This window comes from Paracoccus sp. 08, assembly GCF_024105395.1.
Lineage (GTDB): Bacteria > Pseudomonadota > Alphaproteobacteria > Rhodobacterales > Rhodobacteraceae > Paracoccus > Paracoccus marcusii.
Genome location: NZ_WEKR01000001.1, coordinates 1 through 57,120 on the forward strand (window position 1 = coordinate 1; position 57,120 = coordinate 57,120).

General features: G+C 66.7%; 49 protein-coding genes and 1 pseudogene (1 of these 50 only partly in view). 28 read left to right on the forward strand and 22 right to left on the reverse strand.

The genetic code is table 11. The features are described 5' to 3' along the window. Nucleotides 1-1,399 (forward strand): annotated as a pseudogene (locus tag GBO37_RS00005) (hypothetical protein); the annotation flags it as partial. A 6-nt stretch (nucleotides 1,400-1,405) separates the two neighbouring features. Here GBO37_RS00005 and GBO37_RS00010 read toward each other — a convergent pair. Further along, complete coding sequence (locus GBO37_RS00010) at nucleotides 1,406-2,413, reverse strand: TraB/GumN family protein (RefSeq protein ID WP_252926374.1); 1,008 nt, start codon at nucleotides 2,411-2,413, stop codon at nucleotides 1,406-1,408. A gap of 184 nt (nucleotides 2,414-2,597) precedes the next feature. On the opposite strand from GBO37_RS00010, the gene GBO37_RS00015 reads away from it, so the two are divergent. Together GBO37_RS00015 and groL are read left to right on the forward strand one after the other, a co-directional pair. Continuing rightward, on the forward strand, nucleotides 2,598-2,885 hold the full coding sequence (locus tag GBO37_RS00015) for a co-chaperone GroES (protein ID WP_252926376.1): 288 nt from the start codon (nucleotides 2,598-2,600) through the stop codon (nucleotides 2,883-2,885). A gap of 45 nt (nucleotides 2,886-2,930) precedes the next feature. Beyond that, nucleotides 2,931-4,577 (forward strand): chaperonin GroEL, encoded by a 1,647-nt coding sequence (groL, locus tag GBO37_RS00020; RefSeq protein WP_252926378.1) that lies wholly within the window; start codon nucleotides 2,931-2,933, stop codon nucleotides 4,575-4,577. An 81-nt stretch (nucleotides 4,578-4,658) separates the two neighbouring features. Here groL and GBO37_RS00025 read toward each other — a convergent pair whose 3' ends face one another. The 4 genes from GBO37_RS00025 to GBO37_RS00040 are packed head-to-tail and all read right to left on the reverse strand — an operon-like array spanning nucleotide 4,659 to nucleotide 10,351. Continuing rightward, on the reverse strand, nucleotides 4,659-6,182 hold the full coding sequence (locus GBO37_RS00025) for a Ppx/GppA family phosphatase (RefSeq protein ID WP_252926380.1): 1,524 nt from the start codon (nucleotides 6,180-6,182) through the stop codon (nucleotides 4,659-4,661). A 54-nt stretch (nucleotides 6,183-6,236) separates the two neighbouring features. Next, entirely contained in the window at nucleotides 6,237-8,402 is a 2,166-nt protein-coding gene (locus tag GBO37_RS00030) for an RNA degradosome polyphosphate kinase (protein WP_252926382.1), read from the reverse strand. A gap of 28 nt (nucleotides 8,403-8,430) precedes the next feature. Further along, nucleotides 8,431-9,135 carry a chromosomal replication initiator DnaA gene (locus GBO37_RS00035; RefSeq protein WP_331497796.1) on the reverse strand — a complete coding sequence of 235 codons (705 nt, stop codon included), beginning with the start codon at nucleotides 9,133-9,135 and terminating at the stop codon, nucleotides 8,431-8,433. Nucleotides 9,136-9,139: 4 nt separating this feature from the next. After that, nucleotides 9,140-10,351, reverse strand: a complete 1,212-nt coding sequence (locus GBO37_RS00040) for an AI-2E family transporter (protein WP_252926384.1) — start codon at nucleotides 10,349-10,351, stop codon at nucleotides 9,140-9,142. A 129-nt stretch (nucleotides 10,352-10,480) separates the two neighbouring features. Between GBO37_RS00040 and proS the strand changes: the two genes are divergently transcribed. From proS to GBO37_RS00070, 6 genes are all read left to right on the forward strand, one after another. After that, entirely contained in the window at nucleotides 10,481-11,842 is a 1,362-nt protein-coding gene (gene proS, locus GBO37_RS00045) for a proline--tRNA ligase (protein ID WP_127898619.1), read from the forward strand. 444 nt (nucleotides 11,843-12,286) lie between these two features. Continuing rightward, nucleotides 12,287-13,471, forward strand: a complete 1,185-nt coding sequence (locus tag GBO37_RS00050) for an ABC transporter substrate-binding protein (protein WP_127898620.1) — start codon at nucleotides 12,287-12,289, stop codon at nucleotides 13,469-13,471. 114 nt (nucleotides 13,472-13,585) lie between these two features. Continuing rightward, nucleotides 13,586-14,365, forward strand: a complete 780-nt coding sequence (locus GBO37_RS00055) for an ABC transporter ATP-binding protein (protein ID WP_252926386.1) — start codon at nucleotides 13,586-13,588, stop codon at nucleotides 14,363-14,365. Continuing rightward, the gene (locus tag GBO37_RS00060; protein WP_252926388.1) at nucleotides 14,362-15,195 is read left to right on the forward strand and encodes an ABC transporter ATP-binding protein; all 834 of its coding nucleotides are present in this window, start codon (nucleotides 14,362-14,364) and stop codon (nucleotides 15,193-15,195) included. Before GBO37_RS00055 ends, GBO37_RS00060 begins: the two co-directional genes overlap by 4 nt. 3 nt (nucleotides 15,196-15,198) lie before the next feature. Continuing rightward, entirely contained in the window at nucleotides 15,199-16,206 is a 1,008-nt protein-coding gene (locus GBO37_RS00065) for a branched-chain amino acid ABC transporter permease (RefSeq protein WP_045981210.1), read from the forward strand. Between the two features lie 12 nt (nucleotides 16,207-16,218). Then, nucleotides 16,219-17,553 carry a branched-chain amino acid ABC transporter permease gene (locus GBO37_RS00070; RefSeq protein ID WP_252926391.1) on the forward strand — a complete coding sequence of 445 codons (1,335 nt, stop codon included), beginning with the start codon at nucleotides 16,219-16,221 and terminating at the stop codon, nucleotides 17,551-17,553. Between the two features lie 46 nt (nucleotides 17,554-17,599). Here the strand turns inward: GBO37_RS00070 and GBO37_RS00075 are convergent, their stop codons facing one another. Continuing rightward, complete coding sequence (locus GBO37_RS00075; protein ID WP_148912278.1) at nucleotides 17,600-18,112, reverse strand: CAP domain-containing protein; 513 nt, start codon at nucleotides 18,110-18,112, stop codon at nucleotides 17,600-17,602. Between the two features lie 123 nt (nucleotides 18,113-18,235). On the opposite strand from GBO37_RS00075, the gene guaA reads away from it, so the two are divergent. From guaA to GBO37_RS00115, 8 genes are all read left to right on the forward strand, one after another. Then, the gene (gene guaA, locus GBO37_RS00080) at nucleotides 18,236-19,795 is read left to right on the forward strand and encodes a glutamine-hydrolyzing GMP synthase (protein WP_045999085.1); all 1,560 of its coding nucleotides are present in this window, start codon (nucleotides 18,236-18,238) and stop codon (nucleotides 19,793-19,795) included. A gap of 75 nt (nucleotides 19,796-19,870) precedes the next feature. Further along, nucleotides 19,871-21,391, forward strand: coding sequence for a cryptochrome/photolyase family protein (locus GBO37_RS00085; RefSeq protein WP_252926392.1), 1,521 nt, complete (start codon nucleotides 19,871-19,873; stop codon nucleotides 21,389-21,391). A 62-nt stretch (nucleotides 21,392-21,453) separates the two neighbouring features. Then, nucleotides 21,454-22,251 carry a GNAT family N-acetyltransferase gene (locus GBO37_RS00090; RefSeq protein WP_252926395.1) on the forward strand — a complete coding sequence of 266 codons (798 nt, stop codon included), beginning with the start codon at nucleotides 21,454-21,456 and terminating at the stop codon, nucleotides 22,249-22,251. A gap of 70 nt (nucleotides 22,252-22,321) precedes the next feature. After that, on the forward strand, nucleotides 22,322-24,142 hold the full coding sequence (locus GBO37_RS00095) for a M3 family oligoendopeptidase (RefSeq protein WP_252926397.1): 1,821 nt from the start codon (nucleotides 22,322-22,324) through the stop codon (nucleotides 24,140-24,142). A gap of 58 nt (nucleotides 24,143-24,200) precedes the next feature. After that, nucleotides 24,201-25,382 carry a dipeptidase gene (locus GBO37_RS00100; RefSeq protein ID WP_252926398.1) on the forward strand — a complete coding sequence of 394 codons (1,182 nt, stop codon included), beginning with the start codon at nucleotides 24,201-24,203 and terminating at the stop codon, nucleotides 25,380-25,382. 9 nt (nucleotides 25,383-25,391) lie between these two features. Then, nucleotides 25,392-25,775: a D-ribose pyranase gene (gene rbsD, locus GBO37_RS00105; protein WP_252926399.1), complete on the forward strand. Its 384-nt coding sequence runs from the start codon at nucleotides 25,392-25,394 to the stop codon at nucleotides 25,773-25,775. 63 nt (nucleotides 25,776-25,838) lie between these two features. Beyond that, nucleotides 25,839-25,985 (forward strand): entericidin A/B family lipoprotein, encoded by a 147-nt coding sequence (locus GBO37_RS00110; protein WP_064503532.1) that lies wholly within the window; start codon nucleotides 25,839-25,841, stop codon nucleotides 25,983-25,985. A 141-nt stretch (nucleotides 25,986-26,126) separates the two neighbouring features. Next, a complete protein-coding gene (locus GBO37_RS00115) occupies nucleotides 26,127-26,513 on the forward strand; it encodes a hypothetical protein (RefSeq protein ID WP_139598212.1) in 387 nt (128 codons plus the stop codon). Here the strand turns inward: GBO37_RS00115 and lepA are convergent, their stop codons facing one another. The 4 genes from lepA to GBO37_RS00135 form a co-directional block, all read right to left on the reverse strand. Beyond that, entirely contained in the window at nucleotides 26,514-28,313 is a 1,800-nt protein-coding gene (gene lepA, locus GBO37_RS00120) for a translation elongation factor 4 (RefSeq protein ID WP_127898630.1), read from the reverse strand. Nucleotides 28,314-28,378: 65 nt separating this feature from the next. Further along, entirely contained in the window at nucleotides 28,379-29,074 is a 696-nt protein-coding gene (locus GBO37_RS00125; protein ID WP_045981218.1) for a type 1 glutamine amidotransferase domain-containing protein, read from the reverse strand. Between the two features lie 201 nt (nucleotides 29,075-29,275). Next, nucleotides 29,276-30,181: an EamA family transporter gene (locus tag GBO37_RS00130; protein WP_252926400.1), complete on the reverse strand. Its 906-nt coding sequence runs from the start codon at nucleotides 30,179-30,181 to the stop codon at nucleotides 29,276-29,278. Next, nucleotides 30,178-30,879, reverse strand: a complete 702-nt coding sequence (locus tag GBO37_RS00135; protein WP_252926401.1) for an HAD family hydrolase — start codon at nucleotides 30,877-30,879, stop codon at nucleotides 30,178-30,180. The genes GBO37_RS00130 and GBO37_RS00135 overlap by 4 nt, the downstream gene beginning before the upstream one ends. A gap of 64 nt (nucleotides 30,880-30,943) precedes the next feature. On the opposite strand from GBO37_RS00135, the gene GBO37_RS00140 reads away from it, so the two are divergent. Further along, nucleotides 30,944-31,138, forward strand: a complete 195-nt coding sequence (locus GBO37_RS00140; protein ID WP_127898633.1) for a cation transporter — start codon at nucleotides 30,944-30,946, stop codon at nucleotides 31,136-31,138. 130 nt (nucleotides 31,139-31,268) lie between these two features. Further along, a complete protein-coding gene (locus tag GBO37_RS00145) occupies nucleotides 31,269-31,571 on the forward strand; it encodes a hypothetical protein (RefSeq protein ID WP_052714596.1) in 303 nt (100 codons plus the stop codon). Nucleotides 31,572-31,599: 28 nt separating this feature from the next. On the opposite strand, the gene parA is transcribed toward GBO37_RS00145, so the two are convergent. After that, complete coding sequence (gene parA / locus GBO37_RS00150; protein ID WP_127898634.1) at nucleotides 31,600-32,232, reverse strand: ParA family partition ATPase; 633 nt, start codon at nucleotides 32,230-32,232, stop codon at nucleotides 31,600-31,602. Nucleotides 32,233-32,307: 75 nt separating this feature from the next. After that, nucleotides 32,308-32,628 (reverse strand): antibiotic biosynthesis monooxygenase, encoded by a 321-nt coding sequence (locus tag GBO37_RS00155; RefSeq protein WP_252926470.1) that lies wholly within the window; start codon nucleotides 32,626-32,628, stop codon nucleotides 32,308-32,310. A gap of 123 nt (nucleotides 32,629-32,751) precedes the next feature. Here GBO37_RS00155 and GBO37_RS00160 point away from each other — a divergent pair, with 123 nt between their 5' ends. Beyond that, nucleotides 32,752-33,798 carry a dipeptidase gene (locus tag GBO37_RS00160; RefSeq protein ID WP_252926402.1) on the forward strand — a complete coding sequence of 349 codons (1,047 nt, stop codon included), beginning with the start codon at nucleotides 32,752-32,754 and terminating at the stop codon, nucleotides 33,796-33,798. Between the two features lie 28 nt (nucleotides 33,799-33,826). Here GBO37_RS00160 and GBO37_RS00165 read toward each other — a convergent pair whose 3' ends face one another. Together GBO37_RS00165 and hemA are read right to left on the reverse strand one after the other, a co-directional pair. Further along, nucleotides 33,827-35,035 (reverse strand): helix-turn-helix domain-containing protein, encoded by a 1,209-nt coding sequence (locus GBO37_RS00165; protein WP_127899373.1) that lies wholly within the window; start codon nucleotides 35,033-35,035, stop codon nucleotides 33,827-33,829. A gap of 205 nt (nucleotides 35,036-35,240) precedes the next feature. Continuing rightward, nucleotides 35,241-36,470: a 5-aminolevulinate synthase gene (hemA, locus tag GBO37_RS00170; RefSeq protein WP_045999074.1), complete on the reverse strand. Its 1,230-nt coding sequence runs from the start codon at nucleotides 36,468-36,470 to the stop codon at nucleotides 35,241-35,243. A gap of 163 nt (nucleotides 36,471-36,633) precedes the next feature. Here hemA and GBO37_RS00175 point away from each other — a divergent pair, with 163 nt between their 5' ends. Next, entirely contained in the window at nucleotides 36,634-38,019 is a 1,386-nt protein-coding gene (locus GBO37_RS00175; RefSeq protein WP_252926403.1) for a M20/M25/M40 family metallo-hydrolase, read from the forward strand. A 50-nt stretch (nucleotides 38,020-38,069) separates the two neighbouring features. Here GBO37_RS00175 and GBO37_RS00180 read toward each other — a convergent pair whose 3' ends face one another. Then, the gene (locus tag GBO37_RS00180; RefSeq protein ID WP_045981225.1) at nucleotides 38,070-38,681 is read right to left on the reverse strand and encodes a transglycosylase SLT domain-containing protein; all 612 of its coding nucleotides are present in this window, start codon (nucleotides 38,679-38,681) and stop codon (nucleotides 38,070-38,072) included. 277 nt (nucleotides 38,682-38,958) lie between these two features. Here GBO37_RS00180 and gatB point away from each other — a divergent pair, with 277 nt between their 5' ends. Together gatB and GBO37_RS00190 are read left to right on the forward strand one after the other, a co-directional pair. Next, on the forward strand, nucleotides 38,959-40,470 hold the full coding sequence (gatB, locus tag GBO37_RS00185) for an Asp-tRNA(Asn)/Glu-tRNA(Gln) amidotransferase subunit GatB (RefSeq protein WP_045999072.1): 1,512 nt from the start codon (nucleotides 38,959-38,961) through the stop codon (nucleotides 40,468-40,470). Nucleotides 40,471-40,499: 29 nt separating this feature from the next. Beyond that, nucleotides 40,500-40,817 (forward strand): DUF4177 domain-containing protein, encoded by a 318-nt coding sequence (locus tag GBO37_RS00190; protein ID WP_252926404.1) that lies wholly within the window; start codon nucleotides 40,500-40,502, stop codon nucleotides 40,815-40,817. Between the two features lie 3 nt (nucleotides 40,818-40,820). Here the strand turns inward: GBO37_RS00190 and GBO37_RS00195 are convergent, their stop codons facing one another. From GBO37_RS00195 to recA, 4 genes are all read right to left on the reverse strand, one after another. Next, the gene (locus tag GBO37_RS00195; RefSeq protein WP_252926406.1) at nucleotides 40,821-41,615 is read right to left on the reverse strand and encodes a class II glutamine amidotransferase; all 795 of its coding nucleotides are present in this window, start codon (nucleotides 41,613-41,615) and stop codon (nucleotides 40,821-40,823) included. A 59-nt stretch (nucleotides 41,616-41,674) separates the two neighbouring features. After that, nucleotides 41,675-41,974 (reverse strand): DUF1330 domain-containing protein, encoded by a 300-nt coding sequence (locus tag GBO37_RS00200; RefSeq protein ID WP_045981229.1) that lies wholly within the window; start codon nucleotides 41,972-41,974, stop codon nucleotides 41,675-41,677. Further along, on the reverse strand, nucleotides 41,971-44,622 hold the full coding sequence (gene alaS / locus GBO37_RS00205; RefSeq protein WP_252926409.1) for an alanine--tRNA ligase: 2,652 nt from the start codon (nucleotides 44,620-44,622) through the stop codon (nucleotides 41,971-41,973). Before alaS ends, GBO37_RS00200 begins: the two co-directional genes overlap by 4 nt. A gap of 140 nt (nucleotides 44,623-44,762) precedes the next feature. After that, entirely contained in the window at nucleotides 44,763-45,842 is a 1,080-nt protein-coding gene (recA, locus tag GBO37_RS00210; protein ID WP_045981231.1) for a recombinase RecA, read from the reverse strand. Between the two features lie 241 nt (nucleotides 45,843-46,083). Here recA and GBO37_RS00215 point away from each other — a divergent pair, with 241 nt between their 5' ends. After that, entirely contained in the window at nucleotides 46,084-46,671 is a 588-nt protein-coding gene (locus tag GBO37_RS00215) for a sulfotransferase family protein (protein ID WP_139598203.1), read from the forward strand. Between the two features lie 8 nt (nucleotides 46,672-46,679). Here GBO37_RS00215 and GBO37_RS00220 read toward each other — a convergent pair whose 3' ends face one another. Together GBO37_RS00220 and GBO37_RS00225 are read right to left on the reverse strand one after the other, a co-directional pair. Continuing rightward, nucleotides 46,680-48,794 (reverse strand): ATP-binding protein, encoded by a 2,115-nt coding sequence (locus GBO37_RS00220; RefSeq protein ID WP_252926410.1) that lies wholly within the window; start codon nucleotides 48,792-48,794, stop codon nucleotides 46,680-46,682. 63 nt (nucleotides 48,795-48,857) lie between these two features. Beyond that, a complete protein-coding gene (locus GBO37_RS00225) occupies nucleotides 48,858-50,006 on the reverse strand; it encodes an RsmB/NOP family class I SAM-dependent RNA methyltransferase (protein ID WP_252926411.1) in 1,149 nt (382 codons plus the stop codon). A 250-nt stretch (nucleotides 50,007-50,256) separates the two neighbouring features. On the opposite strand from GBO37_RS00225, the gene katG reads away from it, so the two are divergent. Beyond that, nucleotides 50,257-52,443, forward strand: a complete 2,187-nt coding sequence (gene katG, locus GBO37_RS00230; protein WP_252926471.1) for a catalase/peroxidase HPI — start codon at nucleotides 50,257-50,259, stop codon at nucleotides 52,441-52,443. 88 nt (nucleotides 52,444-52,531) lie between these two features. On the opposite strand, the gene guaB is transcribed toward katG, so the two are convergent. Continuing rightward, nucleotides 52,532-53,980 carry an IMP dehydrogenase gene (gene guaB, locus GBO37_RS00235; RefSeq protein WP_045981235.1) on the reverse strand — a complete coding sequence of 483 codons (1,449 nt, stop codon included), beginning with the start codon at nucleotides 53,978-53,980 and terminating at the stop codon, nucleotides 52,532-52,534. 211 nt (nucleotides 53,981-54,191) lie between these two features. Here guaB and GBO37_RS00240 point away from each other — a divergent pair, with 211 nt between their 5' ends. The 3 genes from GBO37_RS00240 to metA all read left to right on the forward strand — a co-directional run. Next, nucleotides 54,192-55,388, forward strand: coding sequence for an OmpP1/FadL family transporter (locus GBO37_RS00240; protein WP_252926412.1), 1,197 nt, complete (start codon nucleotides 54,192-54,194; stop codon nucleotides 55,386-55,388). 307 nt (nucleotides 55,389-55,695) lie between these two features. Continuing rightward, nucleotides 55,696-56,559, forward strand: a complete 864-nt coding sequence (locus GBO37_RS00245; RefSeq protein ID WP_252926414.1) for an ATPase — start codon at nucleotides 55,696-55,698, stop codon at nucleotides 56,557-56,559. Nucleotide 56,560: 1 nt separating this feature from the next. Continuing rightward, nucleotides 56,561-57,120: the 5' portion of a homoserine O-succinyltransferase gene (metA, locus tag GBO37_RS00250; RefSeq protein WP_252926417.1), read on the forward strand. It continues 367 nt past the right edge of the window; the window shows 560 of its 927 coding nt (coding positions 1-560); its start codon is at nucleotides 56,561-56,563; its stop codon lies off the right edge, out of view.

A 57,120-nucleotide genomic window follows, 5' to 3' on the forward strand; every position in this document is an offset into this window, starting at 1 on the left:
GCCGTATGGGGTGCAGAATCAGCCGGCGGCACCCGTAGCAGCCGCGCGGCCGCCGTCGCGCCCCGCCGCGGCACCTGTCGCGCAGCCCAGTCCTGCTTCGGCGCCGGCCAATCGCCCCGCAGCGGCGGCGGCTCCCGCGCAGGCCGCCCCGGCGCAGGCCACCGCCACCCCGGCGGCACGTCCGCCCAGCCCGGCCCAAGCGCGTCCCGTCCCGACCCAGCCCGCGGCCGAGGCTGCGGCTGCCCCGGCACAACCGTCAGCACGCCCGCCCTCGCGCCCCGACCGGCTGTCCCTGCTGGACGAAGGCAGCGCGCCCGAGCAGACCGCGGCGCTGACGCAGGCGGAACGCGACCTGATCATCGCTCAGCTGCGCGATCTGCGGACCGCGCAGGCAGGCAACGCGCCGCTGAGCCAGGCCGAGCGCGGATTGGTGTTCCAACTGGCAGACGCCCGGCCCACGCGCCGGCCGGTCTCTGTGCGCGCACCGTCGCAACAGGCAGTGCAGGACGCCGTGGCACAGGCCGTCGATGCCGCCCGCCCCGCCCCGCGGGCCAGTGCAGCGGCCAGTCTTGCCGCACCCCGTCCCGCGGCCATCGATCCCGGCCCCACCGCCGCACCGTCGGGCGCCATCCTGCGGTCGGCCCGCCCGAACAGCCGGCCCGGCACGCGCACCGTGGCCAGCCCCGCGGTGTCGGAGCAGGCCGTGGAGGATGCCATCGCGTCGGCCATCGGCAACAGCCCTGCCGCGCCCGGCGCGGTGGCGCTGACCGCGCTGACATCGTCGGCCATTCCGCCGCGCCGTGCCGGTGGCGCCGCCGTCAACGCGATGGTGGCTACGGCCGCCCCGGTCGCCGCGGCCCTGTCGCCGTCGTCGCCCGACCTGCGCGCCGCAGCCGAGGCGCAGTCGGCCGAGGCCGCGATCGCCGAACAGCGCCGGCAGGATGCCGAATTGCAGGCCCAGGCCGAGGCGCGCGCCCGGTCACAAGCCGCAGCCGACGCCCGGGCCGAGGCTCAGGCCCGCGCCCAGGCCGAAGCCCGCGCCCGCGCCCAGGCCCAGGCCGAGGCGCAGGCCGCAGCGTCGCGCAACCAGCAGTACCGCCCGCCCGAAGTCGACAGCGAGCCCGAGGTCATGGCCGCCGTCCCGCAGAACGCCATCGGCAATGCCGCCGCCAGCGCGACGGTCAAGGACGGCATCCAGCTGAGCAGCACCCAGATCATCGGCACGATCGGCGCGGGCCGGGCAAGCCGGGCATTGGTCCGCCTGTCCAACGGTCGCGTGCTGACGCTGCGCATCGGCGACCGCATCAACGGCGGCACCATCAGCGAGATCGGCGACAGCCGCATCACCTATCAAAAACAGGGCCGTGCCCACGCGCTTGGCGTCCTGAACGGCCAATAGATCCGGTCACCCGTCCAGACGGGTGATCGTGAAGCCCTCGTCCTGCAGCAGCGACAGGACCCCCGCCTCTCCGGGCAGGTGCAGCGCACCGAAGGCTGCGACAATTCCCTCATCCCCGGCCTCGGCGGCACCCTCCAGCAGCGGTGCGATCCACGCGCGGTTGCGATCGTCCATCAGCCGGGTCTGGGCCAGGTCCATCTGGCGATCGACCTCTTCCCTGGACAATCCGGAATTGGCATAGGCGTCGAAACGCCCGAATTCCCAGATCTTCCAGACATCCCCGTCGAAATAGGCATCCGTCAGCGTCACCGCGTAATCGTCGGCATAGCTGGCCGCCGGCAGGCTTGCGCGGATCATGTCCAGCTCCTGTTCGGGCGTCAGGCCCTCGAACAGGCCGAAGATGGTGTCCCACGGCTCCAGCGAGCGGACGGGCGTGCCCGCGTCCTGCGCCTCGGCCACCAGCAGGTGGTCCAGGCCGCCGGACTCTCCTCCCTGCTCGGCCATGGTGCGGACCATGCAAGGAGAGACGCCCAGCATCAGCGCGACATACCAGGGCCGCATCCGGGCGGTGATGACACCCGGCGTGCCGCGATCCGACATGGCCTGCGACAGCGCATCCCATTCGTCGGGCGCCAGGCGTTCCGGCAGGGTGGGCCCATCGGGATCGACCATCAGGGTCGGATCCTCGGTCAGCGCCTTGGTCAGGCGGGCCTCCTCGGCGGGGGCGGCCTCGACATAGAGCGCATGGGCCTGATCTATCAGCGGGCGGACACGCTTGATCATCGGCTGATGGCGCGCATCGCCGAAATGATAGGTGCCCACCAGCGTGATGCGCTGATCGTCGCGCACGGCCTGGTACAGCAGGCCCTGGCGAAAGGGGACGTCGCGGCTGGCGGCCTCGATCGCCGCGGCGCGTTCGGCGGGCATGGTGTCGAACAGGTTCTGGCCGGTGCAGGCGGCCATCGCGCCATGTCCCGACAGGGCGAACAGGGCGGCGGCAATCGTCAGTCGCATGGGTATCCTTGCTGGTCCGTCAATGGCCGCCAGACTGTCATGTTTGCCCCCCTGCCGCCAGACACCAGACCGCGATGACCCGTTGACAGGCTTGGGCGATTTGCCTATCTAGCCGTCATTGGCACTCGCACCCGGTGAGTGCCAACAAAGCAACACTGCAACCTGAATCAAGGAGTGTTCGACAATGGCATTCAAACCGCTGCATGACCGCGTGCTGGTCCGTCGCGTCCAATCGGAAGAGAAGACCAAGGGCGGCCTGATCATCCCCGACAACGCCAAGGAAAAGCCCGCCGAGGGCGAGATCATTTCCGTGGGCGAAGGCGCGCGCAAGGATTCGGGCGAACTGATCGCACCGTCGGTTGCGGCTGGCGACCGCGTCCTGTTCGGCAAATGGTCGGGCACCGAAGTCACGGTCGACGGCGAAGAGCTGCTGATCATGAAGGAAAGCGACATCCTGGGCGTGCTGAGCTGATCGGCCCCAAGACGCTTCCTTCCCCCAACATTCAGGAGATTTTCCATGGCTGCTAAAGAAGTCAAGTTCGGTACCGACGCGCGCGACCGCATGCTGAAAGGCGTCAACATCCTGGCCGATGCCGTCAAGGTCACGCTTGGTCCCAAGGGCCGCAACGTGGTCATCGACAAGTCCTTCGGCGCGCCCCGCATCACCAAGGACGGCGTGTCGGTCGCCAAGGAGATCGAACTGTCCGACAAGTTCGAGAACATGGGCGCCCAGATGGTCCGCGAAGTCGCTTCGCGCACCAACGACGAGGCCGGTGACGGCACCACCACCGCGACGGTCCTGGCCCAGGCCATCGTCAAGGAAGGCATGAAGGCGGTCGCCGCCGGCATGAACCCGATGGACCTGAAGCGCGGCATCGACCTCGCCACCTCGAAGGTCGTCGAGGCCATCAAGGCTGCCTCGCGCCCGGTGAACGACAGCGACGAAGTCGCGCAGGTCGGCACCATCTCGGCCAACGGCGAAGCCTCGATCGGTCGTCAGATCGCAGACGCGATGCAGAAGGTCGGCAACGAGGGTGTCATCACCGTCGAAGAGAACAAGGGGATGGAGACCGAGGTCGAAGTCGTCGAAGGCATGCAGTTCGACCGCGGCTACCTGTCGCCCTACTTCGTGACCAACCCCGACAAGATGGTCGCCGATCTGGAAGACGCCTACATCCTGCTGCACGAGAAGAAGCTGTCGTCGCTGCAGCCGATGGTTCCGCTGCTGGAAGCCGTCATCCAGTCGGGCAAGCCGCTGGTCATCATCTCGGAAGACGTCGAGGGCGAGGCTCTGGCCACGCTGGTCGTCAACAAGCTGCGCGGCGGCCTGAAGATCGCTGCCGTCAAGGCACCGGGCTTTGGTGATCGTCGCAAGGCGATGCTGCAGGATCTGGCGATCCTGACCGGCGGTCAGGTCATCAGCGAAGACCTGGGCATGAAGCTGGAGAATGTCGGCATCGACATGCTGGGCCGCGCCAAGAAGATCACGATCAACAAGGACACCACCACCATCGTCGATGGCGCCGGTGACAAGGCCGAGATCGAGGCACGCGTCAGCCAGATCCGTCAGCAGATCGAGGAAACCACCTCGGACTACGACAAGGAGAAGCTGCAGGAGCGCGTGGCCAAGCTGGCCGGCGGTGTTGCCGTGATCCGCGTCGGCGGCATGTCCGAAATCGAGGTCAAAGAGCGCAAGGACCGCGTCGATGACGCGCTGAACGCGACCCGTGCAGCTGTCCAGGAAGGCGTTGTCGTCGGCGGCGGCGTGGCTCTGGTGCAGGGCGGCAAGGTTCTGGAAGGCCTGACCGGCGCAAACAGCGACCAGGACGCAGGCATCGCCATCGTCCGCCGCGCGCTGGAGGCCCCGATGCGCCAGATCGCCGAAAACGCAGGCGTCGACGGCGCCGTCGTGGCCGGCAAGGTCCGCGAGTCGTCCGACAAGTCGTTCGGCTTCAACGCCCAGACCGAGGAATATGGCGACATGTTCAAGTTCGGCGTGATCGACCCCGCAAAGGTCGTCCGCACCGCGCTGGAAGACGCCTCGTCGGTGGCCGGCCTGCTGATCACGACCGAAGCCATGATCGCCGAGAAGCCCGAGCCCAAGGGCCAGGGCGGTGCTGGCGGCGGCATGCCCGACATGGGCGGCATGGGCGGGATGATGTAATCATCCCCCTGCCCCTTGGCAGAACAGGAAAGGGCGCCCCGCGGGGCGCCCTTTTCGCATCCAACAGTGCCGATGGGCTGCCTACTTGACGATGCCGACGACGCCGATCGACTTGCACAGCGACAGAAAGCGCGACTGCGCGACCTCGCCCATCAGGTGACGGCCGGTGGATGTCAGGCGCAGCTCCAGCGTGCCGGCCGGGGTCAGGCGCAGACTGGCCGCATCGGACGGATCGTCGATCGCGAACATCGCGCCAAAGCGCATCGCCTTGCCCAGGATCTCGGCCGCGCGGATCTCGTCGTCATCCAGCAGCGCGAACAGCGGCGCCATCTGCGATTCCGCGCGGTTGTTCTTGTATCGGTGCAGCAGCGCCAGCCCCAGGAAGATCCGCTCGGGGTGGCTCAGCGCCGCCATGTTGGCGCGCGTGACGTTGTCGAAGCAGGCCTCGGCCCGGTAATCGGGGTGGGCCCGCCATGCGGTGTCGTGCAGCAGGCAGGCCGCCCGCATCAGGCGGTCACGTTCGGGCGTCAGGTTCGGGAACAGCGGCAGCAGGAACTGGTAAAGCTTCTTGCCGAAACCCGGCAGGCGGGCCATCTGCTTTTCGGTGAAGCGCGCCGCCTCGATCAGGGGATCGCGCTTGCGCAGCGTCGTGGACATGTGCTCATAGAGCAGCCCTTCGCGGATGCCATAGCTGGACACCGCCAGCTCCTTGGGACCGAACACCTCGATCATCTGCGACAGGACCTGCGAGGCCAGCGGCACCAGTTCGATCCGCGAGGCGGAGATGCCGACCTTGGCGCGCAACGTGCCCAGGTCGTGCTTGCCGATCCAGGCGACGGTGTCGGCGACCGCGTCGGGGGTCATGCGGTATTCGTGCAGGACGGTCATGGGATAGCCCACGCGCTCCATATCCAGCCGCGCGATGGCGCGCCACGACCCGCCGACCAGATAGATCCGGTCGTGATCGGTGCCCAGCTTCTCGGCCAGCCCCTGCAGGATCGTGGTGATATGCGCGCGCAGCTGATCGGGGGCGACCTGCTGCAGGCGGAACGGGCCAAGCTGCGACGTCACGCGCCGCCCGACCTTGCCGTCTGCGACCTCCGCCAGCTCCATAGAGTTGCCGCCGATGTCGCAAACCAGCCCCTTGGCGTCAGGCCAGCCCAGCAGGACGCCCTGCGCAGACAGCCGGGCCTCCTCCTCTCCGTCGATCACGTGCAGCTTCAGGCCGGTCTCCTTCTCGACGCGGCGCTGGAAGGCGGGGCCGTCCTCGGCCTCGCGCACGGCTGCGGTGGCGACGCAGGTCAGCGGCGCGATGTCCATGCTGCGGGCCAGCGCCGCAAATCGGGCCAGCGCGGAAAAGCCGCGCTTGATCCCCTCGGGGTTCAGGCGGCCGGTGCGGGCCATGTCCTGGCCCAGACCCGCCATGACCTTTTCGTTGTAGAAATAGGCGGGCGAGCGCGCCGCCCCGTCGAACACCACCAGCCGGATCGAGTTCGATCCGACATCCACCACGCCGATCCGCTTTAGGGACCGCTTGGGCAGCTTGCGGAACTTGCCGCCGAATGGCTCGATCGTCTGGCCGCTTGTCGTGCGTACGCCGTTCATCTTGCAGCCCCTTGTCCTTGGTCGCCCGTTAAGTGGCCCGGCGGGGCCAAACCGTCAATCCGCCGAATGGGTCAGGGCCGGCACGTCACGCGCGCCCGCCGTTCCCCGTCCCGACAGGGACGGGTTTTCCATGAAGAAGCGATGACAGTTGAACAGATCGTCACGCCCCTCGGGCAGGTAACGCAGGAAACGGCCATCCGGCTGCAACAACCAGCTTTGCGCCTCGTCGGCCATGTTGGCGGCCATGATCTGATTGACGATCTGCGCCTTGACCGTGTCGTTCACGCATTCGACCAGCGTCTCGACCCGGCGGTTCAGGTTGCGGTCCATCCAGTCGGCCGAACTGATGAACACCCGCGCCTTGGGCGACGGCATGCCGTGGCCGGACCCAAAGCACACGATCCGGCTGTGTTCCAGATAGCGCCCGACGATCGACTTCACACGAATATTCTCTGACAACCCCTTGATCCCGGGCCTGATTCCGCAAATGCCGCGGACGATCAGGCTGATGCGGACACCTGCGGCGCTGGCGGCATACAGCGCCTCGATCACGTCCTTCTCGATCAGCGAGTTCATCTTGGCCCAGATCGCGCCGGGGCGGCCCTGGCGTGCATATTCCGCCTCGCGGCCGATCAGGTCGATCAGCCGCGATTTCAGGTCGATCGGAGAGATCGACAGGTTCTCCAGCCCCGCAGGCTGCACATAGCCGGACAGATAGTTGAAGACCTTTGTCGCGTCCCGGCCAAGCGCAGGGTTGCAGGTGAACAGCGACAGGTCGGTATAGATGCGCGCGGTGATCGGGTGATAGTTCCCGGTCCCGTAGTGGGTATAGGTTACCAGCCCGTCGCCCTCGCGCCGCACGATGGTGCTGATCTTGGCGTGGGTCTTGTAGTTCACGAAGCCATAGACGACATGCGCGCCCGACCGCTCCAGCCTGCGCGACTGGCGGATGTTGGCGGCCTCGTCGAAGCGGGCCTTGAGTTCGACCAGCGCGGTCACCGACTTGCCGGCCTCGGCCGCCTCGCACAGCGCATCGACGATGGGGCTGTCGCGGCTGGTGCGATACAGCGTCTGCTTGATCGCCAGCACGTCCGGGTCGCGCGCCGCCTGCGCCAGATAGCGCACGACCATGTCGAAGGTCTCGTAGGGATGATGCAGCAGCATGTCCTTCTGGCGGATCGCCGCGAACATGTCGCCGTCATGGTCCTGGATCCGCTCGGGGACACGGGGGGTGAAGGCGGGCCACATCAGGTCGCGGCGGCTGTCCAGCACCAGCTCGCGCAGATCGGCCATGCCCAGCAGGCCCTCGACCTCGATCACCTCGTCGGGGCTGACCTCCAGCTCCTCCATGATCAGACGGCGCAGGCGGTCGGGGGCGCCGGCGGTGATCTTCAGACGGATGACGCTGCCGCGACGGCGCCGCTTCAGCGCGGTCTCGAACTCGCGGACCAGGTCCTCGGCCTCCTCCTCGACCTCCAGATCGCTGTCGCGCAGCACGCGGAAGCTGCAATGGCCCGTATCGCGATAGCCGGGAAACAGGCTGGACAGATGCATCAGCAGCAGATCCTCCAGCCTCAGGAAACGCTGCCCGCCCGGCAGGGGCACGAACCGCGGCAGCTGCGCGGGGATCGGCAGCAGGGCCTGCATCTTGCGGCCATCGGTCTCTCGCGCCAGCTCCAGCGCCAGCGAAAAGCCCGCGTTCGGGATGAACGGGAACGGGTGGGCGGGGTCGATGGCCAAGGGCGACAGGACCGGAAAGACCAGGTTCTGGAAATGGCCGTTCAGGAACTCTTCCTCGGCGCGGGTCAGGCGCTGGCGGGACAGGATGACGATGCCCGCCTGCTCCATCTCCTTGCGCAGCGTGTTCCAGACGCCCTGCTGCGCGCCCATCAGGCGGCGCGCGTCGGCATTGATCAGGGCCAGCTGTTCCGCCGGTGTCAGGCCGTCATCCGAGGGCGTGGCGCTGCCCTCGCGTACCAGTTCGCGCAGGCCGGCCACGCGGACGGTGTAGAACTCGTCAAGGTTCGTGGCGCTGATCGACACGAAGCGCAGGCGCTCCAGCAGCGGCACGCGCGGATTGCGCGCCTCGTCCAGAACGCGCCAGTTGAACGACAGCCAGGACAGCTCGCGGTTGAAGAACCGTGCGGCGCCTTCGGGAACGCCCTCGGGCAGGGTCTTGGGTTCGGGGAACGGCGTGCGAAGAAAATCGGCTTGGGTCATGATCGTCCGGCGGCTGGCGTGGACGCGATCATGCGTCACCCTCGGACAGCTTGTCCAGCAGGTCGGCCGCGATCCGGCGGGTCACCGGGCCCTTCTGCGCCATGGCCGCATGGTCCATCGCCGCGACCAGCCGACGCGCCAGGCCCAAGTCGCGATCCATGTGCAGCACCAGCCAGTCGATCAGCCCCGCAGGCACGGCCAGCTGGCGATCCGCGAACAGCTTGACCAGTACCGCGGCCATCAGCGCCTCGTCCGGCGACCCAAGCCGCACCTGCGGCATCGCATCCATGCGCGACCGCAGATCGGGCAGCACCAGTCCCCAGTCCCGCGGCGGCGTCCGTGCGGTCAGCAGCAGCAGGCAGTCGCGGGGTCCGCACAGGTTCCACAGATGGAACAGCGCCTGTTCGGCCCCTGCGGCAAAGCCCGCGTGGTCGGCATCCTCGACCACCACGGCGCCGCCGTCGGCGGCCAGCAGATCGGCGGCATCGGGGCGCAGGGCCGAGGCGCTGATGCGGCGCGCGCCGTTCTCGGCCGCCCAGAAGGCCGCCAGATGGGTCTTGCCCGACCCCTCGGGCCCGATCAGCAGCATCCGGCCCGCCGGCCAGTCCTGAGGTCGGTCCAGCGCCTTAAGCGCGGCATGGTTGGCAGGCGCGGGCAGGAAATCCGCCCGCGCATGGGCGGGTGGCGTGGTCAGGTCCAGCGTCAGCTGGCGCGAGGGCGGAAACAGGCTCAACCCGTCAGCCTTGCAGGTCGCGGCGCGCCAGGTTTTCCTGCATGGCCTCGATCTGCTGCTGGCTGCGGGCGCGGTCGGCATCCATCCGCGCGGTGCGCATCCGTGCGGCCACGGTGCCCGCGGGCACCATCTCGACCAGGATCGGCTGCGACGGTTCCGCCGGCAATGCCTGCCCGGTGAACAGCGAGCTTTCGCGATAGCGCACGATCAGGAACCGCGCCAGCACCCCCAGCGCCGCCGCCATCGGAACCGCCATGACCAAACCGACAAAGCCGAACAGCGCACCGAAGACAGACAGCGCCAGAAGCAGCCAGACCGGATGCAGGCCGACATGGCCGCCGACGATCTTGGGTTGCAGATAGTTGCCCTCGACGATCTGGCCCAGGGCAAAGATCGCGACGACCGCACCGATCCACAGCGGATCGCCCCAGAAGCTGAACAACGCCACGCCGATGGCCGTCGCGCCCCCGATCAGCACCCCGACATACGGGATGAAGGACAGGACCGCCGCCATGATCCCGATGAAGAAGCCGAAGGGCAGGCCCACCAGCATCAGCGCCAGCGCGTACCACGTCCCCAGGATGGCGATCACGACCCCCTGCCCGCGCAGGAACCCGGACAGCGCGTCGTCGATCTCGGCGGCAAGCTGGCGGATGGTCGCCGCATGTTCGCGCGGCAGCAGGTCGTCGATGGCCGCGACCAGGTGATCCCAGTCCAGCAGCAGATAGAAGGCGACCACCGGCACGATGACCAGCAGCGCCACGGTCCCCAGGACGCCGGTGACCGATCCCAGGACGGTCGATGCCAGCCGCGCGGCCTGATCGCCCATCGTCGCCTGCAGGTCGGTCAGCGTCTGCTGCAGCCCGTCGCCCTGCGGGATCAGGTTGGGAAAGCGCGTGTCCAGGAAACCCCGCGCCTGGCTGATCATCTCCGGCGCGGTCTCGATCAGGGCGGTGGCCTGGCGCACCAGGATCGGCATGACCAGCAGAACGATGGCGACAAAGGCCAGCACGACCGCAAAGGTGATCACCACCACGGACATGGTACGCGACAGGCCCGCGCGTTCCAGACGATCGGCAAGCGGGTCCAGCAGATAGGCGATGCCAGCCCCCAGGATGAACGGCAGGACGGCCTGCCCCAGCAGCCACAGCGTCACCAGCAACGTCAGCGCCGCGATGCCCCACCACATGACCTGCTTGCGTACGGGGATGCGCATGGTTCGACCCTTGTCCAGAAACCTGCGGCGAATGTGCCGCCCCGTGCGTCTGGTTGCAAGCGCGATGCTTGGCAAGGCCGGACCGATCCGGTAACGCTGCGGACCGAACCGCTTTGAAGGACCCGTGCCATGCGTCTGTCGCGCTATTTCCTGCCCGTGCTGAAGGAAGACCCCAAAGAGGCGCAGATCGTCAGCCACCGGCTGATGCTGCGCGCGGGCATGATCAAGCAGCAGACGGCGGGCATCTATTCCTGGCTGCCGTTGGGCTTCAAGGTGCTGCGGCGCATCGAGCAGATCGTGCACGAGGAGCAGGCCCGCGCCGGTCACATCCCGATGCTGATGCCCACGCTGCAGCCCGCCGACCTGTGGCGCGAAAGCGGCCGCTATGACGACTATGGCGAGGAGATGCTGCGCATCAAGGACCGCAACAAGCGCGACCTGCTGTACGGCCCCACGAACGAGGAGATGATCACCGACATCTTCCGCAGCCATGTCGGCAGCTACAAGGATCTGCCGCTGACGCTGTACCATATCCAATGGAAGTTCCGCGACGAGATCCGTCCGCGCTTCGGCGTGATGCGTGGGCGCGAGTTCCTGATGAAGGACGGCTACAATTTCGACCTGACCAAGGAAGACGCGCTGCACGCCTACAACCGCCACCTGGTCAGCTATCTGCGCAGCTATGAGCGGATGGGCCTGCAGGCCATCCCGATGCGCGCCGATGGCGGCCCGATCGGCGGCGATTACACCCACGAGTTCCTGGTCCTGGCCGAGACCGGGGAATCCGAGGTGTTCTATGACAGCCAGATCACCGACCTGACCTTTGGCGACCGGGACATCGATTATGACAGCGTCGAGGAATGCCAGGCCGTGCTGGAGGAGTTCACCAGCCGCTATGCCCGCACCGACGAGACGCATGACGAGGCCGTCTATGCCCAGGTCCCCGAGGAACGCCGCCGCACCGCGCGCGGCATCGAGGTCGGGCAGATCTTCTATTTCGGGACGAAGTATTCCGAACCGATGGGCGCGATGGTGCGCAACTCCGACGGTGCGCAGGTTCCCGTGCACATGGGCAGCCACGGCATCGGCGTGTCGCGCCTGCTGGGCGCGATCATCGAGGCGAACCACGACGACAAGGGCATCATCTGGCCCGAGGGTGTGACCCCCTTCCACGTCGGCATCGTGAACCTCAAGCAGGGCGACAATTCCACCGACGCCGCCTGCGACGCGATCTATGCCGAACTGCAGGCCCGCGGCCTGGACCCGCTGTACGACGACCGGGACGAACGCGCCGGGGCAAAGTTCGCCTCGATGGACCTGATCGGCCTGCCATGGCGCATCACGGTCGGTCCGCGCGGCCTGACCAGCAACAAGGTCGAGCTGACCAGCCGCCGCACCGGCCAGACCGAGGAAGTCTCTCCGCAGGAGGCCATCGCCCGGATTGCGCAGATCTATCAGCCCGTGTTGGGCGTGACGGTCGCGGACAAGTAGGCCGCGACGGACGGTTGCCGCCGCGCTTCGTCGCAAGCGTCGTGGCAACCGACCACCCGTGCATTGCCCCTCTGTGTTGGTCCGCCATCGGGGGCATGGTTGACAGGATGACCAGTGCGGATGTCAGGTTCGAACATGGCATTTCCAGGGACGTAACCGCTGCACAAGTTAGGCGGATGCTCTGCGACAGCGGCGATGACGTCCGACGTCCCTACACCCTGTGAAACGCCGTTGGCACCATTCGGAACGGGATGACCACGACGACGGCCGACCGCCCCAAAGCCGTGTTGAAGCGAGGGGCGATCAGGCGGTCCAAAGTTGCCCCTGCGTCACACGTCAACCTGTCCAAAAACCATGCAAATACGCGCGACAACGCACTTTCTTTTTGAATGTTGCGCTTCTAACCTGACGCGCAGGACAATGTTCCAACTGGGAGACTTCCACATGAAAAAGCTTCTTCTCGCGACCGCCGCCGGGGCGCTGATGGCCGGTGCCGCGGGCGCCGAAGAAATCAAGCTGGGCATCTCGCTCGGCTTCACCGGTCCGCTGGAATCGATGGCCCCTGCAATGCAGCAGGGCGCCGAGATGGCCATGAAGGAGGTCAGCGATTCCGGCCTCCTGCTGGACGGGTCGACCGTTGTGGCGGTCACGGGCGACAGCACCTGCATCGACGCCGCCGCGGCGACCGCGACGGTGGAGCGTCTGATCGCATCCGAAGGCATCAAGGGTCTGATCGGCGGCATGTGCTCGGGCGAGACCATCGCCTCGCTGGAGAACGTCGCCAAGGCGAACGGCATCGTGATGATCTCTCCGTCGGCCACCTCGCCCGCGCTGACCGACATCGAGGATGACGGCCTGTTCTTCCGCACCGCCCCGTCGGATGCCCGCCAGGGCGAGGTGATGGCCCAGATCATCGCCGACCGCGGCATCGAAACCGTCGCAGTGACCTACACGAACAACGACTATGGCAAGGGCTTGGCGGACAGCTTTGCCGCGGCCTTCACCGCCAATGGCGGCACCGTGACCGTCAACAGCGCGCATGACGACGGCAAGGCCGACTATTCGGCCGAGATCGCGGCCCTGTCGGCCGCGGGCGGCGATGCGCTGGTCGTGGTGGGCTATGTCGACCAGGGCGGTTCGGGTATCGTGCGCGGCGCGCTGGACAGCGGCGCCTTCGAGACCTTCGTGTTCCCGGACGGCATGGTCGGCCAGGCGCTGGAGGACAACTTCGGGTCGGAGATCGAGGGCAGCTTCGGTCAGAACCCCGCAGCCGAGGGCGAAGGCCGCGAGGCCTATCTGGCGATGGCCGAGACCGCGGGCTTTGACGGCTCGGGCGCCTTTTCGGCCGAGGCCTATGACGCGGCGGCGCTGATGCTGCTGGCGATGGCCAAGGCCAAGTCGTCGGACCCGGCGGTCTACAAGGAGCACATCATGGACGTGGCAAACGGCCCCGGCGAGGAAATCCTGCCCGGCGAACTGGCCAAGGCGCTGGAGATCATCAACGGCGGCGGCGACGTCGATTATGTCGGCGGCACCTCAGTTGAGCTGGTGGGTCCGGGCGAATCCGCCGGCACCTTCCGCGAGATCCAGTTCACCGACGGCAAGCTGGAAGTGGTCGGCTATCGCTGATCGCAGACCTGAACAGGCGGCCCGGCACCATCTTGGTGCCGGGCCGTTTTGCAAAGATGACAGCCGCTTGACGGCACATCTTCACCAAGAATGTGAAGACAGGGAAGGTGACGCATGATCCGTGTCGAGGATCTTCACAGACATTTCGGCGGCTTTCGCGCCGTCGACGGCGCCAGCCTGACGATCGAGACAGGCTCGATCACCGGGCTGATCGGGCCGAACGGCGCGGGCAAGTCGACGTTGTTCAACGTGATCGCGGGCGTGCTGCCCCCCACCTCGGGGCGCGTCTTTATGGACGGAGAGGACATCACCGGCCTGCCGCCGCACGAACTGTTCCACAAGGGCCTGCTGCGGACGTTTCAGTTGGCGCATGAATTCAGCTCGATGTCGGTGCGCGAGAACCTGATGATGGTCCCGGGCGCGCAGGCCGGAGAGACGATCTGGAAGACCTGGTTCCAGCGTGGCCGGATCGAGCGCGAGGAGGCCGAACTGCGCCGCCGCGCCGACGAGGTCTTGGATTTCCTGACCATCCGCCACCTGACCCATGAAAAGGCCGGGAACCTGTCGGGCGGCCAGAAAAAGCTGCTGGAACTGGGCCGCACGATGATGGTCGACGCCAAGATCGTGTTTCTGGACGAGGTCGGCGCGGGCGTGAACCGGACCCTGCTGATGACCATCGCCGACGCGATCATCCGCCTGAACAAGGAACGCGGTTATACCTTCTGCGTGATCGAGCATGACATGGATTTCATCGGCAAGCTGTGCGACCCGGTGATCGTGATGGCCGAGGGCAAGGTTCTGGCCAAGGGCAGCGCCCAGGACATCATGAAGAACGAGGCGGTGATCGAGGCCTATCTGGGCACCGGCCTGAAGAACAAGGACATGGTGGGATGAGCGACCAGGACGCTGTCTTCGGCAATCGCGGCAGCCGCGACCTGTCGGTGGTGAACCCGGCCGGGCGCGGCACGATCGACGGCACCCGCCGGTCGGGGCCGGTGGGCGCGGGGCGCGCGGGCGACCCGTTCCTGATCGGCGAGGGCATGACCGGCGGATACGGCAAGGGCGCCGACATCCTGCACGACTGCACCATCGCGGTCGAACAGGGCCAGATCGCGGTGATCGTCGGCCCCAACGGCGCGGGCAAATCCACGGCCATGAAGGCCATATTCGGCATGTTGAACCTGCGCCAGGGATCGGTGCGGTTGAACGGGCGGGACATCACCGCCCTGAACCCGCAGGACCGGGTCAAGGCGGGGATGGGCTTCGTCCCGCAGGTCAACAACATCTTCCCGTCCATGACGGTTGAGGAGAACCTGGAGATGGGCGCCTATATCCGCCGCGACGACATCCGCGCGACGATGGAGCAGGTCTATGACCTGTTCCCCGCCGTCGCCGCCAAGCGCCGCCAGGCCGCGGGCGAACTGTCGGGCGGTCAACGCCAGCAGGTCGCCGTCGGTCGTGCGCTGATGACCCGACCCAAGGTGCTGATGCTGGACGAACCCACCGCGGGCGTCAGCCCCATCGTCATGGACGAGCTGTTCGACCGCATCATTGCCATTGCGCGGGGCGGGCTGCCCGTCCTGATGGTCGAACAGAACGCACGTCAGGCGATGATGATCGCCGACAAGGCCTATGTGCTGGTGCAGGGCGCGAACGCCCATACCGGCACCGGGGCCGACCTGATGCAGAACGACGAGGTGCGTCGCACCTTCCTGGGGGGCTGAGCCGTGGATATCCTGAACGCCCTCGTGGTCTTTCTGAACTTCGTCTTCATCCCGGCCGCCGCCTATGGCGCGCAGCTGGCGCTTGGCGCCCTGGGCGTCACGCTGATCTATGGCATCCTGCGGTTTTCGAACTTCGCGCATGGCGACACCATGGCCTTTGGCACGGGCATCGTGATCCTGCTGACCTGGGGGCTGCAATCCCTGGGCATCAGCGCAGGCCCGCTGCCCACGGCGCTGATCGCCCTTCCTCTTGGCATCGCGCTGACGGCGCTGCTGGTGCTGGGCACCGACCGCGCAGTCTATAAGTTCTATCGCCGGCAGAAGGCCGCGCCGATCATCCTGGTGATGGCATCGGTCGGCGTGATGTTCGTGATGAACGGCCTGACCCGCATCCTGATCGGCGTGGACGAGATCCGCTTTGACGACGGCGCGCGCTTCCTGATCGCGGTCCGCGATTTCCGCGAGATGACCGGGCTGGAGGAAGGCCTGGCGCTGCGCTCGACCCAGGCACTGACCGTGGGGGTGGCGCTGATCGTGATGATCGCGCTGTTCTGGTTCCTGAACCGCACGAAGTCGGGCAAGGCCATGCGCGCCTATTCCGACAACGAGGATCTGGCCCTGCTGTCGGGCATTGACCCGGAACGCGTCGTGCGCCTGACCTGGATCATCGCGGCCGCTCTGGCGACCATCGCGGGCACGCTTTACGGGTTGGACAAGTCATTCAAGGCCTTCAACTATTTTCAGATCCTACTGCCGATCTTTGCCGCGGCGATCGTCGGGGGCCTGGGCAATCCGCTTGGCGCCATCGCGGGCGGGTTCCTGGTCGCGTTCTCCGAGGTGGCGGTGACCTATCCGTGGGTCAAGGTCGTGGGCTATCTGGCGCCTTGGTACGAACCCGGCGGGCTGATGCAGCTTCTGGGCACGGAGTACAAATTCGCGGTCAGCTTCGTGATCCTGATCGTCGTCCTGCTGTTCAGGCCCACCGGCCTGTTCCGCGGCAAATCGGTCTGAGGGGGAGAGATCATGGCAACTAACCGTCAAGCCGCGACATCCGCCAGCCCCTGGCGCGCGCCGATCCTGTTCGGGGTGCTGGCCATCCTGTTCGTGCTGGAGGGCACGGTCCGGAACAGCATGTTCTCGGGCAGCTGGAACACGTCGCTGGCGATTCTGAACATGGGGCTGCTGTCCGCGATCACCGCCCTGGGCGTCAACATGCAGTGGGGCTATGCGGGCCTGTTCAACGTGGGCGTGGTGGGCTTTCTGGCGATGGGCGCGCTGGCCCCCGTCCTGGTGTCGCTGCCCCCGGTCGAAGGAGCATGGGCCGCGGGTGGCACGCGGCTGATGCTGGCGCTGGCCGTGGGCGTGGGAACGCTGGCCATGGCCAAGCTGGCCTGGACGCGCACCCGCAGCGGCATCCTGACCGCGGTCGTGCTGATCGGCGGCTTTGTCGCCTATCGCTGGCTGTTCGATCCCGCGGTCATCGCGATCGAGGCAAACAACCCGGCCCGCAACGGCAATATCGGCGGCCTTGGCCTGCCGGTGCTGCTGTCCTGGGTGGTGGGCGGCCTGTTCGCGGCCGCCGCAGCCTGGGCCATCGGCAAGGTCGCCCTGGGCCTGCGGTCCGATTACCTGGCCATCGCCACGCTTGGCATCGGCGAGATCATCGTGGCCGTGATGAAGAACGAGGACTGGCTGGCCCGCGGGGTCAAGAACATCACCTCGATCCCGCGCCCCGTCGCGCAGGAGGTGGCCCTGCAGCGCAACCCAGATTTCGTCGACTTTGCCGCCAGCTGGGGCTTCCCCGTGGCCGAGGCGTCGGGCATCTGGGTCAAGCTGTCCTACATGTCGCTGTTCCTGGTCGTGCTGCTGGTCATCATCCTGCTGGCCGAACTGGCGCTGAAATCGCCTTGGGGCCGCATGATGCGGGCCATCCGCGACAACGAGACCGCGGCCGAGGCGATGGGCAAGGACGTGACCCGCCGCCACCTGCAGGTGTTCATCCTGGGATCGGCGGTCATCGGGGTCGCGGGCGCGATGATGGTCACGCTGGACGGGCTCCTGGCGCCGACCAGCTATAACCCGCTGCGCTATACCTTTCTGATCTGGGTGATGGTGATCGTCGGCGGGTCCGGCAACAACTGGGGTGCGGTGCTGGGGGCCGTCACCATCTGGTTCCTGTGGATCAAGGCCGAGGTCTGGGGCCCTGCCCTGATCGCCATGCTGACCGGGCCGATGGCCGACGGGCCGGTCAAGGCGCACCTGCTGGACAGCGCGCCGCACATGCGCTTCATCGCGATGGGGGCGGTGCTGCTGCTGGTGCTGCGCTTTGCGCCACGGGGCCTGCTGCCCGAAAAATAGGGCGACATGGGAAAGGGGCGCGGATCACACCGCGCCCCTTGTCCGTTCAGCGGCAGTTGTTGCCCAGGACCGTGCTGTGCCACAGCCGCCCGTCCGCGCCGCGCGCGACTCCGCTGCCGATTTGATAGCTGAGCTGTCCCAGGACCTGTTCCCGCTGCGGGCCGGGGACAAGCCACGCGTTGACCGTTCCTTCGGGCGTGCCGCCGGCGCCGACCAGCTGGACCACGCCGCAGGTCGGATAGCCCACGGACCGCGCGCGGTCGACGACGTTCGACCCGTTCGACCCGGCCACGTCAGCGCGGCCCATTCGCGCCATGTCGCAGGCATGGGCCAGCGCGATGCGGTCCAGTTCCGCACTGCTGGCCAGTGCGTTCTTGCCCTCGGCCGCGCGGGCGGCGTTGACGGCGGCGGACAGGCGCAGCCCCGCGTCGACCTCTCCGCGGCATTCTGTGGCCAGCGCCTGATCGGCGGGGGCCTGCGGGGCCGTCAGGCCCGGAATCGGCATCTGGCAGGCAGACAGGGCCAGAACGCAGGTGGCGGCAAGGGACAAGCGCTTCATCGGGACATACCTTTTGCACGGATCGGGGTGATTGACCCCGAACGCGCGCGGGTTTCGTCGGTTCCCGCCCGCCCCGGCGCCGAAATGCTTGCAAGGTGCTGAAACCGCGCTTAAAGCGCACCCATGACCCAGCACCAGCGCCTTTTGATCATCGACTTCGGCAGCCAGGTGACGCAGCTGATCGCGCGTCGCCTGCGTGAACTGAACGTCTATTGCGAAATCCACCCGTTCAACACGGTGACCGACGACACGCTGCGCCAAATGGCGCCGCAGGCGATCATCCTGTCGGGCGGCCCAGCCAGCGTCACGACCGACGGCAGCCCGCGCGCGCCCCAGGCCGTGTTCGACATGGGCGTGCCCGTCTTTGGCATCTGCTATGGCCAGCAGGTCATGATGGAGCAGCTGGGCGGCCGGGTCGAGGCCGGGCACCACGCCGAATACGGCCGCGCCTTCATCGCGCCCGCGCCGGGCCACAAGTCCGACGGCATCTTTGCCGGCCTGTTCGACACGGGCCGCGAAGAGGTCTGGATGAGCCATGGCGACCGCGTCACCAGCCTTGCGCCGGGCTTCGAGGTCATCGGCACCTCGCCCAACGCGCCCATGGCGATGATCGCGGACGAGGCGCGCCATTTCTATGCCGTCCAGTTCCACCCCGAGGTGCATCACACGCCGAACGGCCGCACCATGTTGGAGAACTTTGTCCGGCTGGCGGGCTTCACCGGCGACTGGACCATGGCCAGCTATAAGGACGAGGCGATCCGCAAGATCCGCGAGACCGTGGGCGACCGCAAGGTCATCTGCGGCCTGTCGGGCGGCGTGGATTCCTCGGTGGCGGCGGTCCTGATCCACGAGGCGATCGGCGACCAGCTGACCTGCGTCTTCGTGGATCACGGGTTGCTGCGGCTGAACGAGGGCGAGGACGTCGTCAAGATGTTCCGCGACAACTACAACATTCCCCTGATCCATGCGAACGAGGCCGACCTGTTCCTAGGATCGCTGGAAGGCGTCAGCGACCCAGAGGTCAAGCGCAAGACCATCGGCCGGCTGTTCATCGACGTGTTCCAGAAATACGCCAGCCAGATCGAGGGCGCCGATTTCCTGGCGCAGGGGACGCTGTACCCGGACGTGATCGAGAGCGTCAGCTTCAGCGGCGGCCCGTCGGTCACGATCAAGTCGCACCACAACGTGGGCGGCCTGCCCGAGAAGATGGGCCTGAAGCTGGTGGAACCCTTGCGCGAACTGTTCAAGGACGAAGTCCGCGAGCTGGGCCGCGAACTTGGCCTGCCCGAGAGCTTCATCGGCCGCCACCCCTTCCCCGGCCCCGGTCTGGCCATCCGCTGCCCCGGAGAGATCACGCGGGAAAAGCTGGAGATCCTGCGCAAGGCCGACGCGGTCTTCATCGACCAGATCCGCAAGCACGGCCTGTACGACGAGATCTGGCAGGCTTTCGTCGCGATCCTGCCGGTGCGCACGGTGGGCGTCATGGGCGACGGCCGGACCTATGATTTCGCCTGCGCGCTGCGGGCCGTGACCTCGGTCGACGGCATGACGGCGGACTATTATCCCTTCACCCACGATTTCCTGGGCGAGACCGCGACGCGGATCATCAACGAGGTCAAGGGCATCAACCGTTGCACCTATGACATCACGTCCAAGCCGCCGGGGACGATCGAATGGGAATGACGCGGCACCGCGTCGCATGACATGTCGGGAACGCGCAGGGCAACCTGCGCGTCCTTGTCATTCTGGGGGTGTGGAATGCGTCTGATCCTGGTGCTGGGCGACCAGCTGTCGCCTGACCTGTCAGCGCTGCGCGAGGCGCGCCCCGAAGATCTGATCGTCATGGCCGAGGTGATGTCCGAGGCCAGCTATGTCCCCCACCACCCCCAGAAGATCACCTTCCTGTTCGCCGCGATGCGCAAGTTCGCGGACCTTCTGCGCGAGGCCGGCCACCGCGTCGCCTATGCGACGCTGGACGATCCGGACAACACACAGTCCATTCCCGGAGAGCTGCTGCGCCATGCCGCGGCGCATGGCGCCGAGAGCGTGATCGCCACGCGGTCCGGGGAATGGCGCCTGATCGCCGCGCTGGACGACCTGCCCGTGCCCGTCACGCAGCTGCCCGACGACCGATTTATCTGCAGCCAGCCCGAATTCGAAGCCTGGGCCGAGGGCCGCAAGGAATTGCGGATGGAGTGGTTCTATCGCGAGATGCGCCGCAAGACCGGGCTACTGATGGAGGGCGACCAGCCGATGGGCGGCAAGTGGAACTTTGACCACGACAACCGCAAGCCCGCCCAGGCCGACCTGCTGCGCATCCCCCCGCCCCGGTTCGAACCGGACGCGGTGACCGCCCAGGTTCTGGACTTGGTCGAGGCACGGTTTCCCGACAATTTCGGCCGTCTGCGGCCCTTTGGCTATGCCACCGACCGGGCTGGCGCGCTGCAGGTCCTGGCGCATTTCATCGACCATTCGCTGGATGAGTTCGGCCCCTATCAGGACGCGATGCTGCAGGACGATCCGTTCCTGCATCATTCGATCCTGTCGCCCTATATCAACGCGGGCCTGCTATCCCCGATGGAGGTGTGCCAGGCCGCAGCCGACGCCCATGCCGCGGGCAAGGTCCGCCTGAATTCGGCCGAAGGCTTCATCCGCCAGATCATCGGCTGGCGCGAATACATGCGCGGCATCTATTTCCTGGAAGGGCCGGACTATACCGCGCGCAACGTGCTGGGGCATGACCGCGACCTGCCGCCGGTCTATTGGGGTGCGCCCACGCGGATGAACTGCATGGCGCAGGCGGTGGGACAGACGCGCGATCACGCCTATGCGCATCATATCCAGCGGCTGATGGTGACGGGCAACTTCGCCCTGCTGGCGGGGATCGATCCGGCGCAGGTCCATGAATGGTATCTGGCCGTCTATGTCGATGCCTATGAATGGGTCGAGGCACCCAACGTCATCGGGATGAGCCAGTTCGCGGATGGCGGCGTGGTCGGGTCGAAGCCCTATGTCAGTTCGGGCAACTACATCGCCAAGATGTCGGATTATTGCGGCGGATGCGCCTACAAGGTGACGCAAAAGACGGGGCCCGGCGCCTGCCCGTTCAACGTGCTCTATTGGGATTTCATGGTGCGTCATTGCGACCGGTTTCAGTCGAACCCCCGCATCGGGCGCGCTTATGCGACCTGGGACCGGATGGACGCCGACAAGCGCCGCCAGATCCGCAGCGACGCGGCCGCGTTTCTGGACCGCCTGGATGTGGGCGATCCGGTCTGAGCCGCTTGACGCGGAGCTGACGTGCCGCCACGCTGCCCGCCGATCAGCGAAAGGACCTGCCGATGGATTGCGCCTGCGGCCATGCCCATACCCCCGCCCTGGACCCTTCGGGCACGCCGGTGCCCCTGTCGCCTGCCCCCGTCGCCCTGCACGGACGCCTGATCTGTCACGACACGGCGCAGATGCTGACCGCGCTGGACCTGCTGCAGGATCATGCCGATGCCAGCCGCGCCGAGCCGGGATGCCTGCGCTTTGACATCGCGCAATCCGACGCCCCGATGGTCTGGACCCTGTCCGAGGTCTTTGCCGATGAGGACGCGTTCGCGGCGCATCAGGCCCGCACGGCATCCAGCCCCTGGGGTCTGCGCAGCAGCGACATGGGCCGCGATTTCTATCGCCACGCCGCTCAGGTCATGATCCGGCCCGAGGTCCCGTCGGATCACGCAGCCCTGGACACCCTGCTGGTACGCGCATTCGATGGCCCGGCCGAGGCCCGCCTGCTGCGCGCGCTGCGGGCCGATGGCGATCTGTCCCACGTGCTGGTGGCCCATGTCGAAGGCGTGCCGGTCGGCCTTGGCGCCCTGTCATCCCTGCAGGCGGCGGAACCGGCATTCGCCTTGGCGCCGCTGGCCGTCCATCCGGCCATGCAGCGGCGCGGCATCGGTCGGGCGCTGATCGATGCCGCACTGCGCGCCGCGACGGGGCCGGTCGTGGTCCTGGGCGATCCCACGGTCTATGCCGGATCGGGTTTCGTCCCCGCGGATCTGGCATCCCCCTATGCGGGGCCTGGCCTGCAGATTCACGGCAGCCTGCCCCGGGGTAGCGCTGTCGTCCATGCCGGGGCCTTTACGGCCCTGTGACGGCGCGCCCCTTGCGGCGCTGCCCGGCAGAGTCCACATCTGACGCCGAAGCATTTTGAAAGGACCCACCATGGCAGGCAACACCGTCTTCGATGCAACCGATCCGGCGCGCGCCAAGGGCGATTTCGGCACCCTGCCCGAATGGGATCTCAGCGACCTCTATACCGCCCCCGACAGCCCCGAACTGACCGCGGACATCGCGCGCATCGAGACGCAGGCGCAGGCCTTTGCCGCCGAATACCAAGGCAAGCTGGCCAACCTGACGCCCGCGCAGATGCTAGAGGCGGTCCAGGCGTTCGAGCAAATCAATATCCTGGCCGGGCGCGTCATGTCCTATATCGGGCTGCGCTATTACCAGAACACCACCGACCCGGTCCGTGCCAAGCAGATGGGCGACCTGCAGGCGCGCATCACCGATCTGACGACGCCGATCATCTTCTTCTCGCTGGAGTTCAACCGCATCCCCGATGCGACCTACGAATCCATGTTCACCGCCGCCGACGGCCCTGCCCGCTACAAGCCGGTCTTCGACCGGATGCGCGCGATGCGGCCCCACCAACTGTCGGACGAGCTGGAGCAGTTCCTGCACGACACTTCGGTCGTCGGCGCCGCCGCTTGGAACCGCCTGTTCGACGAGACGACCGCCGCCCTGACCTTTGACGTCGACGGAGAGACCCTGGGCCTGGAGGCCACGCTGAACCTGCTGACCGACCACGACCGGGCACGACGCGAGGCCGCCGCCCATGCGCTGGCCAAGGTCTTCACCGCGAATGTCGGGCTGTTCACGCGCATCCACAACACGCTGGCCAAGGAAATGGCGATCGAGGACAAGTGGCGCAAGATGCCCACGCCGCAATACGGCCGTCACCTGTCGAACCATGTCGAACCCGAGGTGGTCGAGGCGCTGCGCAATGCCGTCACCGCCGCCTATCCCCGCCTGTCCCACCGCTATTACGCGCTGAAGGCGAAATGGCTGGGGCTGGACAAGCTGCAGGTCTGGGACCGGAACGCGCCGCTGCCGACCGACGCGCCCCGCGTGATCGACTGGCCCGAGGCGCGGTCGACGGTCCTGGACGCCTATGCCGGCTTCTCGCCGGAACTGGCCGAACTGGCCGAACCGTTCTTCGACAAGGGCTGGATCGACGCGGGCGTCAAGCCGGGCAAGGCGCCGGGCGCGTTCGCGCACCCGACCGTCTCGACCGCGCATCCCTATATCCTGCTGAACTATCTGGGCAAACCGCGCGACGTGATGACCTTGGCGCACGAACTGGGCCACGGCGTCCATCAGCGTCTGGCCGCCCGTCAGGGGGAGCTGCTGTCCTCGACGCCGCTGACCCTGGCGGAAACCGCGTCCGTCTTCGGTGAGATGCTGACCTTCCGCGCGCTGCTGGCCAAGACCACCGACCCCGCGCAGAAGAAGGCCCTGCTGGCGGGCAAGGTCGAGGACATGATCAACACGGTCGTCCGTCAGATCGCGTTCTATGATTTCGAATGCCGCCTGCACGCTGCCCGCGCCGAGGGAGAGCTGACCCCCGACGACATCAACGCGCTGTGGATGGCCGTCCAGCATGAAAGCCTGGGCCCGGTCTTCGAATACATGCCGGGATACGAGACGTTCTGGACCTATGTCCCGCATTTCGTGCATTCGCCCTTCTATGTCTATGCCTATGCCTTCGGCGACGGGCTGGTGAATGCGCTCTATGCCGCCTACGAGGACGGCCTGCCGGACTTTCAGGACAAGTATTTCGACCTGCTGAAGGCCGGCGGCTCCAAGCATCACCGCGAACTGCTGGCGCCGTTCGGCCTGGATGCGTCCGACCCGGCCTTCTGGGACAAGGGCCTGTCCATGATCGAGAGCCTGATCGACCAGCTGGAGGCGCTGGAGGCGTGATCCCGTCTGGCGTCCCCGGTCCGTCGCGCTAGACTGTGCGCGACGGATCGGAGGAGTCATGTGGAAACGGGTGCTGCTGGGGACGGGCGCGGTCCTGGCGATGGGCGTGGCGGGGTTCCTGACCTTCGCCCCGGCCTATGTCGAACGCGGGATGAACCCCGTCACCATGCCGGCAGAAGGCTGGCCGGTCACGGCAGAGGCGCAGGCCCTGCATGACCGGCTGGTGATCGGCGACTGGCATTCCGATGCGCTGTTGTGGGACCGCGACCTGCTGGACCGCGCGGAGCGGGCTCATACCGACGTTCCGCGTCTGCTGGACGGGAACATGGCGGTGCAGGTCTTCACCACCGTCACGAAAAGCCCACGCGGCCAGAACTATGACCACAACGCCACCGATACCGGCGACAACATCACGCCCCTGTTCATCAGACAGCTGCGCCCGCCGCGCAGCTGGTTCTCGTTGCGCGAACGGGCGCTGGTGCAGGCGCAGGCGTTGCAGGACGCCGCGGATCGCGCACCTGACCGGCTGCGGGTGATCCGCAGCCGCGCCGATCTGGCCGACCATCTGGCGCGGCGGCAGGCAGGCGCGCAGGTGCTGGGCGCGGTGCTGGGATCGGAAGGCGGTCACCCGCTGGAGGGCGATCCGGCCAATCTGGACGTGCTCTATGACGCGGGCTTCCGGTTGATGGGGCTGACGCATTTCTTCGACAACGAGCTGGGCGGCAGCCTGCACGGAGAGGGCGGTACCGGCGCGGGCCTGTCCGATTTCGGGCGTCAGGTGGCGGACGCGATGATCGCGCGCGGCATGATCATCGACGTGACCCATGCCAGCCCGCAGATGGTGCGCGACGTGCTGGCCATTCCGGGCGCGCGGCCGGTCCTGTCCCATACCGGCATCACCCGCCATTGCCACAGCCCCCGCAACCTGCCCGACGATCTGGTCGCGGACATCGCGCAAGCGGGCGGGATCATCGGCGTCGGGTTCTGGTCGGACGTGGTCTGCGGATCGACGCCCACCGACGTGGCCCAGGCCATCGCAGCCGCGATCGAGGTCGCCGGAGACGACCACGTCTCGCTCGGCTCGGACTGGGACGGGTCGGTCGACACGCCGTTCGACGCCGCCCATCTTTCTGCACTGACCCAAGCCCTGCTTGACCAAGGCCTGTCAGAGGTGCAGATCGCCAAGGTCATGGGGGGCAACATGATGGCCTATCTGGCCGAAACCCTGCCCGAGAACTGAGAGGAACCGATGAAACGCACGACCTTGCTGCATGCCGAACTGTCCGGGCTGATCGCCGCCTTCGGCCATGGCGACATGCTGGTGATCGGCGATGCCGGGCTGCCCGTGCCCGCCGGCGTCCGGGTCATCGACCTGGCCCTGACCCGCGGCATTCCGGGCGTCTTCGATGTGCTGGACGTGGTGCTGGCCGAACTGGTCGTCGAACGTTCCGCGATGGCGACCGAAGCCGCCCGCGACCTGCAGGCCGAATTCGCGCGACGCGACATCGGAGCGGTCACCATGCTGTCGCATGACGACTTCAAGGCGGCGTCGCGCCACGCCCGCGCGATCGTGCGGACCGGGGAATGCACCCCCTATGCCAATGTGGCCCTTTACGCCGGCGTGGCGTTTTAGACGGAACCGATGCGCCGATATTGCGTTGCAAGCCCAGATGCTTATCCACAAGGAGACTGAGCGATGCAGAAGAAGATCCTGGGCCTGACCGCCGTTCTGGCCATGATGACGCTGGCCGCCTGCGAAACCGTGCAGGGTGCGGGCCGCGACATCTCGACCGCCGGCGCGGTCGTCCAGCAGGAAAGCGCCGAGGCTCAAGCCGGGATGTGATCCTGATCGATCGGCACGACATGACGGCCCCCCGCAGCGTGCTGGCGGGGGGCTTTCTCATGCGCATGGGGCATTGGATAAGGAACCCGATGCCGATCTGGTCCGTTTGAACGTATCCCTTAAAGAAACGATGAGGCCATCATGCGGATTATCCTGATGGCGCTGCTCGCGCTGCCCCTGCCCGCCCACGCTTTCACCGCCCGCAACGGCATGGAGGCCCGTCAGGTCGATGCGACCGATATCGCGGTCCCGTTCGAGGCGGGGCGGACCGACACGGATTACTGGTGCGCTGCCGGCGATCTTGCGCAGCAGGTGATGAACCAGCCGGTCGCGACGCGCATCTGGCGCGCCAGTCCCAAGCCGCGCGAGGCAGGTCAGGGCATCCTGTTCACGTTGGACCCGGCTCGCCAGGCGCAGGGCGCAGGCCTGTCCCAGTTCGGATCAGGGCCACGCGATGGCGCACTATCGGTCGGTCAGGCCGTGGCCAGCCATTGCCGCATCATCATTCCCTTCATTCGGGATCGATGATCAATTGTCCATCTTCAGCGCCTGGATGAAGGCGGTCTGCGGAATCTCGACCTTGCCGAACTGACGCATCTTCTTCTTGCCGGCTTTCTGCTTTTCCAGCAGCTTCTTTTTCCGCGTGGCGTCGCCGCCATAGCACTTGGCGGTCACGTCCTTGCGCATGGCCGACAGCGTCTCGCGCGCGATCACGCGGGCACCGATCGCGGCCTGGATCGGGATCTTGAACATGTGGCGCGGGATCAGGTCCTTGAGCTTTTCGACCATCGCGCGGCCACGGCTTTCGGCACGGTCGCGATGAACCATGATCGACAGCGCGTCCACCGGCTCGTCGTTCACCAGGATCGACATCTTGACCAGGAAATCCTCGCGGTACTCGCTGATCTGATAGTCGAAGCTGGCATAGCCCTTGGTCACCGACTTCAGCCGGTCATAGAAGTCGAACACGACCTCGGCCAACGGCAGGTCATAGACCACCATCGCCCGCGCGCCGGCATAGGTCAGGTCCAGCTGGATGCCGCGACGGTCCTGACACAGCTTCAGCACGTCACCCAGATACTCGTCCGGCACCATGATCGTGGCCTTGATGCGCGGCTCCTCGATATGGTCGACATGGGTCAGGTCCGGCATGTCGGCGGGGTTGTGCAGGTCGCGCACCTCGCCGTCGCGCATGTGCAGCTTGAAGACCACCGACGGCGCCGTGGTGATCAGGTCCAGGTCGTATTCGCGCTCAAGCCGGTCACGGATGACCTCAAGGTGCAGAAGCCCCAGAAACCCGCAGCGGAAGCCGAACCCCAGGGCCGCCGACGTCTCCATCTCATAGCTGAAGCTGGCGTCGTTCAGGGCCAGCTTCTCGATGGCGTCGCGCAGGGGTTCGAAATCATTGGCGTCCACCGGGAACAGACCGCAGAACACCACCGGCTGCGCCGGCTTGAAGCCCGGCAACGCCGTGGCACAGGGCTTGCGTTCCTGGGTAATCGTGTCGCCCACGCGCGTATCGCGGACCTGCTTGATCGAGCCGGTAAAGACACCGATCTCTCCCGGGCCCAGTTCGGCGATGTCGACCATCTGCGGCGTCAGGACGGCCAGCTTGTCGATGCGGTGGCTGGCGCCGGTCTGCATCATCTTGATCTGGTCGCCCTTGCGGATCACCCCGTCCATCACGCGGATCATCACGACAACGCCCAGATAGGCGTCGTACCAGCTGTCCACCAGCATCGCCTTCAGCGGCGCGTCGCGGTCGCCCTTGGGCGCGGGCAGGCGCGTGACGATGGCCTCCAGGACGTCCGGGATGCCCAGACCGGTCTTGGCGCTGATCGGAATCGCGTCCTGCGCGTCGATGCCGATGACTTCCTCGATGTTCTCCTTGACGCGGTCGGGCTCGGCCGCGGGCAGGTCGATCTTGTTCAGGACCGGCACGATCTCGTGGCCTGCGTCGATCGCCTGATAGACGTTGGCCAGCGTCTGCGCCTCGACCCCCTGGCTGGCGTCGACGACCAGCAGCGACCCCTCGACCGCGCGCATCGACCGGCTGACCTCATAGGCAAAGTCCACGTGGCCCGGCGTGTCGATCAGGTTCAGGACATAGGTCCGGCCGTCCTTGGCCGGATAGCTGATCCGCACCGTGTTGGCCTTAATGGTGATCCCGCGCTCACGCTCGATATCCATGCTGTCCAGCATCTGGGCCTTCATGTCGCGATCCGCGACAGTGCCCGTGGACTGGATCAGCCGGTCGGCCAAGGTGGATTTCCCGTGGTCGATATGCGCCACGATCGAAAAATTGCGGATGAGGTCAAGGTCGGTCATGGGCGGGCTATACAGTCCCGCAAAGGCCGCGAAAAGAGGGTTTCGCGGCCCTGCGTTATTTGGTGTCAGGGCGCGGTCGGAAGGTCCGCGGCCTTCAGCATCAAGCGCGCGACCTCGGCCGACGAGGCAGGGTTCTGGCCAGTGACCAGGTTGCCATCGGCGACGGCGAAGGGCTGCCAGTCCGGGCCCTTCTGATGATGGCCGCCCTGGGCCTTCAGCTGGTCCTCCAGCATGAACGGGACGACATCGGACAGGCCGACCGCGTCCTCCTCGCTGTTGGTGAACCCAGCCACGCGACGGCCGTGGACCAGCGGATCACCCGAGGCGAGACGCGCCGACAGCAGGCCGGCCGGCCCGTGGCAGACCGCGCCGACGACCGCACCCTTATCGAACGCCCGGCCCAGCAGATCGCCCAAGGCCTTCGAATTGGGCAGGTCCCACATCGTGCCGTGACCGCCCGGCAGGAACACGATGTCGCAACCGGACACCTCAACGTCCTCGACCTTGGTGGTGTTTTCCAGCTTGTTCATGACCGCCTCGTCGGCCAGCAGGCGGCGGACCTCGTCGGTCATCGCGTCGCCCTCGGCCGAGGAAGGGTCCGCCGGGGGCTTGCCGCCCTTGATGCTGGCCAGCTCGATCTGCCAGCCCGCGTCCGACAGGATCCAATAGGGGGCGGCCAGCTCCTCCCAATAGAAACCCGTGGGTTTGCCGGTGTCGCCAAGCGTGTCGTGCGAGGTCAGGATGAACAGGGCCTTGGGCATGGTAAACCTCCTTGAGGGATGCAAAAATCGCCACGATGCCGGGATGGCGCCATGGCGTTCGGCATGTCAATGTTCCCCGACGCGTCCGAGTTCCCGGTCGCGATGTCGCACCGGTGCGACCATCTGGGTCGCGCGGCCGCCAAGGCCCCTCGATGGGGCCGCAGGCGGCCTCGTGCGCCCAAGCCACGCGCAGGCAGGATCTCAGCCGGGACCGGGTCGCACCAGGCTGTCGACGGGGCGCCTGCGCCGCAGCCCCGCCTCGCGCCACATCGCATAGCCCCCCGCCAGCGCGATCAACGCCGCCCCCGCCAAGGTAGCCGCATCGGGCCGCTCGCCAAAGATCACCGCCGCCACGACCAGCGCAAAAGCCAGCCGCGTGTATCGGAACGGCGCGACGACCGACGCCTCGCCCAGACGCGAGGCCGCCACCAGCGTCGCATAGCCCACGACGCCGAACACCACCGTCCCCGCCAGCAAGACGACCTCGATCGGGCCAGGCATCACCGGCGCGGGCCCGGCCAGCAAGCCCAGCACCACCCCCGCCGGAATCATCGCGCCATAGGCCGAGGCCGACAGTTGATCCGACGCCACCCCCGGCGGAATGCGCCGCGTAGCCAGATCGCGCAGCGTCAGCCCCGCGACGCCCGCCACCGCCCACAGCATTGCGGGCTGGAACGCCGCCGTCCCCGGCCGCAGGATCAGCAGCACCCCCGCGAACCCGACCGCCACCGACAGCCAACGGCGCCAGCCGAACTTTTCGCCCAGAAACAGCGCCGCGCCCAGCACCAGCGTCAGCGGCAGCACCTGCAGGATCGCAGAGGTCACCGCCAGATCACCCACCGCCAGCGCCGTCACCAGGCAGACGGCCCCCACGATCTCTCCGGCATTGCGCAACAGCGCAATGGGATGGATCAGGTCACCCGTCCAAAGACGCCCTCCACGCCGCGCCAGACGCATCCAGAAGACCGCACCCGCGACCACCCCCACCATCGCCAGCAACTGCCACACCGGCATCGTCCGGGTCAGCACCTTGAGAAACGCATCCTCGACCGCGAACATCGCCATCGATGCCGACATGAACAGCGCGGCACGCCCGTTGTCGGTCACGCCGCACCTTCCAGGTCGGCGATCAGCGCGGGCAGTCCGCCCATGTCGGACAGCTGATGCAGGCGCGGATGATCGGGTGCCTCGGCATGTTCATGGCTCCAGGTCAGGTCATGCGGGATGAAGACGCCCGTCCCACCCAGATCCAGCACCGGGATCACGTCACTGCGCATCGAATTGCCCGCCATCAGGAACCGCGACGGCTCCACCCCCTGCCCCATCAGGACCCGGGCATAGGCCTCGGGCGTCTTGTCGGCCAGGATCTGCACCGCCGCGAATCGCTCGGCCAGGCCAGAGGCTGCGATCTTGCGCTCCTGATCCATCAGGTCGCCCTTGGTGATCAGGATCAGCTGCCGTCCCTCCAGCGCGTCCAGGGCTTGTTCCACCCCCGGCAGAAGGGTCACGGGATGGGCCAGCATCTCGGCGCCCAGGTCCAGGATGCGGGCGATCTGGCGGCCCTCGATGCGTCCGTCGGTCAGCTCGATCGCGGTCTGGACCATCGACAGCATGAAGCCCTTGATGCCGTAACCGTAGCGCGCAAGGTTCGCGCTTTCCGTGTCGTACAGCCGCGCCGCGATGGTCTCGGCGTCGCCGTGGTCCGACAGCAGCGCGCAGAACTCGGCCTCAGTGACGCGAAAGAACGTCTCGTTCTCCCACAGCGTGTCGTCGGCATCCAGCCCGATGGCGTCAAACAGGGTCATGTCGTCCTCTTGCGGGCGGCGCCGCGCTGTTTCAGGATCGAACGACCCAGCACAGGAGCGCCCGATGATCTATTCCGTCCCCGACATGAGCTGCGACCACTGCAAGGCCGCGATCGAGGCCGCCGTCGCCGGGGCTGGCGGCCGCGCAACCGTCGATCTGCCCGAAAAGCGCGTCACCGTCGAGGGGCTGGATCCCGCCACCGCGCAATCCGCCCTGACCGCCGCGGGCTTCACCCCCCGCCCGCTGCCTGCCACATGACCCCGATCACCGGGTTCGCCGCGATTGAGCGGCGGGCCGCTTGATGCTAGGATCGCCCGATCGGCCTATGCGGGCAAGAACCGGACCAACCGGCGCGCGGCCGTCCGAGGCATTTCGAGGAGACAGTCCCATGCTGAACCGTTTCGTGATCGCGGCCGCCGCGATCGTCATGACGACCCCCCTGGCCATGGCCGGACCCATCGACAGCGCCTGCGTCCGGTCGGACCGCGCGCGCGGCAACGCACCGCTGTGCGGCTGCATCCAGCAGGTCGCGAACCAGACCCTGTCCCGGTCGGACCAGCGCCAGGCGGCGCAGTTCTTCCGCGAGCCGCATCGCGCCCAAGAGGTCCGCACGTCAAAGCGTGATGCGGACAACGCCTTCTGGGCCCGCTACCGCAATTTTGCGGCGCAATCCGAACGGCTGTGCCGCTGATCTGATCGAACCGGCTGGCCTGGTCGGGTCAGCCGATGCGGGCCAGGATCTCATCCGTCAGCGCGGCCATCTCGGCCATTGCGGGACCTTTGGGGCGTTCGATCGCCCCCAAACCCAGTCCCAGGGTCTCGGCATAGACGACGCGGTTCGCGACCTGCGTGTCGGCCACCTGCGCGCCCAGCTCGGCCGCCTTCTGCGCCACCTCGACCGACAGGCGCGTGTTGGGGCGTGTGCGGTTCAGGACCACCAGCACATCCGCCTTGTCGCGCCGCGCCAGATCCAAGACCCCCTCGGTCGCCCACAGGTCGACATGGCTGGTGGCCACCGGCACCACCACCAGATCCGCCACACGCAGCGCCGGGCGCAGGTCGCTGTCGATCTTGGGCGGCGTGTCGATGATGACGTAATCGAACCGACGCTTCAGCTTCTCCGATTCGTAGCTGGCCCCCCAGGCCGACGAGGTCGAGAAATCCATTGCCTCGTCCTCTCCCACGGCGGACATGCGTTCCATGAACCAGCGGCCCAGGCTGCCCTGCGGATCGGTGTCGATCAGGGCGACGGAATGACCCCGCGCATGCAGGCTGACCGCCAGATTGACGGCCAGCGTCGTCTTGCCCGATCCGCCCTTTTGTTGAGCCACCGTGATGATCCGACCTGACATTGCGACAATCCCCCGCGTTTGGCCCAGCCTAGGGTCCAACGCGGCCGATTGCACCAAGTTTCTGCATGTGCAGCATCAGGGATGCACGGACTGAACCTCGTACATCACGGGCTCGAACGACTTGCACATTCCGTGGATCTCGCGGTTCCGGCGACGCATCTCGGGGTCGCGCAGCATCGTTTGGTAATCGCGGCGGTCGCGCCACTGCGAATAGGTGGCGATGCGGGTCTGCGCGTCGTTCAGATGGATCGCCCCGCCCAGGCAGCCGGGCTGTCTGCTGATGACCTGCGCCCAAGCCTCGGTCAGCAGGTCCAACACGTCATGCGCGGTACCAGGGGTCACCTCGAAGGTGGTGATGACGGTCTGGCCGTCGAAATCGGGCGTGATGCGGGGCATGGGCTGGCCTTTCATGGGCATGGTCCTGCCACCAGCGTAACCCCCAAGCCCGTTCGCGCAAAGCGCCATTGCAGGGCGCTGCACGATGTGCATCCTGCCGGGACGAAACAGCAAGGACCAGCCATGACCCCGGTATTCGACGGCCACAACGATTTCCTGCAGCGCGTCGTGGCGGCGGGTGCGGATGCCGATCAGCTTTGGCTGCATGGCGACGGCACCGGCCATCTGGACCTGCCCCGGATGCAGGCCGGCGGCATGGTCGGCGGTTTCTTCGCGATCTGGATACCGACACCGGCAGGGCTGGGCGACGACCATGCGATGGACGCGATGGAGAACCCGCCCTTCGAGCTGCCCCTGCCCGCCCAGATCGCGTCCGACGTGGCCCTGCCCCAGGCTTTCGCACAGGCGGCGGCGTTGCTGGCGCTGGAGCGGACCGGCACCCTGGACATCGTGCGCGACGCCGCAGGGTTGCGCGCAACCATCGCGGCCGGGAGGATCGCCGCGATCATGCACATGGAGGGTGCCGAGGCGATCCGCGACCGCGATGCGCTGCACCTGTGGCACGCGGCGGGGCTGCGCTCGCTTGGACCGGTCTGGTCGCGACCCACCCAGTTCGGCGAGGGCGTGCCCTTTGCCTTTCCCGCCAGCCCCGACATGGGCGGCCCGCTGACCCCCGAAGGTCATGCCCTGGTCTCGGATTGCAACGCGCTTGGCATCATGCTGGACCTGTCGCACCTGAACCAGGCCGGTTTCGACGACGTGGCCCGGCTGTCGGACGCGCCCCTCGTCGCCAGCCACAGCGCCGTGCATGTCCTCAGCGAAAGCAGCCGCAACCTGACCGACCGGCAGCTGCGCCAGATCGCGGACAGCAAGGGCTTGGTCGGACTGAACTTCGCCTCCAGCTTCCTGCGGCCTGACGGGCGGCGCCAGCCGTTGGAGGACCTGGGCATGATGATCCGGCATCTGGATCACCTGCTGGAGCTCCTGGGGGAAGATGGCGTGGCCCTGGGGTCCGATTTCGACGGCGCGCTGATGCCACGTGATCTGCCCGACGCATCGGCGCTGCCCGTGCTGATCAAGGCGATGGACGATGCCGGTTACGGCCCCGACCTGATCCGCAAGATCGCCTGCGACAACTGGATCGGCCTGCTGGAACGCACCTGGCGCTAGGTGGGCCGGGGTTCCGGCCCTGCGGCTCTCACTCGGTTTCGGTCTGGCCGGGCGTCGCGACCTGCGCCACCGCGATCATCTGCGCCAGTTCCGGGTCGGCCGCGGGATCGGCCAGGGCATAACGCTCGGTCAGGCTGGCGGGGGACAGTTCCACCCCGCTGATGACCTGCGCGCCGGGCGCCGCCGGCCCATAGGTCTGGCCGCTGACCGCGAAATAGACCGCGCCCGAATTTCCGGTCCGCAGCACGGGCGGCTGTTCCAGCGGCGGCAGCGCAAAGCGTTCGCCCGCATCCATGATCTTTTCCAGCAGCACCGTGCCGTCCGCCGATGTCACGCGCACCCAGGCCGGACGCGCCGCCATCAGCTCCAACGGGGGCGCATCCGGGGCCAGCGTGCGCACGACGCTTTCCACGGCGGCGGGCTGGGCGGTCTGCAAGGCGCCGATGGCGCCGGGCGTTCCGGTCGGCACCTGCGCCACGCCGGCCTGCTGGGCCAGTGCGTTCTGGGGAAGCGGCACCTGCGCGACCTGTCCCGCCGAGGCGATCACATCCTCGACCGTGGCGGAACTGTCCAGCAGACCGGGATCGATAGCCGCGATCGGCCCGTCGCGCGCGGTCAGGACCGGTGCCTCGAGGATCTGCGGACGGTACAGGCGATCCAGCGCCTCGGGCTGGGGCAGGCTCAGCGCGATGTCGCTGCCCTGTCCGCCGTCGATGGCAGGGTCCGACAGCCCCGCGCCCTGTGTCGGGTCCAGTTCGGCGACCACCGTGGGCAGATCATCGCCCGGGGTCAGCGTGACGCGCTGAACCTCCTGCAGGACGGCCCATCCGCCATAGCCCAACCCGCCGATCAGCGCCATCAGCACGAAGATCGCGCCGATCGCCCGCGGCTCGACCTCGGACAAGAATCCGCGTTCCTGAGGGATGAACAAGGCGCGGGGATTGGCCAGCGCTTCGGCAGGGTCGGACGGACGGCGGCCCGGCTTGGGCCCGGCAGCGGCAGGAGCCATGCCATGCGTCGGCTGAAAGCCAGATTCCTGACAGAACCGCCGAAAGACCCAGTCGGGGTCCATGCCCAGATAACGCGCATAGGAGCGCACATAGCCCGAGATGAAGCTGGGCGCGTCAAAGGCCGAGACGTCGCAGTTCTCGATCGCGGCAACATAGGAGGCACGGATGCGCAATTCGCGCTGGACGTCCAGAAGGGACTTGCCCAACGTCGCCCGCTCTCCGCGCATCAGATCGCCCAACCGCGTGTCATCGTCCAGGAACACTGCCGTATCCCCGACTTGCACGAAATCTTCTGCCGGGTCAGGTGCCCGCAGCCTGCTCATCGCCTATGCCTCATCCGCTTGTTATAGGCTGCCTCCGAATCGAAGGCTACCAAAGCTTCTTTAGCCAAAGGTTATCACGCAGGCGAGAGCAGTTCACCCGTGGATTGCATTACGCGCTCAATTCCGCGCGATTCAGGGCACAATGCGACCACAGTGCATCCATCGCCCGGACCAGGTGATCGATCTGCTTCGGATCGTGCACCGGCGACGGGGTAAAACGCAGCCGCTCGGTCCCGCGGGGGACCGTGGGGAAGTTGATCGGCTGCACGTAGATGCCGTAATCGCGCAGCAGCATGTCGGACAGCGCCTTGCAATGCACGGGATGACCGACATGGACGGGCACGATATGGCTGCCGTGATCGATGATCGGCATGCCGAGCGATTTCAGGCGCATCTTCAGGATGCGGGCATGCAGCTGCTGCGCATCGCGCAGCTTCTGTCCCTCGGCCGTCTTCAGCAGCGCGATGGACGCCGCGGCGCCCGCTGCAACCGCCGGTGGCAGAGACGTGGTGAAGATGAACCCCGGCGCATAGGACCGGATCGCGTCGCACATCTTGTCGCTGGCCGCGATATAGCCGCCGAACACGCCGAACGCCTTGCCCAGGGTGCCGTTGATGATGTCGATGCGATCCGACAGCCCGTCGCGTTCCGCGACGCCGCCGCCCCGCTTGCCGTACATACCCACGGCATGGACCTCGTCCAGATAGGTCAGCGCGCCGAATTCGTCGGCCAGATCGCAGAACCCCTCGATCGGGCCGAAATCGCCGTCCATCGAATAGATGGATTCGAAGGCGATCAGCTTGGGCGCGTCCGGGTCGTCCGCGGCCAGCAGCTCGCGCAGATGCGCCAGATCGTTGTGCCGGAAGATGCGCTTGGCGCCGCCATTGCGCTTGATCCCCTCGATCATGGACGCGTGGTTCAGCTCGTCCGAATAGATGATCAGGCCGGGAAACAGCTTGGGCAGCGTCGACAGCGTCGCGTCATTCGCAATGTAGGCGCTGGAGAAGACCAGGGCCGCCTGCTTGTCGTGCAGGTCCGCCAGCTCGGATTCCAGGCGCTTGTGATAGACCGTGGTACCGCTGATGTTGCGCGTGCCGCCGGACCCCGCGCCGGTGGCGTCCAGCGCCTCGTGCATCGCGGCCAAGACGGTCGGGTGCTGACCCATGCCCAAATAGTCGTTTCCGCACCACACGGTGATTTCCTGACGTTCGCCGTCGGGGCGATTCCAGACCGCCTGCGGGAACCGGCCCTGCGCACGTTCGATGTCGATGAAGGTGCGATAGCGCCCTTCCTCGTGCAGACGTGCAAGGGCCTTGTCCAAGGCGACATCATATTTCATGGCGGGCGATCCCTTGCATAGCTGGCTGGGTGCGATCATTCTCCGACCGCGCGCTTTCTGCCTTGATAGAGGTCAAGGCGCGAAAAAAACAGGCCGAAAACGTCGCAATTCGACGAAAGGCGCAGGCAGAAACCTGAAATCGACACCGCAAGAGGTAGGAATCATGGGCGAACACGCAAGGCTGCAGGACATCCTGACGCATCTGGACCAGGGGTTGGAGGATGCGCTGGCACGGCTGATGCGTTTTCTGGAGATCCCGTCCATCTCGACCGATCCGGCGCATGCGGGCGATGTGCGGACCGCCGCCGAATGGCTGGCACAGGAACTGCGCGACCTGGGCTTCGATACCCAGGTCCACGACACGCCCGGCCATCCGATGATCACCGCCCGCAGCCCCCGTGGCGATGCGCGCCCGCTGCTGTTCTATGGCCATTACGACGTGCAGCCGGTGGATCCGCTGTCCCTGTGGGGCCGCCCGCCATTCGAACCGGCGATCGAGGATACGCCCCAGGGACGGGTGATCCGCGCCCGCGGCGCGTCCGACGACAAGGGCCAGCTGATGACCTTCGTCGAGGCGTTCCGGGCCTGGAAGGCCGTGCATGGCGCCCTGCCCACCGACCTGATCCTGCTGTTCGAGGGCGAGGAGGAGTCCGGCTCTCCGTCGCTACGGCCGTTCCTGATCGAACATGCCGACAGCCTGCGCGCCGATCTGGCGATGATCTGCGACACGGCGCGCTATGCCGACGGGCGGCCCGCCATCACCACGCAACTGCGCGGGCTGGTGGGACAGGAGGTCGTGATCCATGCCGCCGATCGCGACCTGCATTCAGGCAGCTTCGGTGGGCTGGCGGCGAACCCGATCATGATCCTGGCGCAGGCGCTGGCGGCGCTGAAGGATGACACGGGTCGCGTCACCCTGCCCGGCTTCTATGACGGCGTGGCGGATCTTTCGCCGGAGTTGGCGCGCGACTGGCAGGCGCTGAATTTCGACGCCGCCGACTATCTGTCGCGCGTGGGACTGTCCCAGCCCATCGGCGAACGGGGCCGCACCGCGTTAGAGATGGTCTGGAACCAGCCCACGGCCGAGATCAACGGCATCGCCGGCGGCTATGCCGGGGCGGGGTTCAAGACCGTTCTGCCGGCGACGGCGCGGGCCAAGGTCAGCTTCCGCCTGACGGGCACCCAGGACCCGCAGGCGGTGCGCCAGGCGTTCCAGGATCATGTCCGCCGCTTCGTTCCCGCCGATTGCCGGGTGGAATTCCACGACCACGGCGCCGGGCCCGCCAGCGTCATGGACATCAGCGATCCGGCGTTCGGCCAGGCCAAGGATGCGCTGACGCAGGAATGGGGCGAGGAGGCCGCCTATATCGGCGGCGGCGGGTCGATCCCCATCGCGGGCGATTTCAAGGAGCTGCTGGGCATGGATTCGATGCTGGTGGGATTTGCCCGCGACGACGACCGCATCCATTCACCGAACGAAAAGTACGACGTGGAAAGCTTTGCCAAGGGTGCGCGGTCCTGGGCGCGCATCCTGTCGGCCCTGCGCTGACATGAAAAAGGGGGCCCGATCCGGCCCCCTTTCCCCAACTTGATCCGGTCTCAGCCCTGCGCGCTGCAATAGCTTTGGCTGGAGGTCCAGGCGGCGATGTCCGCGCGCTTCTTGCTGCTGCGCATCGGCGCCCAGTCCCGCGCGACGCCGCGCCAGCCGTTGTCGTCGCGGGCGACGGCGTTGTCGCGTCCCACCTGCTGTGCGGCGATCTTGACCGCGCAGGCCATGTTGTCGGCGCCGTTGCGGATGTTGCCGGTGCAGTCATAGTTGCGCCAGGTCGCCGGCGCGATCTGCATCAGGCCGATCCATTTGCCACCGCCGCCGGCGGCCTGCGGATTGAAGGTGCTTTCATGCCGCGCGACGGCCGACAGCAGCCCCGCCCAGAACGCCTTGCGGCCGGTGGGGGCAAGCTGGCGATAGTTGGGGCAGAATTCCGCGATGTCATGAGGGACGCTGGACAGCATCGTCACGCCTTCACGGTCAAGCGCCTCCATCGTGGCGCGGGTCCATTCGTCAGAGCCGTTGCGCTCTCCCCACCGCATCGGGGGCACCTGGGCCAAGGCCATCTCCTGTGCCTCGACCTGGGCGTCGGTCGGACCCGACGGGGTCGTGGAACAGGCGGCCACCAGGGCTAGGGCGGCAAGGGAAAGCGCGGCGCGCATGGTTACCTCAAAGGGTGGTTTCGTCGTCCTCTGCCATAGCGTGTGTCGAATATCCTGCAAGAAGAAGGATTTGCCTCGGCGGGAACCTGCCGCGACGCGAAAGGCAGATGGTCGGAAATCCGCCGACGGCCTTGGCCGAACGCCGCCGTTCATTCGAATTTTACGCATTGCACGGCGCCCATGATGATTCGCGCGGCAGTGGCGGGCGGGGCCGTGACAATGCCGCAGCCTTGCCCTAAAACCGCCGCCAGACCGTTTGCCGCCAAAGAGGCCCGCCATGCTTGACCTGACCTTCACCGCCCCGCAGCCGAAAGTGATCCAAGGCGCGCAAGGCGATTGGGAGCTGGTGATCGGGCTGGAGGTTCACGCCCAGGTCGCATCGAACGCCAAGCTGTTTTCCGGCGCCTCGACCCGTTTCGGGTCCGAGCCCAACAGCAACGTGGCCTTCGTCGATGCGGCCATGCCGGGCATGCTGCCGGTCATCAACGAATTCTGCGTGGCGCAGGCGGTCCGCACCGGCCTTGGCCTGAAGGCCCAGATCAACCTGCGCAGCGCGTTCGACCGAAAGAACTATTTCTATCCCGACCTGCCGCAAGGCTATCAGATCAGCCAGCTGTACCACCCCATCGTGGGCGAGGGAGAGATCATCGTCGACATGGCCCCCGGCGTCGCCCGCCGCGTCCGCGTCGAGCGCATCCACCTGGAACAGGACGCGGGCAAGTCGATCCACGACATGGACCCGACCATGTCCTTCGTCGATTTGAACCGCACCGGCGTCGCCCTGATGGAGATCGTCAGCCGCCCCGACATCCGCGGCCCCGAGGAGGCCGCCGCCTATGTCGTCAAGCTGCGCCAGATCCTGCGCTATCTGGGCACCTGCGACGGCAACATGCAGAACGGCAACCTGCGCGCCGACGTCAACGTCAGCGTCTGCAAGCCCGGCGATTACGAACGGTTTCAGGAGACCGGCGATTTCGGCCATCTGGGCACGCGCTGCGAGATCAAGAACATGAACTCGATGCGCTTCATCCAGGCGGCCATCGACTATGAGGCCCGGCGCCAGATCGCGATCCTGGAGGATGGCGGAAAGATCGTACAGGAGACGCGCCTTTATGATCCCGACAAGGGAGAGACGCGGTCGATGCGGTCGAAGGAGGAGGCGCATGATTACCGCTACTTCCCCGACCCCGACCTGCTGCCGCTGGAGATCGAGCAGGCCTGGGTGGACGACATCGCGGCATCCATGCCCGAATTGCCCGATGAGAAGAAGGCCCGCTTCGTGCAGGGCATGGGCCTGTCGGAATACGATGCGGGCGTGCTGACTGCAGAAGTCGAGAACGCCGATTACTTCGAGGCCGTGGCATCGGGCCGCGACGGCAAGATGGCCGCGAACTGGGTCATCAACGAACTGTTCGGCCGCCTGAACAAGGAAGGTCTGACCATCGCGACCTCTCCGGTGTCCGCCGCGCAGTTGGGCGGCGTGATCGACCTGATCGCATCGGACGCGATTTCCGGCAAGATCGCCAAGGACCTGTTCGAGATCCTGTGGACCGAAGGCGGCGACCCCGCCCGGATCGTCGAGGAACGCGGCATGAAGCAGGTCACCGACCTTGGCGCGATCGAGGCCGCGGTCGATCAGATCATTGCCGACAACCCCGCCCAGGTCGAAAAGGCGCGCGCCAACCCCAAGCTGGCGGGCTGGTTCGTGGGCCAGGTGCTGAAGGCCACCGGCGGCAAGGCGAACCCCGCCGCCGTCAACGACATGGTCGCCCGGAAACTGGCTCTGTGACCCTTACCCCCTCGCGACAGGACGCCGACATGCGCTTTGAATATTCCGTCATCCCCGCGCCGACCAAGACGGAGAAGGCCCGCGAGGCAAAGACGCCGACCGACCGGTATGCCCTGTCGCTGACGGCAGAGCTGAACCGCATGTCGGCCGAGGGCTGGGAATACGTGCGCGCCGATGTCCTGCCAAGCGAGGAGCGCAGCGGCCTGACCGGGCGCACCACGGTCTATCATAATGTGCTGGTGTTCCGCCGCCCGCACAGCGTCGATCCTGAACTGCGCCGCCTGCCCCAGCCCGAGGCACCCGAGGCCGCGCCCGCGGCCCCCGATGCGATGACCGACCGCCCGTGAGGGTCAGGCAGCCGCGCTGAGCGGTTCGGGGCAGAACGGCACGACCTCGACCCGGCCACGCTCGAACGTGCAGAAGCTGCCGGGGGGAACCTCGGTCCAGTCCGCCTCGTCACTCTCCAGCGGTTCGGACACGACGGCCCAACCCTGACGGCTTTCCGACCACCGATGGTACAGCGACGGCGCCTGGTCGTCGCTGCTGTAGCGCAGGACGTACAGCCGCTCTCCGTCCGACAGGGCGCAGGCGGCGCGGACATGCGGTGCGCATCCGCGCTGACGCGCCAATGTGCCCAACAGCCCAAGCGCCCGTTCCATCGCAACCTTGGGGTTCTGGTCCAGCCCGCATCCCAGGGCGACCAGGAACAGCGCCTCGCTGTCGGTCGCGCCCTTGCGGTGGGGATAGTATTCGTCCGGGATCAGCACGTCGGCATGACGTCGGAAGGCGTCATAGCCGCCGAACTGGCCATTATGCATGAAGCTCCATCGACCGACGGCAAAGGGATGACAGTTGTTGCGGCTGGTCGCCGTCCCCGTCGACGCCCGCACATGCGCCATGAACAGGCCGGACCGCACCTGCGCCACAAGGCTGCGCAGGTTCGGGTCGGACCAGGCCGGCATGACATCGCGGTACAGCCCCGGTTCGGGACGTTCGCCGTACCACGCGATGCCGAAACCGTCGGCATTCACCGGCGTATGGCACCGCATTGCACCCTGGCTTTGCCGGATCAGCGAATGCGCTGGCCGGCTGACGATATCCTCCAGAAAGATCGGTGCGCCCAGATAGGCGGCCCAACGACACATGCCCTGCCCCTTCACGTCTCTTTTGTGACAGGACTAGCACGAAAGTCTGAAGGTTTCACCTATTCCGTAGGGGGTGCGGCCTCTTCCACGATGACAAGATCGCGTTCGCTGGCCCCTTTGGCATGCGCAAGCGCCGCCTGGTACTCGGTGCTGTGATAACAGGCAACGGCCGCATCAAGTGACGGGAACCGCGCGACCACGTGGCGGGCGCGGTCCGCCCCCTCCAGCACGTGATAGCGGCCGGCGCGGGCCAGGAACACACCGCCATGGGCGGCGATCGCAGGGCCCGCCGCCTTGGCATAAAGGCCATAGGCGTCCGGGTCCGTAACGGTCACATGGGCAATCCAAAGCGCTGTCATTTGCTGTCCTCGATGATCTTGCGGGCGTCCTGGAACGCCGTTTCCGCGGCCGCCAGAGAGGGCGCGCCACCCTGTGCCCGGTCGGGGCGGCCGCCACCGCCCTTGCCGCCCAGTGCAGCCGTCGCAGCCTGCACCAGCGCCACGGCACTGATGCGACCGGTCAGATCGGGCGTGACGCCCGCGGCCACGGTGGCCTTGCCGCCATCCTCGGCCAGCACCAGAACGGCGCCGCTGCCCAGGGATGCCTTCATCTCGTCGACCAGCGCACCCAGTTCCTTGCCGCCCACGCCCTCGACCTTGCGGGCGATGAACTTGACGCCCGCGATCTCCTCGGCCTCGTCACCGCCGCCCATCGCCAGCTGCCGCTTCAGTTGCGCGACCTCGTTGGCCAGCGCCTTGCGTTCGTCGGCCAGCGCGCGGACGCGGGTCACCACCTCGGCGGACTGCGCCTTGAGGATGCCCGCGATCTCGGCCAGGCGGCTGTCCGCATCGCGCAGATGCGCCAGCGCCGCCTGTCCGGTCAGCGCCTCGATCCGCCGGACACCCGCGCTGGAGGCTGCGTCGCCCAACAGCACGAACGCCCCGATATCGCCGGTCCGCGCGACATGCGTGCCGCCGCACAGCTCCAGCGAATAGGTCGCCCCATCGGCGCCCTTGCCGCTGCCGGGCTGCGCGCCCATCGACACGACGCGAACCTCGTCGCCGTATTTCTCGCCGAACAGGGCCTGCGCCCCCAGGGCGCGTGCATCGTCAGGCGTCATGATCCGGGTCTCGACCGGGCTGTTCTGGCGCACATAGCCGTTCACCTCGGCCTCGATCGCCGCAAGCTGCTCGGCCGTGACCGCATGGTTGTGGCTGAAGTCGAACCGCAGCCGGTCCGGCGCGTTCAGGCTGCCCCGCTGCGCGACGTGATCGCCAAGGGCCCCGCGCAGCGCCTCGTGCAGCAGGTGCGTCGCCGAGTGGTTCGCGCGGATCGCCGACCGGCGGTCGTGATCGACCGACAGCTGCGCCCCCTGGCCCCGGCTGATGGTGCCCATCGTGACCTCGGCCTGATGGATAAAGACGCCGGCGACCTTCTTGGTGTCGGTGACGCGCGCCGCGCCCGTCTCGGTGCGGATCAGGCCGTGATCGCCGACCTGCCCGCCGCTTTCGGCATAGAAGGGCGACTGGTTCACCACGATGGCGACCTTGGCCCCCTCGCCCGCCTCGACCGCGTCGGCGCCGTCGATCACCAGCGCGGTGATCTGGCCCTCGGCCTCCTCGGTGTCATAGCCCAGGAACTCGGTGACGCCGTGCTTTTCGGCCAGCTCGAACCAGATGGTCGCATCCGCGGCCTCTCCGGAACCCGACCATGCGGCACGGGCCATGCGCTTCTGCTCCGCCATCGCCGCGTCGAACCCTTCGGTCTGCACCGCGCGGCCCTTTTCGCGCAGTGCGTCCTGAGTCAGGTCCAGCGGAAATCCGAACGTGTCGTACAGCTTGAACGCGGCCTCGCCCGGCAGGTCGGCCCCTTCGGGCAGGCGCGCCAGTTCGTCGTCCAGCAGGCGCAGACCCCGGTCCAGCGTCTGGCGGAACCGCGTTTCCTCGGACCGCAGGGTCTCCTCGATCATCGCCTGCGCGCGTGTCAGCTCCGGATAGGCCGCGCCCATCTGGCGCACCAATGCGGGCACCAGCTTGTGCATGACCGGGTCCTGCGCGCCCAGCATGTGCGCATGGCGCATCGCGCGGCGCATGATCCGGCGCAGCACGTAACCGCGGCCCTCGTTCGAGGGCATCACCCCGTCCGCGATCAGGAAGCTGGTCGACCGCAGGTGATCCGCGATCACCCGGTGATGCACCTTGCCCGGCCCGTCGGGATCTGCGCTGGTCGCATGGGCCGAGGCCTCGATCAGCGACCGCATCAGGTCGGTGTCATAGTTGTCGTGCTTTCCCTGCAGCAGCGCACCGATCCGCTCCAGCCCCATACCGGTGTCGATGGACTGCATGTCCAACGCCCGCATCGAGCCGTCCTCGAACTGCTCGTTCTGCATGAAGACCAGGTTCCAGATCTCGATGAAGCGGTCGCCATCCTCGTCCGGGCTGCCCGGAGGGCCGCCCGGGATTTTGTCGCCATGATCGAAGAAGATCTCGGTGCAGGGGCCACAGGGACCGGTCGGGCCCATCTGCCAGAAATTGTCCGATGTCGGGATGCGGATGATGCGGTCGTCGGACAGGCCCGCGACCTTCTTCCAGATCTGCACGGCCTCATCGTCGGTGTGATAGACCGTGACCAGAAGGCGATCCTTGGGGATCGCGAAATCGCGGGTCAGCAACTCCCAGGCATGCGCGATCGCTTGGTCCTTGAAATAGTCGCCGAAGCTGAAATTGCCCAGCATCTCGAAGAACGTGTGGTGCCGCGCCGTATAGCCCACATTGTCCAGGTCGTTGTGCTTGCCGCCGGCGCGAACGCATTTCTGCGCGCTGGTGGCGCGGTTGTAGTCGCGCGTCTCGACCCCGGTGAACAGGTTCTTGAACTGCACCATGCCGGAGTTGGCGAACATCAGCGTGGGGTCGTTGCGCGGGACCAGCGGGCTGCTGTCCACGACCTGGTGGCCGTTCCTTTCGAAATAGCCAAGGAAAGTCGAGCGGATGTCATTCAGACTGGGCATGGCGGGCCTTCATCGCAAAAGTGTCTCCGGCCAAGCCGGGCTGCCGATGGTCTATCGCCCGGCCGCTGCCCTGTCCAGCAACCGGCATGCGAAAAGGCGCAGGGTCTCCCCCGCGCCCGTGCGTCGTGATGACAGCGACCTTATTCGGTCAGCGAGTCGTCGTCGCCGCTGTCCGACCCTTCGCCGACGCCAAATTCCAGGCCATGGCTGGCGCGGATCTTGTCCTCGATGGCAAAGGCCACCTCGGGGCGGTCGCGCAGGAACTGCTTGGCGTTCTCGCGGCCCTGGCCGATGCGCTCGTCACCATAGGAGTACCAGGCGCCCGACTTCTCGACCACGCCGGCCTTGACGCCAAGGTCGATCAGTTCGCCGACCTTGCTGATGCCCTCTCCGTACATGATGTCGAACTCGACCTGCCGGAAGGGGGGCGCGACCTTGTTCTTGACCACCTTGACGCGGGTGGCGTTGCCCACGACCTCGTCGCGGTCCTTGACCGCGCCGGTGCGGCGGATGTCCAGACGAACGGAGGCATAGAACTTCAGCGCGTTGCCGCCTGTTGTGGTCTCGGGGTTGCCGAACATCACGCCGATCTTCATGCGGATCTGGTTGATGAAGATCACCATGCAGTTCGAACGCCCGATGCTGGCGGTCAGCTTGCGCATGGCCTGGCTCATCAGGCGGGCCTGGCTGCCCATCTGCATGTCGCCCATGTCGCCCTCGATCTCGGACTTGGGCGTCAGCGCCGCAACCGAGTCGACCACGACCAAGCTGACCGCGCCCGACCGCACCAGCGTGTCCACGATCTCCAGCGCCTGCTCGCCCGTATCGGGCTGGCTGATCAGCAACTCGTCCAGGTTCACGCCCAGCTTCTTAGCATATTGCGGGTCCAGCGCGTGTTCCGCGTCAACGAAGGCGCAGACGCCGCCCTTCTTCTGCTCCTCGGCCACGACATGCAGCGTCAGCGTCGTCTTGCCCGAGCTTTCCGGCCCGAAGATCTCGATGATCCGGCCCTTGGGCAGGCCGCCGATGCCGAGCGCGATGTCCAGACCCAACGACCCCGTCGAGGTCGACTCGATCTCGGCCACGGGATTGTCCTTGCCCAGCTTCATGATCGAGCCCTTGCCGAACTGCCGTTCGATCTGGGCCAGGGCGCTGTCCAGCGCCTTCTGCTTGTCCGCCGCGCGTTTGTCCGTCATGTCGAAGATGCTCGCCTGTGCCATGTGATCCCCACGTTATTTCACAGCCCTCCGGGCGGGGCAATCAATTCGACCGACCGGATGTTCCTGTCTTGTTCACCACTAGATGCGTCATCCTTAACCGGTTTTCAAGGATGTTGTGGACGATTGTCGATTCGTCGGCGCCAGCATCGCGCGGACAGGGTTAACAAAGCGTTTACAGCCTCTGGCGGGCCCGCTATCCAACGCCTCCGTGCATCTGCAACACCATGATCGGACGACAGGCATGCTGATATTCTGGGACCAGAGACTGGTGTTTCTCGCTACGCCCAAGGCCGGCTCGACGGCGATCGAGGTTGCGCTCGAGTCGCTAGCCTCTGCGTCGCTGCTGCGACCGGACGCGCTCAAGCACACCGATATCGCCACCTATCGCCGCTTCGTCGGCCCCTGGCTTTCCGCGCAGACCGGTGCGGATTTCACCACGGTCGCCCTGATGAGAGAGCCGGTGGACTGGCTGCGCAGCTGGTACCGCTTCAAGCTGCGCGACGATCACGACGATCCGCGCCATGCCATGGACGGCATCAGCTTTTCCGATTTCGCGGCGCGTTACGCCGCAGGCCAGCACCCCGAAATCGGCAGCCAGAGCGCCTTCCTGACGGACGGCGATCATCGCGTCGACTGCATCTTCCGCTACGAGGACATCGCCAGCTTCGTGGATTTCCTGGAGACGCGACTTGATTGCGCGATCGAGCTGCCGCGCATCAACGTGCCGCCCAGTGTCGACGTCCATCTGCCCGAACCGGCCGAGGCGCAGCTGCGCCACGCCATGGCCCGCGATCTGGATGTCTACGCGTCCTTGTACAGCCGCGGCTGATCCGCGCGTCAGTGCAGCCGGTCGCTGCCCGATGGGCGCGTCAGCTGTATCTCGACCATCTGCGTCAGCTCGGTCAGCGTGAACGGCTTGGCCAAGAACGATGCGTCTGCAATGGGCACCTGTCCGTCCACAAAGATGTCCTCGGTATATCCGGACATGAAGATGACCTTGGCGGAAGGCAGCATCCGCCGCCCCTCGCGGACCCAGGTGGGGCCGTCCATGCCGGGCATCACGACATCGGTGACGAAGATATCGACCGGACCGTCGCGCCCTTCCAGAAGGCTCAGCGCGGCCTCTCCCGATCCGGCCTCAAGGACGTCATACCCCTTCAGCTTCAGGGCACGCGCGGCAAACGCGCGGACCGGCGCCTCGTCCTCGACCAGCAGCACGGTCGCCTTGGGGCCGGTCTGCAGCTGCGGGGTGGGCCGGGGCGCGGGACGCGCGGCGGGAACCGCTGCGATCTGGGCGCGGGTATGCGCCGGGAAATAGAGCGAGAAGGTCGTCCCTTCGTTCAGCACGCTGTCACAGAAGATGAAGCCGCCGGTCTGCTTGACGATGCCATAGGCCGTCGACAGGCCCAGTCCCGTCCCCTCGCCCGTGCGCTTGGTGGTGAAGAACGGCTCGAAGATCTTGCCAAGATGATCCGGCGCGATGCCGCAGCCGTGGTCGCGCACGATGATGCGGACATAGTCGCCCTTGGGCAGCGTGACCTGGTCGCGGGTCATCGCCTCGGACAGGTGAAGGTTTTCGGTGCGCACGGTGATGTCGCCGCCTTGCGGCATGGCATCGCGGGCGTTGACGACGAGGTTCATGATGACCTGCTCCAGTTGCCGCTTGTCAGCGCGGATGGCGCGCAGCGCCGGATCGTAGGTGATGGTCAGGCCCACCCGTTCCCCCACCAGCCGGTTCAGCAGGTGGGTCAGGTCGGCCAGCGTGTCGCGCAGGTCCAGCGTCTCCAGCCGCAGCGTCTGCTTGCGCGAGAACGCCAGCAGCTGTCCGACCAGCGCCGCAGCGCGGTTGGCGTTCTGGCTGATCTGGTCCAGGTCGGCATAATCCGGATCGCCCTTGTCGCGCTTGAGCATCAGCAGGTCGCAATGTCCGCTGATCGCGGTCAGCAGGTTGTTGAAATCATGCGCGACGCCGCCTGCCAGTTGGCCGATGGCCTGCATCTTCTGGCTTTGCACGAACTGCGCCTCCAGCGTCTTGAGGGCGCTGGCATCGGTCAGCACGGCGATCATGCGGCCAGCCTCGGCCGGATCGCGCGCCAGCGACAGCTGGAAATAGCGGTCGCGCATCTCTCCCTGGCGACTGTCGGGGTGGCGCAGGCGCAGCATTTCCGTTCCGTTGGTGGCGCGCCCGGCGCACATGTCGGAAAGCCAGTCCGCCAGCGGGCGTCCCGGCCCTTCCAGCAGTTCGGCCAGGTTCTGGCCCTCGTCCGCCAGCATGCCGTCCAGCAGATTACGGGCCGCGGCGTTGGCGCGGCAGATGCGGCCGTCGGTCGCCAGACGCAGCAGCGCGACGGGAATGGCGTCGAAATCATCGGCGGGGGGCTGGTCCTCCTCCATCGCCAGGGCCAGTTCGAACCCGTCAGGCTGGACCCCGGCGCGGTGCAACGACCAGATCTGCAGCGGCGCGTCGGGCAGGCAGGACAGCGACAGGATCTCTCCCTCGGCCAGTTCCAGATCGGCATTGCCCACCCGCAGCGCACGGGCGGTCAGGTCGGCCAGCTGCCCTTCGGCATCGGCCCGCAGGCGCGCGATCAGCGACAGGACAGGGCGACCGGTCAGGTCCTCGAACTCGGTCCGGGCGGCCTCGTTCTGAAACAGCACCTGACCGCGGGCATCGCACATCCAGATCGGGTCGGCGGCTGTCGCCACCTCTCCCCTGATGGCGCGCAGGGCCTTGCGGGCCGATAGTCCGCGCGCCAGGTGACCCACGGCGACCGCGCCCCCCAGCAGGTACCACGCCACCGCGACCGTCGAGGCAAGCACGGCAGCCGTCCCGGTCGCGGCGCCCGGTCGCGCCATCAGCACGGCCGCCCCCAGCACCATCGGCGCCAGCAGCAGCGGCAGCGCCGCCAGCGCCCCGCGCGGCAGGCCCGCCTGTTCGTCAAGATGCGCCATCGCGAATCGTCCCTTGTTCCGTCCGATCCTGCGCAGCGTAGCGCGGCTTTGCTTAAATTTGCGTTAACCCTGTCGCAGCTGGGCCAGAAAGAACCCGTCGCCCCCGGTCAGGGGTGTCCATGCCTGCTGGTCGATGCGCTGGAAACCGGGATGGCGCGACAGGAACGCGTCCACCTGATCGCCGTTCTCGGCCTCAAGGACGGAACAGGTCATGTAGGCCAGCAGACCGCCGGGCGCGACCAGTGCCGCCACCTGATCCAGGATGCGGGCCTGCAGCGCCACGAGGTCGCTCCACTGCGCCGCGGTCAGACGCCATTTCGCGTCGGGCGTCCGCCGCCATGTCCCTGATCCTGAACAGGGAACGTCGGCGACCACCAGGTCGAACGTTCCGCGCGGCTGCGTCTGGATCTGGACCTTGGCCCCCGCGCGGGTGGCACGGGCGGGCAGATCGGCCATGCGGGCCGGGGCCACGTCATGGGCGGACACCTGCATGCCAGGCTGCCGCGCGGCCAGGGCCAGCGCCTTGCCGCCGCCCCCCGCGCAATAGTCCAGGACCCGCAGGCCGGGAGCCAACGGCAGCCGCGCGCAGGCCATCTGTGGTGACAGGTCCTGCAGCTCGACCAGGCCGTCCAGATAGGCGCTGGACCGCGCGACCAGGCGGTCGCCCGTCACGACCCGCAGGGCCGATGCAAGCTGGGGCGCGGCCTCGACCGTGATCCCGTCGGCGGCCAGCACCGCTGCCGCCTGCTCGGGCGTCGCGCGCGACCCGTTCACGCGCAGCCAGACCGGCGCACGCTGCGTCATGGCCAGCGCCACGGCATCGGCCTGATCGCCCAGGGCCTGCCGCCAGGCCGGGCGCAACCAGTCGGGCAGGTCGTCGGGCAGCGGGTTGGGGGGAACCACGGCGGCCTCGGCCTCCGTCAGGGGTGACGGTGCGTGGCCCTCTCCGGTGAAGATCGTGTCCAGCGACGGGCCGGATTGGCGGACATGGCCGATCATCAGCCCCCGCCCCGTCAGACCCCCGCCCAAGGCGGCAAGACTGTCGCGCTGCCGCAGGGCACCGAAGACCAGATCGCGCAGGGCGGCCCTGTCGCCGGACCCGGCAAAGCGGCTGGCACGCGACCAGCGCAACAGCGCCTGTTCCGCGGGGCTGCCGGCAAGGATCTGGTCCAGAACGGTGATGGCGGCGCTGATGCGGGCGGCGGGCGTCACGATGTCGCCCGTCCGAAAAGGGTGTGATGGGTCATGGGTGCCCTTGGCTGATCTGTCAGGTCATTTGCCTATCATGATGACACGGGACCGGGCCAGCCCCATCAGCATTCCTGACGGTGTCGATCAGATAATCGAAATTTACCTGATGCGTTGACCAAGCTACTGTCCGGCCATGACGAATCGCCCGCGATGCGACCGGTCCGCGGAATGCCGCCGGACCGCCCGCATGGCCCGCAAGATGGAGATGATGATGGACGGCAACCCGATGAACAGCGCCGGCAAATGCCCGGTGATGCATGGCAGCCATACCTCGACCGCGGCGTCGAACACCGACTGGTGGCCCAGTGCGCTGAATTTCGACATCCTGCACCAGCATGACCGCAAGACGAACCCGCTTGGCCCCGAATTCAACTATCGCGAACAGCTGAAGTCGCTGGACGTCGAGGCGCTGAAGAACGACATCCGCGCCCTGATGACCGACAGCCAGGAGTGGTGGCCCGCCGACTGGGGCAGCTATGTCGGCATGTTCGCGCGCGTCACCTGGCACGCGGCGGGGTCCTATCGCCTTGGCGACGGGCGCGGCGGTGCGGGCACCGGCAACCAGCGTTTCGCGCCGCTGAACAGCTGGCCCGACAACAACAACACTGACAAGGGTCGCCGCCTGCTGTGGCCGATCAAGAAGAAGTACGGCAACAAGATCAGCTGGGCCGACCTGATCGTGCTGGCCGGGACCATAGCCTATGAGCAGGCAGGCCTGAAGACCTTCGGCTTTGCCTTTGGCCGCGAGGACATCTGGCATCCCGAGAAGGACATCTACTGGGGCGCCGAAAAGGAGTTCCTGGAGGGGTCTGAAAGCCGCTATGCGGACGTGACCAAGCCAGACACGATGGAGAACCCGCTGGCCGCCGTGCAGATGGGCCTGATCTACGTGAACCCCGAGGGCGTGAACGGTCAGCCCGACCCGGCGGCCACCGCCCAGCACATCCGCGAGACCTTTGCCCGGATGGCCATGAACGACGAGGAGACCGTCGCCCTGACCGCCGGCGGCCACACCATCGGCAAGAGCCACGGCAACGGCCGGGCCGAAAACATGGGCGCCGAGCCAGAAGGCGCGGCGCTGCACGAGCAGGGCCTGGGCTGGAACGCGCAGGAAGGCCGCCGCGGCATCGGCCGCGACCAGATGGTCAGCGGCATCGAGGGCGCCTGGACCAGCAACCCCACCAAGTGGGACATGGGCTATTTCGACATGCTGTTCGGCCATGAGTGGGAGCTGCGCAAGTCGCCCGCAGGCGCCTGGCAGTGGGAGCCCGTGGACATCAAGCCCGAGGACATGCCCGCCGATGTCGAGGATCCGTCGATCCGGACCATGCCGATCATGACCGACGCGGACATGGCGATGAAGGTGGACCCCGTCTATCGCGCCATCTGCGAGAAGTTCATCGCCGATCCGGCCAGCTTCGACGACGCCTTCGCCCGCGCCTGGTTCAAGCTGACCCACCGCGACATGGGTCCCAAGGCACGCTATGTCGGGCCCGACGTGCCGTCCGAGGACCTGATCTGGCAGGACCCGGTTCCCGCCGGCCGGACCGATTACGACGTCGAGGGCCTCAAGGCGCGGATCGCGGCGACCGACCTGACCGTGGCCGAGATGGTGGCGACGGCTTGGGACAGCGCGCGGACCTTCCGCGGGTCCGACCTGCGCGGCGGTGCCAACGGCGCCCGCATCCGTCTGGCCCCGCAGAAGGACTGGGCCGGCAACGAACCCGCGCGCCTGGCCCGCGTCCTGTCCGTCCTGCAGCCCATCGCCGATGAGGCCGGCGTACCCTTGGCCGATGTCATCGTGCTGGCCGGCAATGTCGGCATCGAGAAGGCCGCACAGGCGGCGGGCCACGCGATCACCGTGCCCTTTGCCCCCGGCCGCGGCGACGCGACCGATGAGCAGACCGACGCGGCATCCTTCGACGCGCTGGAGCCCGTGCATGACGGGTTCCGCAACTGGCTGAAGGCCGATTTCGCCGTCAACGCCGAGGAACTGCTGCTGGATCGTGCGCAGCTGCTGGGCCTGACCGCGGCCGAGATGACCGTTCTTCTGGGCGGGCTGCGAGTGATCGGTGCCAACCATGGCGGGTCCAAGCTGGGCGTGCTGACCGACCGCGAAGGCGCGCTGACGCAGGACTTCTTCGTCAACCTGACGGACATGGCGAACCGCTGGACCAAGGCCCAAGGCGACGCCGAAGTCTATGAGATCCGCGACCGCAAGACCGACGCCGTCCGCTGGCAGGCGTCGCGCGTGGACGTGACCGTGGGCTCGAACTCGATCCTGCGCAGCTATGCCGAGGTCTATGCTCAGGACGACAACGCCGAGAAGTTCGTCCGTGATTTCGTCGCCGCCTGGGTCAAGGTGATGAACGCCGACCGTTTCGACATCGCAGCCTGATCCGGCAGGGGCGTATCCGTGCGCCCCGACCGCCCATGACAAAGGCGGCCTCCTTGCGGGGGCCGCCTTTTCGCTGTGAGGCCGATGTTCAGCCCAGACGGTAGTTCGGGCTTTCGCGCGTGATCTGCACGTCGTGGACGTGGCTTTCCTTCAGCCCTGCCCCGGTGATGCGGACGAACTGGCAGTTGGTGCGCATCTCGGCGACGGTGGCGCAGCCGGTATAGCCCATCGCGGCGCGCAGGCCGCCGACCAGCTGGTGCACCACGGCGTTGGCCGTGCCCTTGTAGGGCACCTGCCCCTCGATCCCCTCGGGGACCAGCTTGTCGCTGGCCGCGTCCTTCTGGAAATAGCGGTCGGCCGATCCGCGCGCCATCGCGCCCAGCGAGCCCATCCCGCGATAGGACTTGAAGCTGCGGCCCTGGTACAGAATCACCTCTCCGGGGCTTTCGTCGGTGCCGGCGATGGCGCTGCCGACCATGGCGCAGCTGGCGCCCGCGGCGATGGCCTTGGCGAAATCGCCGCTGAACTTGATGCCGCCGTCGGCGATGATCGGGATGTCGCCCGCACCGGCCACGGCATCCATGATCGCGGTCAGCTGCGGCACGCCCACGCCCGCCACGATCCGCGTGGTGCAGATAGAGCCCGGCCCGATGCCGACCTTGACCGCGTCCGCGCCCGCGCCGATCAGCGCGCGCGTGGCCTCGGTCGTGGCGACGTTGCCGGCAACAACCTGCACGCCCTCGCGGAACGCCTTGACCCGTTCGACCGCGCGCGCGACGCCTGCGGAATGGCCGTGGGCCGTGTCGATCACGACCATGTCCACGCCGGCCTCGATCAACGCGCAGCTGCGCTCGAAGCCCTCGTCGCCCACGGTGGAGGCTGCCGCTACGCGCAGGCGGCCCAGGTCGTCCTTGCAGGCCTGCGGGTTCAGCACGGCCTTTTCGGTATCCTTTAGCGTCAGAAGGCCGGTCAGCTTGCCCGACCCGTCGGTGACCAGCAGCTTTTCGATCCGGCGCGCCTTCATCAGGCTGATCGCCTCGGCCCGGTCGGCCGGTTCGCGCAGGATGGCCAGGTTGTCCGACGACATCATGGCTCGCACCGGGGTGCGCATGTCGCTGGCGAACCGCATGTCGCGGTTGGTCACGATCCCCAGCACGCGCCCGTCCGCATCGACGACCGGAAAGCCGGTGACGTTGTATCGGTCCTGCAGCGCCTTGGCATCGGCCAGGGTCTGGTCCGGCGTCAGGGTGATCGGGTTGTAGACGATACCGCTCTCGAAGCGCTTGACGCGGCGGACCTCGTCGGCCTGCTGCTCGGTCGTCAGGTTGCGGTGGATCACGCCCATGCCGCCGGCCTGCGCCATCGCGATGGCCATGCGGCTTTCTGTGACCGTGTCCATGGCGGATGACAGCAGCGGGATGTTCATCCGGATCGACCGGGTGACATGGGTGGTCACGTCAGCGGTCGAGGGAAGCACCGTCGATGCTGCCGGAACCAGAAGAACGTCGTCGAATGTGAGGGCCTCACGAATCTGCATGGGGGGTGTCCTTGCGGCAATCTCGTTTGGCAGTTTCCCCTTTCACGCCCTGTCCGCTTTGTCCAGCCCGCACGCAGGCGTTGCACGGACGACACGGCATACGGGCAGACATGACGCGGACGTCACGTCAGCGTGTTTGGGTAATTGATCGATAACGTTCGTGCGCTACGGTGGGTTCCGGGGGCGGTTCGCCCGACCGAGGGAGGATGACATGAAATTCGCAATCACGAGCATGGCCGCGCTGCTGGCGGGAACCGCGCCACTGCTGGCCGGGGGGATCGAACGCGCGCCCCAGTCGCTGAATGCTTTATTTGAATCAGGAAACTATGTTGAGCTAAGTTTTGGTGGTGTCGACCCTGAGGTCAAAGGCACCGATACACTGGGTTTCAATACGGGTGATGTTGCGCAAGGCTATGGCTTTGTCGGGCTATCCTACAAGCATCAGTTCAACGAGAGTTTTTCCGGAGCCATCATAATTGAGCAGCCCTTCGGGGCCGATATCCTCTACCCGTCGCAGCCCGGCGTACCCGATCCAAATATCGACGGATCCGTTCTTCTTGGTGGGACGGCGGCTCGGGTCGATTCCACGACATTTACGGCACTTGGACGGTACAAGATGCCAAACAACTTCTCGGTACATGGCGGCATTCGGGGGTCGCGCGCGGACGGGTCGGTCACTCTGAACGGGTGCGCCTATTCAGACCCGCGTGTGCCCACTCCTTGCGCAGGTGGTGTCCAAGGCTACAACGTCGATCTCGATTCCGACACGGCAGTAGGCTGGGTTGCAGGCGTAGCTTGGGAACGTCCTGAAATTGCTGCCCGCGTCTCTCTGACCTACAACTCGGATATCGAACACGAGTTTCGCACGCGCGAAACGTTGGTGATCGATCCAGATGGGCCTGGTCCGATCCCCGTCGTGCCGGCAATCGCCAGCACATCAACGACGCGCGTGTCTACACCAGAAAGCTGGAACCTTGAATTCCAGACGGGCGTCGCCCAAGACACTTTGGTCTTCGGTTCGGTCCGTTGGGTCGAATGGTCGTCATTCCGTGTCGATCCGGTAGCGTTCGTTGGCGCAACAGGCGGTGGATTGGTGGATCTTGAAGATACGACCACCTACTCCTTGGGGGTAGGACGAAAGTTTACAGAAACCTGGTCTGGCTCTGCGTCATTCACATTTGAGAAAAAGGGCGATGATCTGGTGTCACCGCTTGCGCCGACCAATGGGCGTCGGGGAATAACCTTGGCTGCAATATACAATCAAGGCCCGCTGCGTGTAACGACTGGTATCAATTACACAAAAGTCGGCGATGCTAGCCCCGAAACCGGGACCCCTGACGAGGCGCGTGCTCGTATGGAAAACAATGACGCGATTGGTGTCGGCATCCGCATCGGATACAGCTTCTGATCGCCGCCTGACCGTTCTTCATCACCGATCGGCCCTGTCTCCGCGACAGGGCCGTTTTTCGTTGGACGTCAGCCCTGTAGTGGTGGGCGGCGACATCGTCCAAACGCCCCTGCGCGGGGGCCAGGCCGACGATGCGCAACGAACTGGCGGAATGCCGCGACGGCGGGGGGTCCGGGGGGCTGGCCCCCCGGCCTGCGCGGGACGCAGAGGGTCCTGCGCGACGCGGCGTGGTACGCCCGTGCGGTCGGCCTCTTTCCATGCCGCATGCATGCGATTACCTAGGGGCCGAGCAGGGAAAGGGCATGGGATGATCTATGGCAGCGCGGATGAATGGCGGGCCGCCGCGGGCAAGCGGGTCGTGCTGTTCGGCATGTCCGGCCTGGGCAAGACCTATCTGGCCTCGATGCTGCGGGACACGGGCGACTGGTTCCACTACAGCGTCGATTACCGCATCGGCACGCGCTACATGGGCGAGTACATCGCCGACAACTTCAAGCGCGAGGCGATGAAGGTGCCGTTTCTGCGCGAACTGCTGATGTCTGACAGCGTGCATATCGCCAGCAACATCACCTTCGACAATCTGGCACCGCTGTCCACCTATCTGGGCAAGCCCGGCAGCCCGTCGCGCGGGGGACTGCCCTTCGACGCCTATTGCCAGCGTCAGGACCAGCATCGCCGGGCCGAGATCGCCTCGCTTCTGGACACCCGCCATTTCATGGACCGCGCCGGCGACATCTATGGCACGCCGCATTTCGTCTGCGACAGCGGCGGCTCGATCTGCGAGGTCGTGAATCCGGACGATCCCGACGACCCGGTCCTGACCGCCCTGTCGCGCGACCTGCTGCTGGTCTGGATCAAGGGCAGCGACGCGCATACCGCCGAACTGGTCCGCCGCTTCGACCGCGCGCCGAAGCCGATGTATTACCAGCCGCAGTTCCTGGAACGCGCCTGGATCGCCTATCGCGTGGAAAAGGGCCTGGAGGCGGACCAGGTGAATGCCGATGACTTCATCCGCTGGACCTATGCCCGGGCGCTGGCCCATCGCCAGCCGCGCTATGAGGCGATGGCCCGGCGCGGCGTCACCATCCTGGCCGAGGAGGTGGCGCAGATCCGCACCCCTGACGACTTCACCGACCTGATCGCGACCGCCATCGCGCGCAAGGATAGCTGACATGCCCATCACGTTGAATGAAAGCCTGCCCGCCTATCGCATCCTGTCCCAGGAAGGGGTGATGGTCATGTCGCCGGGTCGTGCAGCGACCCAGGACATCCGTCCCCTGCGCATCGCGCTGCTGAACCTGATGCCCAAGAAGATCCAGACCGAGAACCAGTTCGCCCGGCTGATCGGCGCGACGCCGCTGCAGATCGACTTTCAGCTGATCCGCATGTCGGACCATGAAAGCCGCAACACCGCCGCCGACCACATGGAAAGCTTCTATCGACCGTTCCGCGACGTCGAGGCCAGCGGAGAGAAGTTCGACGGCCTGGTCATCACCGGCGCTCCGATCGAGCATCTGCCGTTCGAGGACGTGACCTATTGGGACGAACTGACCCGCGTCTTTGCCTGGACGCAGACCCATGTTCATTCGACCTTCGGGGTCTGCTGGGGCGGCATGGCGATGGCGGCGCATTTCCACGGCCTGCCAAAGCACCGCCTGCCCGCCAAGGCGTTCGGCTGTTTCCGGCACACCAATCTGGCGCCGGCCTCGCCCTATCTGCGCGGGTTCTCGGA

Coding starts and splice junctions, on each gene's coding strand:
- guaA (WP_045999085.1), top strand. CDS start 18,236: ATGACCCAGCACCAGCGCCTTTTGATCATCGACTTCGGCAGCCAGGTG.
- recA (WP_045981231.1), bottom strand. CDS start 45,842: ATGGCACAGGCGAGCATCTTCGACATGACGGACAAACGCGCGGCGGAC.
- GBO37_RS00145 (WP_052714596.1), top strand. CDS start 31,269: ATGCTGAACCGTTTCGTGATCGCGGCCGCCGCGATCGTCATGACGACC.
- lepA (WP_127898630.1), bottom strand. CDS start 28,313: ATGACCGACCTTGACCTCATCCGCAATTTTTCGATCGTGGCGCATATC.
- GBO37_RS00025 (WP_252926380.1), bottom strand. CDS start 6,182: ATGAACGGCGTACGCACGACAAGCGGCCAGACGATCGAGCCATTCGGC.
- GBO37_RS00095 (WP_252926397.1), top strand. CDS start 22,322: ATGGCAGGCAACACCGTCTTCGATGCAACCGATCCGGCGCGCGCCAAG.
- GBO37_RS00115 (WP_139598212.1), top strand. CDS start 26,127: ATGCGGATTATCCTGATGGCGCTGCTCGCGCTGCCCCTGCCCGCCCAC.
- GBO37_RS00220 (WP_252926410.1), bottom strand. CDS start 48,794: ATGGCGCATCTTGACGAACAGGCGGGCCTGCCGCGCGGGGCGCTGGCG.
- GBO37_RS00100 (WP_252926398.1), top strand. CDS start 24,201: ATGTGGAAACGGGTGCTGCTGGGGACGGGCGCGGTCCTGGCGATGGGC.
- parA (WP_127898634.1), bottom strand. CDS start 32,232: ATGTCAGGTCGGATCATCACGGTGGCTCAACAAAAGGGCGGATCGGGC.
- GBO37_RS00010 (WP_252926374.1), bottom strand. CDS start 2,413: ATGCGACTGACGATTGCCGCCGCCCTGTTCGCCCTGTCGGGACATGGC.
- GBO37_RS00110 (WP_064503532.1), top strand. CDS start 25,839: ATGCAGAAGAAGATCCTGGGCCTGACCGCCGTTCTGGCCATGATGACG.
- GBO37_RS00050 (WP_127898620.1), top strand. CDS start 12,287: ATGAAAAAGCTTCTTCTCGCGACCGCCGCCGGGGCGCTGATGGCCGGT.
- GBO37_RS00135 (WP_252926401.1), bottom strand. CDS start 30,879: ATGACCCTGTTTGACGCCATCGGGCTGGATGCCGACGACACGCTGTGG.
- GBO37_RS00180 (WP_045981225.1), bottom strand. CDS start 38,681: ATGCGCGCCGCGCTTTCCCTTGCCGCCCTAGCCCTGGTGGCCGCCTGT.
- GBO37_RS00090 (WP_252926395.1), top strand. CDS start 21,454: ATGGATTGCGCCTGCGGCCATGCCCATACCCCCGCCCTGGACCCTTCG.
- proS (WP_127898619.1), top strand. CDS start 10,481: ATGCGTCTGTCGCGCTATTTCCTGCCCGTGCTGAAGGAAGACCCCAAA.
- GBO37_RS00195 (WP_252926406.1), bottom strand. CDS start 41,615: ATGTGTCGTTGGGCCGCCTATCTGGGCGCACCGATCTTTCTGGAGGAT.
- guaB (WP_045981235.1), bottom strand. CDS start 53,980: ATGCAGATTCGTGAGGCCCTCACATTCGACGACGTTCTTCTGGTTCCG.
- alaS (WP_252926409.1), bottom strand. CDS start 44,622: ATGCCCAGTCTGAATGACATCCGCTCGACTTTCCTTGGCTATTTCGAA.
- GBO37_RS00245 (WP_252926414.1), top strand. CDS start 55,696: ATGATCTATGGCAGCGCGGATGAATGGCGGGCCGCCGCGGGCAAGCGG.
- GBO37_RS00140 (WP_127898633.1), top strand. CDS start 30,944: ATGATCTATTCCGTCCCCGACATGAGCTGCGACCACTGCAAGGCCGCG.
- GBO37_RS00055 (WP_252926386.1), top strand. CDS start 13,586: ATGATCCGTGTCGAGGATCTTCACAGACATTTCGGCGGCTTTCGCGCC.
- katG (WP_252926471.1), top strand. CDS start 50,257: ATGGACGGCAACCCGATGAACAGCGCCGGCAAATGCCCGGTGATGCAT.
- GBO37_RS00125 (WP_045981218.1), bottom strand. CDS start 29,074: ATGCCCAAGGCCCTGTTCATCCTGACCTCGCACGACACGCTTGGCGAC.
- GBO37_RS00190 (WP_252926404.1), top strand. CDS start 40,500: ATGCGCTTTGAATATTCCGTCATCCCCGCGCCGACCAAGACGGAGAAG.
- GBO37_RS00015 (WP_252926376.1), top strand. CDS start 2,598: ATGGCATTCAAACCGCTGCATGACCGCGTGCTGGTCCGTCGCGTCCAA.
- GBO37_RS00155 (WP_252926470.1), bottom strand. CDS start 32,628: ATGCCCCGCATCACGCCCGATTTCGACGGCCAGACCGTCATCACCACC.
- GBO37_RS00175 (WP_252926403.1), top strand. CDS start 36,634: ATGGGCGAACACGCAAGGCTGCAGGACATCCTGACGCATCTGGACCAG.
- GBO37_RS00240 (WP_252926412.1), top strand. CDS start 54,192: ATGAAATTCGCAATCACGAGCATGGCCGCGCTGCTGGCGGGAACCGCG.
- GBO37_RS00060 (WP_252926388.1), top strand. CDS start 14,362: ATGAGCGACCAGGACGCTGTCTTCGGCAATCGCGGCAGCCGCGACCTG.
- GBO37_RS00215 (WP_139598203.1), top strand. CDS start 46,084: ATGCTGATATTCTGGGACCAGAGACTGGTGTTTCTCGCTACGCCCAAG.
- GBO37_RS00160 (WP_252926402.1), top strand. CDS start 32,752: ATGACCCCGGTATTCGACGGCCACAACGATTTCCTGCAGCGCGTCGTG.
- GBO37_RS00040 (WP_252926384.1), bottom strand. CDS start 10,351: ATGCGCATCCCCGTACGCAAGCAGGTCATGTGGTGGGGCATCGCGGCG.
- hemA (WP_045999074.1), bottom strand. CDS start 36,470: ATGAAATATGATGTCGCCTTGGACAAGGCCCTTGCACGTCTGCACGAG.
- GBO37_RS00075 (WP_148912278.1), bottom strand. CDS start 18,112: ATGAAGCGCTTGTCCCTTGCCGCCACCTGCGTTCTGGCCCTGTCTGCC.
- GBO37_RS00200 (WP_045981229.1), bottom strand. CDS start 41,974: ATGACAGCGCTTTGGATTGCCCATGTGACCGTTACGGACCCGGACGCC.
- rbsD (WP_252926399.1), top strand. CDS start 25,392: ATGAAACGCACGACCTTGCTGCATGCCGAACTGTCCGGGCTGATCGCC.
- GBO37_RS00070 (WP_252926391.1), top strand. CDS start 16,219: ATGGCAACTAACCGTCAAGCCGCGACATCCGCCAGCCCCTGGCGCGCG.
- GBO37_RS00085 (WP_252926392.1), top strand. CDS start 19,871: ATGCGTCTGATCCTGGTGCTGGGCGACCAGCTGTCGCCTGACCTGTCA.
- GBO37_RS00165 (WP_127899373.1), bottom strand. CDS start 35,035: ATGCGCGGAGAGCGGGCGACGTTGGGCAAGTCCCTTCTGGACGTCCAG.
- GBO37_RS00030 (WP_252926382.1), bottom strand. CDS start 8,402: ATGACCCAAGCCGATTTTCTTCGCACGCCGTTCCCCGAACCCAAGACC.
- gatB (WP_045999072.1), top strand. CDS start 38,959: ATGCTTGACCTGACCTTCACCGCCCCGCAGCCGAAAGTGATCCAAGGC.
- groL (WP_252926378.1), top strand. CDS start 2,931: ATGGCTGCTAAAGAAGTCAAGTTCGGTACCGACGCGCGCGACCGCATG.